Origin of the sequence: Streptomyces sp. NPDC006552 (genome assembly GCF_040611655.1) — a bacterium.
GTDB lineage: Bacteria > Actinomycetota > Actinomycetes > Streptomycetales > Streptomycetaceae > Streptomyces.
Map to the genome: position 1 here is coordinate 1 of NZ_JBEXOS010000073.1, position 40730 is coordinate 40730.

Annotated in this window: 42 protein-coding genes and 1 riboswitch; of the genes, 14 read left to right on the top strand and 28 right to left on the bottom strand. The window is 72.4% G+C overall.

Going from position 1 to position 40730, the window contains the following annotated elements:
• A partial coding sequence (locus ABZY33_RS30500) for a Gfo/Idh/MocA family oxidoreductase (protein WP_356494934.1) occupies positions 1 to 972 on the bottom strand: 972 nt, incomplete at its 3' end.
• 197 nt (positions 973 to 1169) lie between these two features.
• Here ABZY33_RS30500 and ABZY33_RS30505 point away from each other — a divergent pair.
• Complete coding sequence (locus tag ABZY33_RS30505) at positions 1170 to 1634, top strand: hypothetical protein (RefSeq protein WP_356494935.1); 465 nt, start codon at positions 1170 to 1172, stop codon at positions 1632 to 1634.
• A gap of 37 nt (positions 1635 to 1671) precedes the next feature.
• Here the strand turns inward: ABZY33_RS30505 and ABZY33_RS30510 are convergent, their stop codons facing one another.
• The 7 genes from ABZY33_RS30510 to ABZY33_RS30540 all read right to left on the bottom strand — a co-directional run bounded on the left by ABZY33_RS30510 (position 1672) and on the right by ABZY33_RS30540 (position 7772).
• The gene (locus ABZY33_RS30510) at positions 1672 to 2247 is read right to left on the bottom strand and encodes a hypothetical protein (RefSeq protein WP_356494936.1); all 576 of its coding nucleotides are present in this window, start codon (positions 2245 to 2247) and stop codon (positions 1672 to 1674) included.
• 87 nt (positions 2248 to 2334) lie between these two features.
• Positions 2335 to 3018, bottom strand: a complete 684-nt coding sequence (gene ung / locus ABZY33_RS30515) for a uracil-DNA glycosylase (RefSeq protein WP_356494937.1) — start codon at positions 3016 to 3018, stop codon at positions 2335 to 2337.
• Between the two features lie 120 nt (positions 3019 to 3138).
• Positions 3139 to 4716 (bottom strand): ABC transporter substrate-binding protein, encoded by a 1578-nt coding sequence (locus tag ABZY33_RS30520; RefSeq protein ID WP_356494938.1) that lies wholly within the window; start codon positions 4714 to 4716, stop codon positions 3139 to 3141.
• 171 nt (positions 4717 to 4887) lie between these two features.
• Complete coding sequence (locus ABZY33_RS30525; protein WP_356494939.1) at positions 4888 to 5655, bottom strand: SDR family oxidoreductase; 768 nt, start codon at positions 5653 to 5655, stop codon at positions 4888 to 4890.
• Positions 5656 to 5672: 17 nt separating this feature from the next.
• Positions 5673 to 6434 carry a 3-oxoacyl-ACP reductase FabG gene (gene fabG, locus ABZY33_RS30530; protein WP_356494940.1) on the bottom strand — a complete coding sequence of 254 codons (762 nt, stop codon included), beginning with the start codon at positions 6432 to 6434 and terminating at the stop codon, positions 5673 to 5675.
• 145 nt (positions 6435 to 6579) lie between these two features.
• Positions 6580 to 6963 carry a DUF3037 domain-containing protein gene (locus ABZY33_RS30535; protein ID WP_356494941.1) on the bottom strand — a complete coding sequence of 128 codons (384 nt, stop codon included), beginning with the start codon at positions 6961 to 6963 and terminating at the stop codon, positions 6580 to 6582.
• Positions 6960 to 7772 (bottom strand): HipA family kinase, encoded by an 813-nt coding sequence (locus ABZY33_RS30540; RefSeq protein WP_356494942.1) that lies wholly within the window; start codon positions 7770 to 7772, stop codon positions 6960 to 6962. The genes ABZY33_RS30535 and ABZY33_RS30540 overlap by 4 nt, the downstream gene beginning before the upstream one ends.
• A 108-nt stretch (positions 7773 to 7880) precedes the next feature.
• Between ABZY33_RS30540 and ABZY33_RS30545 the strand changes: the two genes are divergently transcribed.
• Complete coding sequence (locus ABZY33_RS30545; protein ID WP_356494943.1) at positions 7881 to 8333, top strand: Rieske (2Fe-2S) protein; 453 nt, start codon at positions 7881 to 7883, stop codon at positions 8331 to 8333.
• On the opposite strand, the gene ABZY33_RS30550 is transcribed toward ABZY33_RS30545, so the two are convergent.
• Entirely contained in the window at positions 8320 to 8961 is a 642-nt protein-coding gene (locus ABZY33_RS30550) for a cysteine hydrolase (protein WP_356494944.1), read from the bottom strand. The genes ABZY33_RS30545 and ABZY33_RS30550 overlap by 14 nt on opposite strands.
• 137 nt (positions 8962 to 9098) lie before the next feature.
• Between ABZY33_RS30550 and ABZY33_RS30555 the strand changes: the two genes are divergently transcribed.
• Positions 9099 to 9566, top strand: coding sequence for a pyridoxamine 5'-phosphate oxidase family protein (locus ABZY33_RS30555; protein WP_356494945.1), 468 nt, complete (start codon positions 9099 to 9101; stop codon positions 9564 to 9566).
• 50 nt (positions 9567 to 9616) lie between these two features.
• Here ABZY33_RS30555 and ABZY33_RS30560 read toward each other — a convergent pair whose 3' ends face one another.
• Positions 9617 to 10537 (bottom strand): LysR family transcriptional regulator, encoded by a 921-nt coding sequence (locus ABZY33_RS30560; RefSeq protein ID WP_356494946.1) that lies wholly within the window; start codon positions 10535 to 10537, stop codon positions 9617 to 9619.
• A gap of 75 nt (positions 10538 to 10612) precedes the next feature.
• Between ABZY33_RS30560 and ABZY33_RS30565 the strand changes: the two genes are divergently transcribed.
• Positions 10613 to 11662, top strand: coding sequence for a DMT family transporter (locus tag ABZY33_RS30565; protein ID WP_356494947.1), 1050 nt, complete (start codon positions 10613 to 10615; stop codon positions 11660 to 11662).
• Here ABZY33_RS30565 and ABZY33_RS30570 read toward each other — a convergent pair.
• A complete protein-coding gene (locus tag ABZY33_RS30570) occupies positions 11653 to 12993 on the bottom strand; it encodes an aminotransferase class I/II-fold pyridoxal phosphate-dependent enzyme (protein WP_356494948.1) in 1341 nt (446 codons plus the stop codon). The genes ABZY33_RS30565 and ABZY33_RS30570 overlap by 10 nt on opposite strands.
• Positions 12994 to 13030: 37 nt before the next feature.
• Between ABZY33_RS30570 and ABZY33_RS30575 the strand changes: the two genes are divergently transcribed.
• On the top strand, positions 13031 to 13708 hold the full coding sequence (locus tag ABZY33_RS30575) for a pyridoxamine 5'-phosphate oxidase family protein (protein WP_356494949.1): 678 nt from the start codon (positions 13031 to 13033) through the stop codon (positions 13706 to 13708).
• A complete protein-coding gene (locus tag ABZY33_RS30580; protein ID WP_356494950.1) occupies positions 13708 to 14355 on the top strand; it encodes an FMN-binding negative transcriptional regulator in 648 nt (215 codons plus the stop codon). Before ABZY33_RS30575 ends, ABZY33_RS30580 begins: the two co-directional genes overlap by 1 nt.
• A gap of 180 nt (positions 14356 to 14535) precedes the next feature.
• Here ABZY33_RS30580 and ABZY33_RS30585 read toward each other — a convergent pair whose 3' ends face one another.
• From ABZY33_RS30585 to ABZY33_RS30595, 3 genes are all read right to left on the bottom strand, one after another.
• A complete protein-coding gene (locus tag ABZY33_RS30585; protein ID WP_356494951.1) occupies positions 14536 to 15423 on the bottom strand; it encodes a DMT family transporter in 888 nt (295 codons plus the stop codon).
• A 456-nt stretch (positions 15424 to 15879) separates the two neighbouring features.
• Positions 15880 to 16896: an EamA family transporter gene (locus ABZY33_RS30590; RefSeq protein ID WP_356494952.1), complete on the bottom strand. Its 1017-nt coding sequence runs from the start codon at positions 16894 to 16896 to the stop codon at positions 15880 to 15882.
• Positions 16897 to 16968: 72 nt separating this feature from the next.
• A complete protein-coding gene (locus tag ABZY33_RS30595; protein WP_356494971.1) occupies positions 16969 to 17475 on the bottom strand; it encodes a Clp protease N-terminal domain-containing protein in 507 nt (168 codons plus the stop codon).
• Between the two features lie 193 nt (positions 17476 to 17668).
• On the opposite strand from ABZY33_RS30595, the gene ABZY33_RS30600 reads away from it, so the two are divergent.
• Positions 17669 to 17890: a hypothetical protein gene (locus ABZY33_RS30600; protein WP_356494953.1), complete on the top strand. Its 222-nt coding sequence runs from the start codon at positions 17669 to 17671 to the stop codon at positions 17888 to 17890.
• 89 nt (positions 17891 to 17979) lie between these two features.
• Complete coding sequence (locus tag ABZY33_RS30605; RefSeq protein WP_356494954.1) at positions 17980 to 18408, top strand: SRPBCC family protein; 429 nt, start codon at positions 17980 to 17982, stop codon at positions 18406 to 18408.
• 115 nt (positions 18409 to 18523) lie between these two features.
• On the opposite strand, the gene ABZY33_RS30610 is transcribed toward ABZY33_RS30605, so the two are convergent.
• Entirely contained in the window at positions 18524 to 19144 is a 621-nt protein-coding gene (locus ABZY33_RS30610) for a PadR family transcriptional regulator (protein WP_356494955.1), read from the bottom strand.
• A 203-nt stretch (positions 19145 to 19347) separates the two neighbouring features.
• Here ABZY33_RS30610 and ABZY33_RS30615 point away from each other — a divergent pair, with 203 nt between their 5' ends.
• A complete protein-coding gene (locus ABZY33_RS30615) occupies positions 19348 to 19977 on the top strand; it encodes a dihydrofolate reductase family protein (protein WP_356494956.1) in 630 nt (209 codons plus the stop codon).
• A gap of 89 nt (positions 19978 to 20066) precedes the next feature.
• Complete coding sequence (locus ABZY33_RS30620; protein WP_356494957.1) at positions 20067 to 20876, top strand: PhzF family phenazine biosynthesis protein; 810 nt, start codon at positions 20067 to 20069, stop codon at positions 20874 to 20876.
• Positions 20877 to 20879: 3 nt separating this feature from the next.
• On the opposite strand, the gene ABZY33_RS30625 is transcribed toward ABZY33_RS30620, so the two are convergent.
• Positions 20880 to 21680 carry a type II CAAX endopeptidase family protein gene (locus tag ABZY33_RS30625; RefSeq protein WP_356494958.1) on the bottom strand — a complete coding sequence of 267 codons (801 nt, stop codon included), beginning with the start codon at positions 21678 to 21680 and terminating at the stop codon, positions 20880 to 20882.
• A gap of 187 nt (positions 21681 to 21867) precedes the next feature.
• Here ABZY33_RS30625 and ABZY33_RS30630 point away from each other — a divergent pair, with 187 nt between their 5' ends.
• Positions 21868 to 23637 carry a substrate-binding and VWA domain-containing protein gene (locus tag ABZY33_RS30630; RefSeq protein ID WP_356494959.1) on the top strand — a complete coding sequence of 590 codons (1770 nt, stop codon included), beginning with the start codon at positions 21868 to 21870 and terminating at the stop codon, positions 23635 to 23637.
• A gap of 7 nt (positions 23638 to 23644) precedes the next feature.
• On the opposite strand, the gene ABZY33_RS30635 is transcribed toward ABZY33_RS30630, so the two are convergent.
• On the bottom strand, positions 23645 to 25165 hold the full coding sequence (locus ABZY33_RS30635; protein WP_356494960.1) for a glutamate-cysteine ligase family protein: 1521 nt from the start codon (positions 25163 to 25165) through the stop codon (positions 23645 to 23647).
• Between the two features lie 525 nt (positions 25166 to 25690).
• On the opposite strand from ABZY33_RS30635, the gene ABZY33_RS30640 reads away from it, so the two are divergent.
• Both ABZY33_RS30640 and ABZY33_RS30645 read left to right on the top strand, forming a co-directional pair.
• Positions 25691 to 26278, top strand: coding sequence for a hypothetical protein (locus tag ABZY33_RS30640; RefSeq protein WP_356494961.1), 588 nt, complete (start codon positions 25691 to 25693; stop codon positions 26276 to 26278).
• 323 nt (positions 26279 to 26601) lie between these two features.
• The gene (locus ABZY33_RS30645; protein ID WP_356494972.1) at positions 26602 to 26802 is read left to right on the top strand and encodes a DUF5999 family protein; all 201 of its coding nucleotides are present in this window, start codon (positions 26602 to 26604) and stop codon (positions 26800 to 26802) included.
• A 48-nt stretch (positions 26803 to 26850) separates the two neighbouring features.
• Here ABZY33_RS30645 and gcvP read toward each other — a convergent pair whose 3' ends face one another.
• Entirely contained in the window at positions 26851 to 29736 is a 2886-nt protein-coding gene (gcvP, locus tag ABZY33_RS30650; RefSeq protein ID WP_356494962.1) for an aminomethyl-transferring glycine dehydrogenase, read from the bottom strand.
• A 182-nt stretch (positions 29737 to 29918) separates the two neighbouring features.
• A riboswitch (glycine riboswitch) is annotated at positions 29919 to 30013 on the bottom strand.
• A gap of 114 nt (positions 30014 to 30127) precedes the next feature.
• Here gcvP and ABZY33_RS30655 point away from each other — a divergent pair.
• The gene (locus ABZY33_RS30655; RefSeq protein WP_356494963.1) at positions 30128 to 30517 is read left to right on the top strand and encodes a PRC-barrel domain-containing protein; all 390 of its coding nucleotides are present in this window, start codon (positions 30128 to 30130) and stop codon (positions 30515 to 30517) included.
• Between the two features lie 49 nt (positions 30518 to 30566).
• Here ABZY33_RS30655 and ABZY33_RS30660 read toward each other — a convergent pair whose 3' ends face one another.
• The 10 genes from ABZY33_RS30660 to ABZY33_RS30705 form a co-directional block, all read right to left on the bottom strand.
• A complete protein-coding gene (locus tag ABZY33_RS30660) occupies positions 30567 to 31961 on the bottom strand; it encodes a DNA polymerase IV (RefSeq protein ID WP_356494964.1) in 1395 nt (464 codons plus the stop codon).
• Positions 31962 to 32007: 46 nt separating this feature from the next.
• Positions 32008 to 32634 (bottom strand): MerR family transcriptional regulator, encoded by a 627-nt coding sequence (locus ABZY33_RS30665; protein WP_356494965.1) that lies wholly within the window; start codon positions 32632 to 32634, stop codon positions 32008 to 32010.
• A 192-nt stretch (positions 32635 to 32826) separates the two neighbouring features.
• Positions 32827 to 33300, bottom strand: coding sequence for a bifunctional nuclease family protein (locus ABZY33_RS30670; protein ID WP_005475662.1), 474 nt, complete (start codon positions 33298 to 33300; stop codon positions 32827 to 32829).
• 85 nt (positions 33301 to 33385) lie between these two features.
• Complete coding sequence (locus tag ABZY33_RS30675) at positions 33386 to 34117, bottom strand: MerR family transcriptional regulator (RefSeq protein WP_356494966.1); 732 nt, start codon at positions 34115 to 34117, stop codon at positions 33386 to 33388.
• Positions 34118 to 34139: 22 nt separating this feature from the next.
• Entirely contained in the window at positions 34140 to 35075 is a 936-nt protein-coding gene (locus ABZY33_RS30680; protein ID WP_356494973.1) for an FHA domain-containing protein, read from the bottom strand.
• An 85-nt stretch (positions 35076 to 35160) separates the two neighbouring features.
• A complete protein-coding gene (locus ABZY33_RS30685) occupies positions 35161 to 36039 on the bottom strand; it encodes a DUF881 domain-containing protein (RefSeq protein ID WP_356494967.1) in 879 nt (292 codons plus the stop codon).
• 5 nt (positions 36040 to 36044) lie between these two features.
• Entirely contained in the window at positions 36045 to 36377 is a 333-nt protein-coding gene (locus ABZY33_RS30690) for a small basic family protein (protein WP_031069011.1), read from the bottom strand.
• The gene (locus tag ABZY33_RS30695) at positions 36374 to 37279 is read right to left on the bottom strand and encodes a DUF881 domain-containing protein (protein WP_356494968.1); all 906 of its coding nucleotides are present in this window, start codon (positions 37277 to 37279) and stop codon (positions 36374 to 36376) included. Before ABZY33_RS30695 ends, ABZY33_RS30690 begins: the two co-directional genes overlap by 4 nt.
• Before the next feature lie 92 nt (positions 37280 to 37371).
• Entirely contained in the window at positions 37372 to 39867 is a 2496-nt protein-coding gene (locus ABZY33_RS30700; RefSeq protein WP_356494969.1) for a mannose-1-phosphate guanyltransferase, read from the bottom strand.
• A 113-nt stretch (positions 39868 to 39980) separates the two neighbouring features.
• Positions 39981 to 40589 (bottom strand): CDP-alcohol phosphatidyltransferase family protein, encoded by a 609-nt coding sequence (locus ABZY33_RS30705; protein WP_356494970.1) that lies wholly within the window; start codon positions 40587 to 40589, stop codon positions 39981 to 39983.
• Between the last annotated feature and the right edge of the window lie 141 nt (positions 40590 to 40730).

The following is a 40730-nucleotide window of genomic DNA, read 5'->3' on the forward strand; positions in this document are numbered from 1 at the left end:
GCCGACCCTCGTGTGCGGATCGGGCCCAACCGAGCAGAACCTGGTGTGCGTGGTCGCGTACGTCTGGCTGTCGTAATGTCTGCATCCAGCCGCTGCGACCCGCTCGCACAGTTCGTGCGTGGCGAGCGCGTCGCGGGCGCTGACCACGCGACCCGCGCGCACGGCGTCGAGGAAGGCGAGCACGACCTGCTCGATACCGCGCTGGCGGGCGACGGGCACCCAGTCGCCGCGGCGGCGCACGGTCGGCTGGCCCTTGTGGTCGATGACATCGGCGAGGTTGACGACCTGCCTCTTCGTGTCCTGGCCGGACACTTCGAGGATCTCTTCGGTGGAGCCGCTGAGCCGGTTCATCACGCCGAGCGCGGTGAAGCCGTCCCCCGCGAGCTGGAGCACGACGTGGTGCAGCAGGCCGTCCTCGACGCGGGCGCGCACGGTGATGTCGTCGACCGGGCCGGGCACGAGGAAGCGCAGCGTGTCGACGACGTGGATGAAATCGTCCAGGATCATCGAGCGCGGCTCCTCGGGGAGTCCGACCCGGTTCTTCTGCAGCAGGATCAGCTCGCGCGGGTGCTCCCGGCACTGCGCGTACCCGGGGGCGTGGCGCCGGTTGAAGCCGACGGCCAGGCTGACGCCGTCCTCCTCGGCCCGGCGCACCAGCCTTTCGGAGTCGGCGAGTTCGTAGGCGAGGGGCTTGTCGACGTACGTGGGGACGCCCGCTTCCAGGAGCCTCGTCACGATCTCGGGGTGCACGGCGGTCGGCGCGTGCACGAACGCCGCGTCGAGCCCCTGCGCCAGCAGCGCGTCCAGGTCGGCGTGGCGCCGGTCGGGCGGGAGGTGGAACTGCTCGCCGACGTGCGCGAGGGTCGCCGGGGTCCGGGTCTGCAGATGCAGTTCCACCCCGGCCAGCGTGGTGAGCACGGGCAGATAGGCCTTCTGCGCGATGTCCCCGAGTCCGATGCAGCCGACCTTCACGTCCGTGTACTCCTCTGTAGCCCTGCCCCGTCGCGTCCGGGCAGCATACGGGGCCGGCCGCGGCGCCACCGGCCCGCGCACGCCCCGCACGGCGGGCTCGGCGCCCGGGTCCACCCCGGCACGCCCCGTCACCCGTGCGGGCCAACCTCGGCCGCTCGGGTTCCCCTGCCCCCGGCCGATCCAGCAGAGTGGCGCGGGTGCTCCGAAAGCCCAGCTCAGCCGCGCTCCTGTGGACGGCGGCCGCCGCCGTCACCGCCACCGCCGCGTCCGGATGCGTGAGCGTCCGCGCGCCGGCCGCCCCGGCGCCGTCCGGTCCGTCCGTCACGGCTCCGGTACCCCGCGCCGAGGGCCACCCCGGCCGGCCGGTGGTCCAGGCCCCGGCGCGGGAGGCCCTGAAACGCACGGGCGCGTCGCCACGGCCCGCCCCCGCCGCCCCGCGCACCGCGGCCCCGGCCCCTCCGCCGCGTCCGGCGGCACCGGCGCGGCGCGCGGCCCCGCGTCCGAAGGCGCAGGCACCCGCGCCCCGGCGCGCGCCCGCGCCCGCGGCCACCCCGAAGGCTCCCCCGGTCACGGCCGACGTCTGTGCGCTCGGCCGCAAGTACGGCGGCTGGGACCCGGACAGCCCGCAGTCCGTCATCTGCCGCGGCGCCTACGGCGGTTGACACTCGGCCGGGGGCCCGTGCCACTGGCCGTGCCCGCTCAGCTCCCGCTGCGCGGCGGTCCCAGTGGATCGCCGCCGGGGCGACCGGGGCCGCGTCCGGCCTCCCCGGCCGGGCCGGTCTCGTCGTCCGCGCCGTCCGGCAGCGCCGCCACCCGCTGGGCGAGCCGGCGCAGTGCGGCGCGCACCCCGTCGCCGTACCCGTCGTCGCCGAGCGCGTCGACCACCGCCCAGGCCCGGTCCAGCTGGCCGCGGGCCGCGCCGGGGCGGCCCAGCTTCACGTAGTCCGCCGCCAGGTTGAGGTGGAGGGACGGGTACAGGGCCCGCAGCGCGAGGGACCCCTCGTGCGCCGCGAGCCGCTCGCCGGTGAGCCCGTCGGCGGCGGACAGCGCCCGCAGGTCCCAGGCCAGCTCGTCGGCCGGGTCGTCCTGGGTGTCGGCCATGTAGTGCGCGAGGGTGCAGCGGTGCAACGGGTCCCCGTCCTCACCGATCTCCGACCACAGGCCGAGGAAGCGGTCCCGCGCCTCCTCGCGGTCCCCGGCGTGCGCCAGCATGACCACCTGCCCGATGCGGGTCATCATGGCGTCGTCCGCCGCCTGCTCGCGCTCGTCTGCCACCTGCTCCTCCAAGTCCTTGACCGGTCGCGCGCCGGTCGCGGTGTCCGACGCTAACGGCCGCCACCGGCCATCGGGGGCAGGCGCGGCTCAGCCCAGATCGGGGATGCGCCAGTCGATCGGCTCGTGGCCCTGCGCCGCCACCGCCGCGTCGATCTGGGAGAAGGGCTGCGAGCCGAAGAACTTGCGCGCCGACAGCGGCGAGGGGTGGGCGCCCTTCACGACGATGTGCCGCTCGGTGTCGATGAGCGGGAGCTTCTTCTGCGCGTAGTTGCCCCACAGGACGAAGACGGCCGGGTCGGGGCGGTCGGCGACGGCCCGGATCACGGCGTCGGTGAACTTCTCCCAGCCCTTGCCTTTGTGCGAGTTGGCCTCGCCGGCCCGGACCGTCAGCACCGCGTTCAGCAGCAGCACGCCCTGCTCGGCCCACGGCATCAGGTAGCCGTTGTCCGGGATCGGGGTGCCCAGCTCGGCCTGCATCTCCTTGTAGATGTTCCGCAGCGACGGGGGCGTGCGCACGCCCGGCCGCACCGAGAAGCACAGGCCGTGGCCCTGGCCCTCACCGTGGTAGGGGTCCTGGCCGAGGACCAGCACCTTCACCTGGTCGTACGGCGTCGCGTCGAGCGCGGCGAAGACCTCCTCGCGCGGCGGGTAGACGGGTCCCCTGGCCCGCTCCTCCTCGACGAACTCGGTGAGCTCCTTGAAGTAGGGCTTCTGCAGTTCCTCGCCGAGGACGCCGCGCCAGGACTCGGGCAGCATCGCGGTGTCGGTCACGTCAACAACCTCCGGGGTACGGGCACCTGCCCGGCCGCGTGCGTGTCGCCACGCACGGGCCGCTTTCGATATCCACGAACCTACCCGCGCCCACTGACAACGAGCGCCCCGAGTCCGCTCTCACCAGCTGGTCTTGCGCTGGAGCTCCCACATCATCATGATCGTCGACGGGTCGAGGGCGCGTTCGCCGCCGGATATCTCCTCGCTCGCGGCGATGTACTGCTTGCCCTGCCACAGCGGCAGCAGCCGGGCGTCGTCGGCCATGATCTGCTGGGCCCGCTCGAACTGCCGCACCACGGCGCCCCGGTCGCTCTCGCCGCGCGCCTGCGGCAGCAGGTCCTCGGTGATCTCGGGCGACTCGTAGGGCGTGTTCAGGGCGTTCTCCCGGCCCACGAAGGGCGCGATGAAGTTGTCGGCGTCCGGGAAGTCGGGGAACCAGCCGCGCCCGAACACCGGGTACTCACCGGCGCGGTACCCGGCCTCGTACGTCTTCCAGGGCCGGCTCTTGAGTGTCACGGTGAACAGCTTCGAGGCCTCCAGCTGCTCCTTGAGCGCTTCGAACTCCGGCTGGGTCGCCGAGCCGTAGCGGTCGGTGGTGTACCAGAGGGTGAGCGGCACCGGAGCGGTGATGTGCGCCGCGGCGAGGATCGCGGCCGCCTTGGCGGGGCTGGGGTCGCCGAAGTCGTCGAAGAAGTCGGTGGTGTGGCCGGCCAGGCCCCGCGGGACCATGGAGTACAGCGGTTCGACGGTGTCCTTGTATACCTCGTGCGCGAGGGCTCCGCGGTCGACGACCTGCGCGACGGCCCGGCGCACGGCGCGCTTGCCCGCCCACGGGTCCTCCGGGTTGAAGACGAGGTAGCTGATCTCGGTGCCCGCGCCCTCGACGAGCTGCAGCCCCTCGGCGTCCCGCTTGCCCTGGAGGTCGACGACGTCCTCGGCGGCCAGCCCGCGGAAGGTGGCGTCGATCTCCTTCGCCTTGAGGGCGGCGACCATCTGCGCGGACCGCTGGAAGTAGCGGATCGTCACGGCACCGTTCTTGCGGTCCGCGAAGCCCTCGTAGTGGGAGTTGCGGACGAGCCGCGCCTCCTTGTCGTCCGTGTAGGCGGCCAGCGCGTACGGGCCGGAGCCGGTGACCCGGCCGTCCGTCCGCAGCTTCCCGGCCGGGTACTCCTTGGGGTCGACGAGCGACATCGCCGGGGTGGCGAGCACGAACGGGAACGTCGCGTCCGGCTTGCGCAGATGGAACGTCACGTCGCGCTCGCCCCGCGTCTCGACCCGGTCGAGGCTCCCGAGCAGGCCGGCCGGCCCGCCCTTGACGCCGATCCGGCGGATCCGGTCGATGGAGTACTTCACGGCGGCCGCGTCGAGCCGGTCGCCGTCCGAGAACCGCAGATCCTCGCGGAGTTCGCAGTGGTAGACGCGGTTGCGGGAGTCGCTGAAGGAGCACGCGGCGGCGTCGGCCTCCGGTTCCGCGGCGCCGGAGGGGAAGGCGACGAGGGTCTGGTAGACGTTGCGGAACAGCTCCCAGGAGCCGTCCCAGGAGGCTGCGGGATCGAGGGTGCTCGGGGCGCTGGTGGTGCCCACCACGATCGGCTTCTCGTCCTCGGCGGAGCCGGAGTCCAGCAGACCGCACCCGGCGACCAGGGCGGCCGCCGCGGTCACCACCAGAGTCCGCGGGGCAAGCAACCGTCTGAACACGCGCACGCTCCTCGATCGGCCATGCCAAAGGTCGGCAGACCATACCGCAGTGCCCCGCCGGGTCAACTACCTGTCCCGGCGGGGCACTTCAGCGGCGCGGGCCGTATGCCGGCCTCGGCGGCCGATGGCCGCGTCGTCGGCCGGCGCTCGCGCGTCTTCGGCTCTGTCGCGTCAGGCGACGCCCGCGTTGAGGAAGATGCCGCCGTCCACGACGAGCGTCTGCCCGGTGATCCAGTCGGCCTGGTGCGAGGTGAGGAAGGCGGCGGCGCCGCCGATGTCCTCGGGCACCCCGAGCCGGCCCAGCGGGTAACCGGCCGCGGCCTCGGCCTCCCGGCCCTCGTACAGGGACTGCGCGAACTTGGTCTTCACGACGGCCGGCGCGATGGAGTTGACCCGCACCTTCGGGGCGAACTCGTGGGCCAGCTGGAGCGTGAGGTTGACCATGGCGGCCTTGCTCATGCCGTACGCGCCGATGAAGGGCGAGGCCGAGACGCCGGCCACGGAGGCGATGTTGACGATCGCCCCGCCGTGCTCGCTCTGCCACGCCTTCCACGTCTGCTGCGCGAACCCGAGCGCGGAGACCACGTTGGTCTCGAAGACCTTGCGGGCCACGTTCAGGTCGAGCTCGGCCATCGGGCCGAACACCGGGTTCGTACCGGCGTTGTTGACGAGGAAGTCGACGCGGCCGAACGCCTCCATGGTGCGTTCGACGGCGGCGGCCTGGTGCGCCTCGTCGTGGGCCTTGCCCGCCACGTAGATGACACGCTCGGAGCCGAGGCGCTCCACGGCCTCCTTGAGCGCGTCCTCGCCGCGGCCGGTGATGCAGACGCGGTCGCCGCGCGCGACGAAGGCCTCGGCGATGCCGTAGCCGATACCGCGGCTCGCGCCGCTGACGAGCGCGACGTCGCCGGACAGGGGCGGGAGTGGGGAAGTCGTCATGTCGGTTGCCTCCGGGCCTAGTTGAGCGGTCCGCCGGCGACGTACATGACCTGGCCTGAGACGAAGCCGGCCGCGTCGCCGGTGAAGAAGGCGATGGCGTTGGCGATGTCCTCGGGGCGGCCCACGCGCTGTACCGGGATCTGGGTGGCGGCGGCGGCCTGGAACTCCTCGAAGCCCATGCCGACGCGGTCGGCGGTGGCCTTGGTCATCTCGGTGACGATGAAGCCGGGGGCGACGGAGTTGGCGGTGACGCCGAACTTGCCGAGTTCCTTGGCGAGGGTCTTGGTGAAGCCCTGCAGACCGGCCTTGGCGGCGGCGTAGTTGACTTGGCCGCGGTTGCCGAGCGCCGACGAGGAGGAGAGGTTCACGATGCGGCCGAACGTGGCGTCCACCATGTGCTTCTGGACGGCCTTGGACATCAGGAACGCGCCGCGCAGGTGCACGTTCATGACCGTGTCCCAGTCGGAGGCGCTCATCTTGAACAGGAGGTTGTCGCGCAGGACGCCCGCGTTGTTCACGAGGATGGTGGGGGCGCCGACCTCGTCCGCGATGCGGGCGACGGCGGCCTCGACCTGCGCCTCGTCGGAGACGTCGCAGCCGACGGCGAGCGCCTTGCCACCGGCGGCGGTGATCTTCTCGACGGTGTCCTTGCAGGCGGCCTCGTCGAGGTCGATCACGGCCACGGCGCGGCCCTCTTCGGCCAGCCGGACGGCGGTGGCGGCGCCGATGCCGCGCGCCGCTCCCGTGACGATCGCTACGCGCTGCTCAGTGGTGGACATGCTCTCGGTCTCCTCGCCCTAGAGGGCGGCCGCCTCGCCCGGAACAGGTGAGCGACCGCTTAGTACCCTGTGCGGGTGACGCTAGAAGCCCTGGCACGCGGTGTCAACGTACCCGCCGGGTGCCCCTGATCACTCGGTCCGCCGTTCAGCGCACCAGCAGGTCGAGCAGGCGCTCCGCCTCGGCCGCCGGATCCGCCGTCAGGCCGGTGTGCACGGGCCCCGGCCGCACCACGGTCGAGCGCGGCGCGATCAGCCACCGGTAGCGGCGTCCCGCGTCGTCGGCCGCCGCCTGACCGGCGCTCTCGCCGCCCCGGCAGTGCCGCTCGACGGCGTCCAGGAGCGCGCGGACGCCGACCACGTCGGCCGCCGGGTCGAGGGCGAGCAGGCGGGCCTCGTCGAGATGGGTGAGCGCGGTGACGTAGGACCGGGCGCGGCAGTACAGGACGACGCCTGCGTTCATCCGCTCCCCGCGTTCGACGCGCGGCACCACCCGCAGCAGGGCGTACTCGAAGACGTCGCGCTCGTTCATCGTGCCTCTCCTCGCGTCACCCAGCCGGTCGTCCCCGCGGGCCCGGCCGGGCCGCCCGCGGGCAGCTCGACGCGGTCGTGAATGGTCGCGGCGCGCTCCGCCAGCAGCTCGACGTACGCGCGGCGCACCGCGTCGGGGCTCTCGAACCCCGGCTCGTCCGCGAGCCAGACGTCGGGCACGTCGGCGGCCGCCTCCGCGAGGAGGTCCCCGGTGACCAGCGGCGCGAGCGCGGCGGCGGCCGCGGCGACATCGGGTGCGAACGGCGCGAGCGCGTGGTCGGTGGCGTCGTAGGGCCGGTCCGTCCAGGCGGCCGCGGTGCGCCAGTTGTGGTGCCAGATCATGGTGGCGCCGTGGTCGATGAGCCACAGGTCGCCGCCGTGGACCAGCAGGTTGGGGTTGCGCCAGGACCGGTCGACGTTGTTGACGAGCGCGTCGAACCAGACGACGCGCCCCGCCTCCTCGGCGTCCACGGTGTACGCGAGCGGGTCGAAGCCGAGCGCGCGCGGCAAGAACCGCATCCCGAGGTTGGTGCCGCCGCTCGCTTTGAGCAGCTCCTGCACCTGCGGGTCCGGCTCACCGAGGCCGATCACCGGGTCGAGGCCGAGTGTGACCAGCTCCGGCACCCGCAGGCCGAGCCGGCGCGCCAGCTGCCCGCAGATCACCTCGGCGACCAGTGTCTTGCGGCCCTGTCCCGCGCCCGTGAACTTCATGACGTAGGAGGTCAGATCGGAGGCCTCGACCAGGCCGGGCAGCGAGCCGCCCTCCCTCATCGGGGTGACATAGCGGGTCGCCGTGACATCGGTGAGCATGCGCCCAGGTTAGGAGATCGGCACCGCGTTGAACGCTCCGGGATCACCGCACGTACGGGAAAGCACCCCCACGGGATCCAGGTCCGCCCACCGAAAGGAAACCAGAGCATGACCGCAGCACAGGAATCCGTCTCCCCCGGCGCGGCCCCCGCCCGCCGGACCGTCGTCGCGGCGGTCGGCGCCGCGGGGCTCGCGGCGGCGCTGAGCGCGTGCGGCGACGAGAAGGGCGGCGGCGCCGAACCCGCGGGCAAGGCCGCGTCCGCCAGGGCCGGCCGCTCCGAGCTGGCCAGGACCTCCGACATCCCGGAGGGCGGCGGCAAGGTCTTCGCCGACGCGGGTGTCGTGGTGACGCAGCCGAAGAAAGGCGAGTTCAAGTGCTTCACCACCACCTGCACGCACGCGGGATGCGCGGTGACCGAGGTGGCGGAGGGCACCATCGACTGCCCGTGTCACGGCAGCAGGTTCTCGATCGAGGACGGCAGCGTCACGAACCCCCCGGCCACCCGGCCGCTGCCGGAGAAGAAGATCACGGTCAGCGGCGACTCGATCAGCCTCGCCTAGGGCGCTTCCACGCGGCCAGCACGTCGGGCGTCGTCGTGACGGTGGCGACGAGCGCGAGCGTGTGCCGGATCATCGCGGGGATGTAGTCCGCGGGCACCCCCGCGATCGCGTCCTTGGGGACGACGACGGTGTAGCCGAGGTTCACGGCGTCGAACACGGCGTTCGGTATGGCTACGTTGGCGGAGACGCCGGTGACGACGAGGGTGCGGCAGCCGAGGTTGCGCAGGAGGGGGTCGACGTCGGTGCCGGCGATCGGTGACAGGCCGTGCAGGCGGCGCACGACGAGGTCCTCGTCCGCGACCTCGATCGGCGGGGCGATCCGGACGGCCGTGGACCCCGAGAGCTGCTGGACGGGGAGGCGTTCGGCGGCACGGAAGAGCCGGCCGTTGCGGTTGGCGCCGCGGCCGTCGGGGCGGCGCTCGGCGACGGCGTGCAGCACCTGGACCCCGGTGTCGTGGGCGGCGGCCACGAGCCGCGCCACCTGGATCAGCGCCCCGGACTTGCGTGCCTGCGCGGCCAGTTCGGGCAGGGCGCTGTCGGTGCCGACGACGCCCCGCTGGCACTCGACGGTCAGCAGCACGGTGCTCGCCGGATCGAGCAGTTCCGCCAGGTTCTCGCGCGTCGCCATGGCTCCCCCTGTACGCTGGCCGGCTCGTCGGCCCTGTGGTGGGTGCTGGAGACTAGCCACCGTTGCGCGGACACGGAAGAGGCCGCATGCTGCCTTCCTGACGAACCGTCACCGTTGGACGACGAACAGGGGCGCCCATGACCGACACCCAGCGCCGGGGCCGCAGGATCATGATGACCCCGCGGGAGCGGGACACTTTCCTGGCCGGGCAGCGCACGTGCCGGGTGGCCACGGTGTCGGCGGACGGCACGCCGCACGTCAGCCCGCTCTGGTTCGTCTGGGACGGCACGTCGCTGTGGCTGTACTCCCTGGCGCGCAGCCGGCGCTGGGCCGATCTGCGGGCCGACGGGCGGGTGGCGGTGGTCGTCGACGCGGGTGAGGCGTACGGCGAGTTGCGCGGGGTGGAGCTGTCCGGGCGCGTGGCGTTCGTCGGCGAGTCCCCGCGCACGGGCGAGGAGTGTCCCGAACTCGACGCGGTGGAGCGGGAGTTCGCGCGGAAGAATTTCGGCATGGCCGAGATGGTCCACGACGGCCGGCACGCCTGGGCCCGGCTGACCCCCGACAAGATCGCGTCCTGGGACTTCCGCAAGCTGGCGGATCTGTAGGCTCCGCGCGCCGGGACGGCTCCTTGCGGGCGCCGTCGTCGGGGCGCGCGTCAGTCCTGGCCGGCCGCGCGGCCGAGGTCGGCGCCCGCCTTCCGCAGCGCCTCCACGGCCGCCCGGATCGAGGGGCGCCGGTCGGCGTCCGCGCGCCAGACGACGTAGACATGGCGCCGCACCTGCTGACGGACCGGCACCGTCACGACGCCTCGGGGCACCGGGTCGCGGCCGAGCAGCGGCGCCACGCACACGCCCAGTCCGGCGGCGACCAGGGCGAGTTGGGTGTGGGTCTCGGCGGCACGGTGGCCGACCCGTGGTTCGACGCCCTGGGCGCGCAGCGTGAACAGCAGCCACTCGTGGCAGAACTCGCCGTCGCCCCAGGTGATCCACTCGTCGTCGGCGAAGTCCTCCAGGCGGACCTCGGCGCGGTCCGCGAGCGGATGCCCCGCGGGCATCGCGATGTCCGCCGGGTCGTCGAGGATGCTCGCCTTGGCGAGCCCGCCGGGCAGCGGCATCGGCTTGTTGTGCCAGTCGAGCACGACCGCCATGTCGAGGTCGCCGCGGATCACCCCGGCGATGCCCGCCTCGGGCTCCAGCTCCTGGGAGCGTACGCGCAGTTGCGGGTGGCCGGCGCGCAGGGCGGCCAGCGCGGCGGGGAAGAGGCCGCGCGCGGCGGTGGGGAACGCGGACAGGCGCAGCTCCCCCACGACCTGGCCGCGCTGCGCCTCCAGGTCGGACTGGGCCAGCTCGACCTGCGACAGGATGCGCGCACCGTGGTCGGCGAGCAGCCGTCCGGCGTCGGTGAGCCGCACGCCGCGCCCGTGCTTGGCGAGCAGCTGCTGGCCGGCCTCGCGCTCCAGCTTGGCCATCTGCTGCGACACGGCCGAGGTGGTGACGTGCAGGGCGTCGGCGGCGCCGCTCACCGAGCCGTGCCGGGCGAGCGCGTCGAGCACCCGTAGCCGCTCCAGGTTCAACATGTAAGCGATGCTAAGCGATACCGAGCACAGAATCTCGCTTGTGCTAAGAGAACGGCGCACGCGATCCTTGCGGTCATGAGCACCGCCACCCCTGCCGGGGCCCGCACCGCACCGGCCTCCCAGCGCCCGATCCCGACCTCGACGCCGGCCCCGCTCCCGGCCCGGCCGCGCCACGCCCTCGACTGGCGGCTGCGCTTCGGCGGGCTCTCCCTCATCTGGGGCTTCAGCTTCCTGCTCATCAAGGTGGGCACGGACGGGTACGCCCCCTTCCAGGTCACCTTCGGGCGGCTGCTGTTCGGCACGGTGGTGCTGGCCGTGGCGATGGCCGTGAAGCGGGAGCGGCTGCCGCGCGGCGCCCGTACGTGGGGCCACCTCGCGGTCGCGGCGTTCCTCCTGAACGCGCTGCCCTTCTCCCTGTTCGCCTTCGCCGAGGAGACGATCCCCTCCACGCTGGCCGGCATCTGCAACGCGACGTCACCGTTGTGGGGCATGGCGCTGTCCCTGGTCGCCCTCTCGGAGGACCGCCCGACCCGGCGCCGGGTCGCGGGCCTCGGCCTCGGTTTCCTCGGGGTGCTGACGGTCCTGGGCGTCTGGCAGGGCTTCCACGGCCTGGACGTGACGGGCACGGCGCTGGCTCTGCTCGCCTCCTTCAGCTACCCGGTCGGCTGGATCTACCTGCGCCGTACCCTCGCGCACACCGGTCACTCGCACCTGTCCATGACCGGCGCCCAGCTGTTGCTGGCCACCGTCCAACTGGCCGTCGTCACCCCGCTGTTCACGTCCTGGCCGCGCCACTTCGCGGTGGTCCCGCTCCTGTCCGTCGTCGCCCTGGGCGCCCTGGGCACGGGCCTTGCGGTCCTCATCCAGTACGGCCTGGTCGCGGAGGTCGGCCCGACGACCGCGCAGATGGTCACGTACTTCATCCCGGTCATCGCCACCGCGGCGGGCGTCGCCGTCCTCGGCGAGTCCCTGACCTGGTCGACCCCGGTCGGCGCGGTGATCGTCCTGGCGGGCGCGGCCCTCACCCAGTCCCGAGCCACCCGGAGCCGCCCTGACGCCGATGACCCCGCCGGGTCCGGCGTCGTCCCTCCCGCCCGGCCGACAGCTCCTTCGCGTCAGGCGTAGGACCTCCCCGGCGCAGGCCCGGTGGCCGCCACCGCCGCCGCCACCACGTCCGCCACCACCCCGATCTCCGCGGGGGCCAGCCGGGACACGGTGATCCGCACGCCCGGCCCGGCGCCCATCCGGAACCGGGCGCCCGGCGCCACCGCCCAGCCCGCGTGGAGCAGCCGCGCCACCGCGCCGGTCTCGTCGGGCACCGGGATCCACACGTTCATGCCGCTGCGCCCGTGCGCGGTGACGCCCCGCTCGGCGAGGGCCGCGATGAGCGCGTCGCGCCGCGTGCCGTAGGAGGCGGCGACGGTCCGCGCATCCACGGCACCGCTCGCCCACAGCTCGGCGACCGCCCGCTGGACGACGCGGCTGACCCAGCCGGGGCCGAGCCGCTGGCGGCCGCGGACCCGGTCGACCGTGCCGGGGTCTCCGGTGAAGACCGCGAGCCGCAGGTCGGGGCCGTACGCCTTGGCGACGGAGCGGACGAACGCCCAGTGGTGGGTGACCCCGGCCAGCGGATGCGGCGGCAGATCGACGATGCCGTGCCCGTGGTCGTCCTCGATGAGCAGCACGTCCCGGTGGCCCGCGAGCAGGGCCCGCAGCGCCCGCGCCCGCCCCGCGCTCACGGCGGCGCCGGTCGGGTTCTGCGCCCGGCCCGTCACGACCAGGGCCCGCGCCCCCTCGCGCAGCGCCGCCCCGACGTCGTCCGGCAACGGCCCGTCGTCGTCCACTCCGACCGGCACCAGCCGCAGACCGAGGGCGGGCACGAGGTCCAGCATGCTGCCCCATCCGGGGTCCTCGACGGCGACCGCGTCCCCCGGCCGCAGGTGCGCGACGAGCACCCGCTCGATCGCGTCCAGCGACCCGGACGCGACGGCCACCGGCCCGTCCGGCACCCCGTCACGCGCCAGGTCGGCCCGGGCCCGGCGCACCAGCTCCGGGTCCAGGGGATCGTCGCCGTAGAGCACCGGCGCACGGTCCGCGGCGGCGGCCGCGGCGGCGAAGGCCTCCACGAGCGAGGGCAGCAGCGCCGTGTCGGGGTTGCCGTCGGACACGTCCCGCACCCCCGGCGGCACGTCCACCCTGATCCGCTCCCGCGCGCTGGTGGCCGGCTTGGGGCGCACGCGGCTGCCCCGGCGGCCCGCGGTCTCGATCACCCCGCGCTCGCGCAGGGTGCGGTACGCGGCGGCGACCGTATTGGGATTCACCTCCAGCCGCTGCGCCAACTCCCGCATCGGCGGCAGCAGTTGTCCGGGCTCCAGCTCCCCTTCGGCCACCGCGCGCTCGACGCTGGCAGAAATCTCCGCCGCGCGCCGCCCAGTGATCGGATACTCTTCTAGCACAAACCACAGTTTGCACTAGTGCAATGGAGTCCGCAACATGAGTGACGCCCCCGAGCCGTCAGCCACCGCCTACGCCCCCACGGCGCGCACGGTACCGACCCGCTCCAAGGAGCGCGCCGCGTACGACCGCGAGCTGGTGCACTCGATACTCGACGAGGCCTACGTCTGCCACCTCGGCTTCGTGCGCGACGGCCGCCCGGTCGTGCTCCCCACGCTCTACGGCCGGGTGGGCGAGCGCCTCTACGTGCACGGGTCCACGGGTTCGCGGCCGCTGCGGATGGCCGGGCAGCAGGACCCGGGGCTTCCGGTGTGCCTGACGGTGACGCACGTGGACGCGCTGGTACTGGCCCGCTCCGCCTTCCACCACTCCCTCAACTACCGCTCCGTGGTGATCCACGGCACCGCGCACCAGGTCAGGGACCCGGACGAGAAGCGGCTCGCCCTGGACGCGCTCGTCGACCACGTGGTGCCGGGCCGCTCCGCCGACTCGCGCCCGGCCGACGCCAAGGAGCTCGCCGCGACGGCCGTGCTCAGCCTGGACCTCGCCGAGGTCTCGGCGAAGCTGCGCACCGGCGGCCCGAACGACGACCCCGAGGACCTGGACCTGCCGCACTGGACCGGCCTCGTCCCCCTGCGCCAGGGGTACGGTCCGCTCGTGCCGGCCGACGACCTCGCCGAGGGCATCGAGGTCCCCGTGTACCTGCGGGACCTGTGATGCTTATCCACCCCTGGGACGCGGCCCGTTCCACGGCCGAGTGGCAACGGTGGCTCGCCACCCGCGACTTCGGGCAGCTCGCGGTGAACGGGCTGCCGGGCGAGCCGCCCTTCGTCCAGCCCCTGCACTTCGCGTACGACCCGTCGGGCGGCGGGGAGTTCGGCAGCGCCCTCGCCCACCTCGCCCGGCCGAACCCGGTGTGGCCCGCGCTCGACGCGGACCCCGAGGTACTGCTCAGCGTCGTCGACGCGTACGCGTTCGTCCCCGGTCCGTGGCAGGCGCCGCCCGGCGCCCCGGCCGAGCACGGGACGCCGACCAGCGTGTACACCGCCGTCCAACTCCGGTGCCGGGCCCACGTCGTGGACGACCCGCGGGAGAAGGCGGTCCTGCTCGACCGGCAGGTCGGCCACTTCCAGCCGGCCGGCACCACCGCGCCGGTGGCCTCCGAGGGCGCGCCGTTCGCCCGGATGCTGCCCGGCATCCGGGTGCTGCGGCTCGAAGTGACGGACGTGCGGGCGAAGTTCAAATACGCCGGGCACAAGCCGCGGGAAGTCCAGGACCGCATCGCCGCGGGCCTCGCCGAGCGGTCCGGCCCGGGCGACACCGCCGCCCGCACGGAACAACGACGGCGCCGCCAGAGCGCGTAACGGCGGGCCGGATCAGTCGGCCCGGGTACGGAGCGCCCGCCGGCCGGATCGATGAGCCCGGGCGGTCAGCCATCCGGGCCGATCGACCGACCGTGCCGAGCCGGCGGCCGGTGCACCCTTCCCCCGCGCCTCCGAAACACCGCCCTCACCGAACCGCCCACCCATCGGCAAAGACCCCGCTCAACCCCCCGTCCGCGCCTCCGCCACCGCCAACGCGCAGACCGCCGCCAGCAACAGCCCCGTACCCGCCGTCGTGGCCGCGGTCAGCCGCTCCCCCAGCAGGGTCACGGCGATGACGGCCGCGGCCACCGGTTCGAGCAGCATGATCACGGACACCGTGGCGGAGCGCACCACGGCCGCGCCCGCGAAGTACAGGGCGTAGGCGAGCGCCGTCGGCACGGACGCCGTGTACGCCAGCAGGCCCAGGACCGCCATGGGGTGCGCCGTGTGCGGGACCAGGCCGTCGGCCGCGCCGAGCGGCAGCAGCACGAGCGTGGCGACGGCGAACGTGCCGACGGTCGTGCCGAGTTGGTCACCGGCCCGGCCGCCGCGGCCGAACCACCGCGTGAGCAGTGTCATCACGGCGTACCCGGCGGCCGAGGCGAGCGCCCAGGCCACGCCCGCCGGGCGGACGGTCGTGCTCCCGTCCCCCAGGACGAGCACCGCGAGCCCGCCGAGCGCGCCCGCGACCGCGACGACGCCGCCGCGGCCGAGCCGCTCCCCCAGCGCCAGCCGTGCCCCGAGCGCGATGAGCACGGGGCCCGCGCCGAGCGTCACGACCGTGGCCACGGCGAGGCCGGTCGCCGCCACGGCGGCGAAGTAGGCCGTCTGGAACAGACTCAGGCAGAGCCCGAGCACGGTGTGGCGCAGGAGCATACGGCCGCGCGGTTCGGCGGGGCGGCCGGCGGACCGGCCCCGCACCACCCGGGCGGCCGTCAACAGCGCGAGACCGCCGGCGCACCGCCAGAACGACAGGGCGGCGAAACCGAGATCGCTCTGCCGGAACACGAGGGAGGCGGCGCCGCCCGCCGTGCCCCAGGCGACACCGGCGACGACGAGATACAGCAACCCGCGGGAGACCGGCGGCCGGGGCGCCGGGCGTGGAGCGGACGAGGGGGCGGAAGTGGCGGAAGCGGCGGAAGCGGACACGGCTGAGCCGGTCGGGACAGCATGCGACACGTGGATCTCCACGGAAGGGGTCCCGCCAGGGCGGGACCGGGGACACGGACCGTCCTCGGCGGGCGGCCGTGGCCCCGCCCGGGAGCTGCCCGGAGCAGGCTGTACGGAGAAGCGGCGGCCGCCCGCGCGGGGGCCCGGCAGGCGGATCCGTCCGGTCACGGAGGATCGACGCCCGCCCACGGGCGGTCCGGTGGTCGGACAGCACCGGCGGACCGCCACCGGAGGGTGACGGTCTCGCCGGGCGGTCATTTCACCGCACCGGCCCGGGTCCGGCCTGAACAGCCGGACAGGCCCTAGAGGGCCGGGGGCGGCAGAACGAGCGCGCGTGCATGCATGACCGACACCCTAGACGGGCCCGCCCGAGCGGGACAACGCGGTTTCCGGTGCGTCGGCCGGTTCGGGCACCGGCCCCTCCGGCTTGGCGGACTGTGCGATGAACGCCCCGGTCAGCACAACCGCACCTCCCAGCAACTGCGGCGCCGACAGGTGTTCGCCGAGCAGCACCCAGGCGAGGACCGTGGCGACGACCGCCTCCAGGCAGGCGACGACGCCGGCCACCTGGGGCGAGAGCCGCCGGACGGAGACCACACCGGTGAGGTAGGCGACGACCGTGGCGAGCAGCACGATCCAGCAGAGCAGGAGCCAGGCGGGCACGGCGGTGCCGTTCATGGTCGCGCTGTCCGCGAGCACCGACCAGTCCATGCCCCAGGGACGGGCGACGACGGTGAGCACGGCGGCGCCGACCAGCAGCCCGTACGCGATGACGCCGAACGGATCGGGCACCTCGCCACCGGCGGCCCCCGCGTCGCTGCCCTGGTCGGACAGGACGAAGTAGCCGACCTGGCAACAGGCCGCGCCGAGCGCGAGGAGCAGCCCGAGGGCGTCGAAGCGCAGCCCGGACCACACCTCGACCACGCACGCGAGTCCGCCGACGGCCAGCACCACGCCGAGGGCGGCGGCGCGGGTCACGGGCTTGCGCTGGACGAAGCGGACCCAGCCGAGGACCAGGGCGGGCGCCAGGTACTCGACGAGCAGGGCCACGCCGACCGGGATGCGGGAGATCGCCGCGAAGTAGCAGGCCTGCACGCCGGCGACGGCCAGCAGCCCGAACCCGAGGAGCAGCAGGGGCCTGCGCCGTACGAGCCCGCGGTGCCGCCAGGCGACGGGGAGCAGGACGAGAGCCGCGCCCGCGACGCGCAGCCACACCACGGAGAGGGAGTCGAGCCCCGCCTCGATCAGCGGCTTGGCCGCGACGCCGGACCCGCCGAACGCGAGCGCGGAGATCAGGGCGAGCCCCAGACCGAAGCCCCGCCCACCTGTTACCTGCTGCTTCTCAGACTCCTGTGACCCGTGCACCGGCACATCATGACAGGGGCGGTCAGGACCGTCACCCCCGATGACCCCTGTCTCACGGAACGGACTGCACCCAGGCCGTCAGCCCAGCGCCCGCCGCAGCCGCGCCACATCCACCCCGGCCCGCCCGAGCACCTCGACCGCGCGGCACTCCCCGTCCGCCGCGAGCGCCGCCAGGACGTCCGCCCCGCGCGCCCGCTCCTCTCCCCGGAGCGCGGCCCGCCCGGCACCCGCCTCCATCGCCGCCGCGGCCTGCGGCGACCAGACGAGGGCGCCGCCGGGAACGGGCACCGTGCCGGAGTCCTCCACGGCCCCCTGCCACTGGAGCCCGTACCCGATGCTGCGCTGCACGAGGTAGCCGAGCAGCCGCGCGACCTGTCCCGTGTCGTCGAAGGCCGCACGCACGCCGGGGTCGCTCTCCAGGAGGGAGTGGAGCAGATGCGCGGTGTCGATCTGCCGGTCCGCGTCCCGCGTCGCGCGCCGCCGGGCCCGTACGACGGCCAGGGCCAGCTCGTCGCTGAGCGGCGCGTCGCTCAGCGGAGGCGCTTCTTCCTGGGGGTGACCGTACGCGGTGGCGTCCGACGGGATGGGGCTTTGCACGTACTCCACCTCATCAGCCGGGAGGCAGCGGAACATCCCCGGAGGGGAGCATCTTCGCGTCCGACACAAGGTGGGCACCGACGCCCGGCTTCTCCTCCTCAGGGAGGAGAGTTCCGCTCCGGCCGTCCCCACGCGGTCCGGCCCGCAACCGCCACCCCCTCGGCACTCGTCCGTCACAGACATGGAGAGCGGGTGCTGGCTCGTGGCCCTGCCCGCGAGCGACGGCAGACAGTACGTGTACCGGGTGTACGCCCCGGACGACGCGCGCCCCGCCGACCTGTTCTGGGAGGCCTGGCACTGCCACGACGAGGGTCCGCACCCGCGCGCGTACGACCTGTTCGACGCGGCGCGGATCGAGCGCGTGGGCACCGGCCGCCGACGCACGGGTTCCGACGCTTTCTGACGGGTCGTCAGTATTGAATGTTCGCGGCCGTGCGGCTACTTTCCGCGACACCACAGCCCGCACAGCTCTCTTCACGAAGGGGTGGCCGCATGGCCGAAGTCAGCGCGGAAGCACGGATCGACGCGCCGGTGGAGAAGGTCTGGGCCCAGCTCACCGACTTCACCTCGTACGGGGAGTGGAACACCACCCACACCGGTTTCCCCAAGGGCGCCCCCACGTCGCTGGCGGTCGGCGGGCAGTTCGAGGAGACCATGAGGCTGATGGGCTTCCCGGCCGAGGTCACCTGGACCGTCGAGGAGCTGGAGAGCCCGCGCACGCTCGCCATCAGGGGCAAGGGCCCGATGGGGGTGAACGTCGGCACGCGCTACACCCTCACCCCGCAGGGCGACGCGACGACCGTCCGCGCCTACGGCGAGTTCACGGGCGCCGCCGTCTCGCTGATGGCAGGGAAGCTGAAGGACTCGGCGACGGCGGCCCTGCACGAGTCGCTGCGCCGCCTGGCCGGCCTGGTGGCCTGAGCCGGGCCGGCCCGCCTTCCCCCGCCGGGCCGGCCCGCACACGAAGGGGCGTCCCGTACGCGAAGTACGGGACGCCCCTTGCCTGCTCTGCCCTGCGGCTGGACCCGCACGCGGGTCAGTCCTCGTCGGCGAGGATCAGGTACAGCTTCTTGCGCGCTTCGTTGATGACGGAGAGCGCCTTCTCACGCTGCCCCTTGCTGCCGGTCTTCCAGACCTGGCCGAACGCCTCCATCAGACCGAAGCCGGCCTGCCGGATCTCGTTCATGGCCTCCCAGTCGACGCCGCGGCCGGCCTCTTCCCAAGGAGCCTCGGGCCCCTCTTCGGCGGCCGTACCGCCTGCCTCGGTGAGCGAGAAGAGCTTCTTGCCGCCCTCGCTCGCGCTGGTGATCAGGCCCTCGTCCTCGAGCAGTTGCAGCGTCGGGTAGACCGAGCCGGGGCTCGGCTTCCACGCGCCGCCGCTGCGCTCGGCGATCTCCTGGATCATCTCGTAGCCGTGCATCGGACGGTCCTTGAGGAGGGCCAGGATCGAGGCGCGCACGTCGCCGCGGCGCGCTCGGCCCCGGGGCCCGCCACCGCGGCCGCCGCGCCCGCCCCAGGGGCCGGGCCCGCCGAAGCCCGGACCGAAGGGCCCGAACGCCGCGCGCCGGCCGTCGAAGCCGCCGCGCTCGAATCCGCCCCGGCCTTCGCGGCCGGGTCCGTAGTGTCCATGTCCGTGGTCGTGTCCGTGGGTATGCATGGGAATCAGCCCTTTCGTCAAGACTCGTGCGGTGCGATGAAGCGCGATCATTGACCGATCGCGATGCCTCAACGATATATCGGAAGACGTCTTTTGACAACCACTTTCGACCGGCTGTCGATTCCGGCCCTCCGCGTTCGACGCAGGAGTGCCGGGCCGAGCCGAACCGGCCCCGGCAACCGGCCACGACCAGGGAGAACACCATGCCCAAGCTCCGCGTCCACAACGTCACCGTCACCCTCGACGGCTTCGCCACCGGGGTGGACCAGCGCCTCGACGCGCCCTTCGGGGACGGGATGGAGGGACTGCACGACTGGATGTTCGCCGCCATGCGCGACCACGCCGACGGCAAGAGCGGCATCGACGCCGGCTTCATCGCGCGCAGCGAGGAGAACATCGGCGCCACGATCATGGGACGCAACATGTTCGGACCGCAGCGCGGCCCGTGGCAGGACGAGTCCTGGACCGGCTGGTGGGGCGACAACCCGCCCTACCACCACCCCGTCTTCGTCCACACGCACCACCTGCGCCCCTCGGTCCCCAAGGAGGGCGGCACCACGTTCCACTTCACCGACGAGCCCGTCGAGACCGTGCTGCGGCGCGCCTTCGAGGCGGCGCGGGGCCGCGACGTCCGGCTCGGCGGCGGTCCGGCCACGATCCAGCAGTACCTGCGCGCCGGCCTGGTCGACGAGTTCCACCTGACCATCGCCCCGCTTCTCGCGGGCCGCGGCGAGCGGCTGCTCGACCGCGTCCCGGACGGCGTCGCGGGCTACCGCGTCGCCGAACTCGTCAGCTCGGACGCGGTCACCCACGCCGTCCTCGTACGCCGCTGAGGCGGGGGGAACGGGAAAACGGGAAAAGGGGCCAGGCACCCCGGATTGGCCTTGGCCGGGGCGCCCGGAGCCGCATTACCGTCCCCGGCATGCGCATTCGTGTCGTCGACGCCTTCACCGCCCGCCCCTTCACCGGCAACCCCGCCGGCGTCCTCCTCCTCGACGCCTTCCCGGAGGACGCCTGGCTCCAGCACGTCGCCGCCGAGGTCAACCACGCCGAGACCGCCTTCGCGCACCCGCTGCCCGCGGGCGGCGAGGCGGACTGGGCCCTGCGCTGGTTCACGCCCGGCACCGAGGTCGACCTGTGCGGCCACGCCACCCTGGCCACCGCGCACGTGCTGCACACCACGGGCACGACCCGGGGCCCGGTCCGCTTCGCCACGCGCAGCGGCGTCCTCGTCGCCGCGCCGGGCGACGACGGCGCGTACACCCTCGACCTGCCGACGGCGCCGCTCACCGAGGAGCCGGTGCCGGACGGACTCGCCGAGGCGCTGGGCGCGCGGCCGCTCTCCGCGCACGACACCGGCGCCTCGGTCGGCGACCTGCTGGTGGAGCTGGCCGACGAGAAGGCGGTCCGGGCGCTCGCCCCCGACCTCGCGGCCCTGGCCCGGGGCTTCGAGCGCGGCGTCATCGCCACGGCCCGCGCCGAGGACCCGGCCCGGGGGCACGACTTCGTCTCCCGCTGCTTCTTCCCGCGCATCGGCATCGACGAGGACCCGGTGACGGGCAGCGCCCACACCGCGCTCGCCCCGTTCTGGGGGCCACGCCTGGGCCGCACCCGCCTCACCGGCCTCCAGGCCTCGGCCCGTACCGGTCTGGTCCGCGTGGAGCTGCACGGCGCACGCACCCTGCTGACCGGCAACGCGGTCACGGTCATCGACGGCACCCTGTACGCGTAGGAGTCACGCGGTGGGCAGCCAGTCGACCTTGCCCGCGAGCAGCGCGTATCCGACGAACGCCCCGATGTCCAGGAGCGAGTGGGCCACGACCAGCGGTCCCACCCGCCCCCAGCGCCGGTACAGGTAGGCGAAGACGACGCCCATCGCGAGGTTCCCGAAGAACCCGCCGATGCCCTGGTACAGGTGGTAGGAGCCGCGCAGCAGGGACGACGCGACCAGCGCCGTGGCCGGTGTCCAGCCCAACTGGCCGAGCCTGCGCAGCAGATACCCGACGACGATGACCTCTTCGAGCACGGCGTTCTGCACCGCGGAGAGGATCAGCACCGGGTACTTCCACCAGACGTCGGGCAGCGCCTCGGGCACCACGGTCAGGTTGAAGCCGAGGCCGCGCGCCGCGAGGTAGAAGGCGATGCCCGTGCTGCCGATCACGGCGGCGATCGCGGCGCCGCGCGCGCCGTCGGACCACGGCCGCGTCCGGTCGAAGCCGATCGTGCGCAGGCCCGCGCCCTCCCGCAGCAGGAAGTGCGCGACGAGCGCGACCGGCACCAGCGCGCTCGCGATCCCGAACAGCTGCCAGGCGAGATCGAGCCACGGCCGGCCCGGCGCCGCCGACGCGTTGAGCGTCGCCGCCTGGTCCTTCAGGCCGCCGGGCCTGGTGACCGAGCCGACGAAGCTGATCAGCGCGGACACCCCGCTCGCGCCGAGCGAGAGCCCCAGTACGAGCAGCGTCTCGTCCCGCAAGAATCGCCGCGAAAGCCGCTCGTCGGAAGAAGAACCGGCCACCGTCCCCGCCTCCACCTGCACACCTGCCTCACTTGGGTAATCCCGCCGCATCCCGCACGCCGCCCCACTAGGGTCTCGAATGCAGGTACGAAAGAGCGCGCGCGACAGGCCGAGGGGGGCGAGCGCCGCTGTCCGGCGCACCACACCTCCCTTGCTCCACCGCTTATATCGCAACTGCCTTTGCGGCTCAGGGAGGGGCTCCACCGTCATGGGACGTCACCGCAGCATGCCCGACGAGCGCGGAACCACCGCGACCGGTCCCCGGCCCCGGTCGCGGAGCCGCTCGGTGGCCGTCGCGGCAGCCCTCGTCCTGCTCGTCGCGGCCGGCACGGCGCTGGTGGTCCGCAGCGATCTGCTCGGCCTCGGCGGCTCCTGCGGCGACGCCGTCCACGTCGACGTCGCCGCCTCGCCGGACGTGGCGCCCGCGCTGCGGGCCGTGGCCACCACCGCCCGCGAGCAGAAGATCACCTCGGACGGCAGCTGCCTCGACGTCTCCGTCACCGCCCGTGACTCGTACCAGGTCGCCGACGCGCTCCGGGCCGGCCGGGGCGCCCCGGAGTACCAGGTGTGGGTGCCGGACTCGGACCTGTGGCTGCGGCGCGTCGAACAGGGCGCCAAGGGCACCGGGGTGACCGCCGCCGGGAACGTGGCGACGTCGCCGATCGGCGTCGGCATGGTTCCCTCGGCCGCTAAGACGTTCGGCTGGCCCGCGAAGACGTACAGCTGGGCGCAGTTGGCCGGGGCCGCGATGGCGGACGACGCGCTGCGCCTGGGCGCCGCCGACCCCGCCCGCAGCGCGACCGGGCTGCTTGCGCTCACCAAGCTGGCAGGCGGCGCGCAGGAATCCCGCGACGGCGACACCCGGGCCGCCGCCCTGGCGAAGGTCCTCTCTCAGCGCACGTCCGACAGCGACGGACAGCTGATGGGGACCGTGCCGCACGACGGTTCCGGCGCCGAAGGAGGCGATCCGCGCCGCAACGAAGCGCTGATCCTCTCCGAACAGGCCGCCTTCGCGCACAACGCCGGGGACGCCACCGGCCCCTCCCTCGACCTCTTCTATCCGAAGGACGGCTCACCCGAGCTGGACTACCCGTTCGCCCTGGTCGGCGAGGACGCCCTGAGCACGGACGAGAGCCGTGCCGCCCTGCGGTTCATGACGCTGCTCGGCGCCCCCGCGGGCCGCGCCGTCCTCGCGCGGCACGGCTTTCGCACCGACGGCGGCGGCTCGCCCGAAGCGGTCGCGGCGCGGGCCGGTGCCCGCTCCCCGCAGCCGTACGCGGAGCCCGCCTCGCCGCCGGCGGGCGCGGAGGAGATCGAGGAGACCCTCGGGATGTGGACGATCACGGTGCAGAGCGCCCGGCTCACCACGGTCGTGGACGCCTCGGCCTCGATGGCGAACCCGGTGCCGGGCCGCGGCCGGTCCCGGATGGAGGTGACGAAGGAGTCGATGCTGGCGGCCCTGTCGACGTTCACACCGCAGGACGAGATCGGCCTGTGGGAGTTCTCGACCCTGCTCGACGGCGAGCGCGACTACAAGAAGCTCGTGCCGACCGGGCGCCTCGGCGGCCGGGCGGGCGCCGGCACCCGGCGCGACCGCCTCTCCGCCGCGTTCCGCTCGCTCCAGCCGGTCCCGGGCGGGGCGACCGGCCTCTACGACACGACGCTCGCCGCCTACAAGGAGGCGACGGCGTCGTACCGGAGCGACACGTTCAACGCGGTGGTCCTGGTCACCGACGGGGTCAATGAGGACCCTGGCTCGATCTCGCGCAGCAACCTCGTCTCCCGGCTGGAGAGTCTCGCCGACCCGGACCGCCCGGTCCCGCTCATCGTCATCGCCGTCGGCCCGGCCACCGACAAGGACGAGATCGAGCAGATCGCCGGGGCGACCGGTGGGTCGGGCCACCAGATCAGTGACCCGGCCGACATCCAGCAGGTGATCCTCAAGGCCATCGTGCGGGCGGGCACCCGGAGCGGCTGAGCGCTCCTCAGCCGAGCGGGACCGCGGGCTCCGGCAACCCGACGGGCCAGGTGTGCACCGGCTCACCGGCGTGCATCAGGTCGGCGTAGCGGCGCGTGGTCGCCGCGAGCGCCGCCTCGCGCTCCAGCCCGCTCTCCAGGGCCCGGTGGTAGGTCGCCGCCTGCCAGGCCGCTCCGTTCATCCGCCGTGCGCACCGCTGCTCGATCACCCCCAGGTAGTGGTCCCGGTCGGCGGGTTCGACCCCCCAGGCGTCCAGGCCCGCGGCCGCGAGCGGCAGCAGCTCGTCCCGGACGAGGGTGGTGGCCGCGACCTGCTCGGTCCCGCCGAACCGGCCCCGGCGCGGCCACTCCAGACGGGCGTCGATCCCCTCCCGGCAGGCGGTCTCGAAGTTGCGGGCGGCCGCGTCGAAGGGCAGCCGCGACCAGACCGGCCGCGCCTCCTCCGCCAGGGCCCGTACGAGCCCGTAGTAGAAGGCGACGTTGGCGATGACGTCGGTGACGGTGGGACCGGCCGGCAGCACCCGGTTCTCCACGCGCAGGTGCGGGACGCCGTCGGCGACGTCGTAGACGGGCCGGTTCCAGCGGTACACCGTGCCGTTGTGCAGCACGAGTTCGGCGAGGCTCGGCACACCGCCCCGGTCGAGCACGTCGAGCGGCTGTTCGTCGTCGAGGACCGGCAGCAGCGGCGGGAAGTACCGCAGGTTCTCCTCGAAGAGGTCGTAGGCCGAGTCGATCCAGCGCTCCCCGAACCAGGTCCGCGGCCGTACTCCCTGCGCGGCCAGCTCGGGCGGGCGGGTGTCCGTCGACTGCTGGAACAGCGGCGGGCGCGACTCCCGCCACAGCTCGCGCCCGAAGAGGAACGGCGAGTTGGCGCCCATCGCGATCTGCACCGCCGCCACCGCCTGCGCCGCGTTCCACACGGCGGCGAACCGGTTCGGGGTGACCTGGAGGTGCAACTGCACCGAGGTGCACGCCGCTTCGGGCACGATCGAGGAAGAGGTGCAGGTCAGCCGCTCGACGCCGTCGATGTCGAGGGCGAAGTCCTCGCCGCGGGCGGCGACGATCGACTCGTTGAGCAAGGTGTAGCGGTCCACGTCCGAGAGGTTCGCGGAGACCAGGTCGGCCGCCCGCAGCGTCGGCAGGATGCCGATCATCACGATTCCCGCGTCGACCTCATTGGCCTTGCGGTGGGCGTACCCGAGGCCGGTGCGCAGCTCCTCGGCGAGCTGGTCGAGAACCCGGCCGCCGAGGGCGTGCGGGGCGATATTCACTTCGAGATTGAACATCGCGAGTTCGGTCTGGAAATCCCGGCTGGCGATCCGCTCCAGTACTTCCGCATTCATCATCCGCGGCATCCCGTCGGGCCCCGCCAGATTCAGCTCGATCTCCAGGCCCATGAGATTCTTCGGCTTGTCGAACCGCTTCTCGTCCAAGAGCCGCCCGAGCCCCGCGAGGCACTCCTGCACCTTCTGCCGGTAGGCCCGGCGGTCGGTCCGGCCGACCGCCGCCGCAGCGACCTTCTCCCCCATGGGAGCATCCTTCCTCGCATGGGCAGCCCGACGATCCGGCCGCGTGTCACGGTGGATGATGCCCAACAGGTGTGATCGATAACGCCCCGCGCGGGTCCGCGGAGCAGTACGCTCGATGCGGTTACCCGGCGGCACATTCCTTAGGCATGGGGCGTTTTACGGATTCACCTGGGAATCCCTGGTGAAAAACGCCGACGAGATTCAGCCGACCGCCCGGTCGGGCAACGCCGAGGTCACCGGGGTAAGGCTGCTACGAAATCGGACGGGCGCCGACAGAACACCACTGCGGCGACGGCCGAATAGGCCCTTGCGTACCTCACCCGCGCTGGTAGCGGAAACACCGTGTGAACATATGTCGTATAAACTCCGCGAACGGAGACAGAGAGTTGGCGACCGCATCGCGGCCCCGCCCCCTCTGGCCCGCGTCACATCGCGGATTTTTCGCGCACCCGCAGCAGACAGCGCCGTCCGCTCGTCCCGCACCGCCCTCGCACCACGTGCCTGTCGAATGAGAGGCGACCCACCATGCCGCTGCACGTCCCCCCGGCTCCCGCGCCCGCCCTGCGCAGCGTCCTCACGGCTCTGAGTTCCCCCACCGCCGTCCGTGAGGCCCGCACCCCGTCCCTGCGCGCCGCGCAGGGACCGGTGACTCCCGAACTCCCGTTGCCGGTCTACGTGTTGGACCGCATCACCGAGACCACCGGGCGGCCCACCGCCGCCCGCCTCACCAGCTGGCGGTTCCTGGTGCGCTGCGCGGACCGGGCGGTGGCCGCCGCCGACACGATGCTCACTCCGGACGGCTGGACCTTCTCGCACTTCTTCGAGGGCCCCTACATCACCTCCACCGAGCGCGCCCTGCGCCAGGCGGAGTCCCTGCCGAAGACGTACCAGCCGCGGCTGCTGTCGGTCCCGGAGCTGTACATGCTCACCCTGTGGCTGCACGGTGACCACACGGCCGACGCCGAGAGCGGCGCTCCGGCGGCCGACGACATCCTGGTCCCGCTCGCCCCGGCGCCCCCGGGGATCGCGGCCTACCGTCCGCACCGGGTGGCGGAGCTGCTACCGGTCCTCGCCCTGCGGCTGACCTCCCCGCGCGCCGCCCTGCTCGCCTGAGCCGGCCGGAGCCGTTCGACGCCTCTCAGGCCCGTGCCCCGCGCCGTCCAGGCCGCGGGGCACAGCCGTGCCATGAGTGGACTAGTCCGCTCGGGCCACCCCGAACCATCCGAAGGGACAGTGCAGTTACGCTGAACCGCCCGCACGGGTGACGCGTCTTGCTCCAGTGAGGACCGCTGCTACGAAATCCCTGCGGATCGACGCCGACAGGGCGAGACTGGGTCCCGACCGACTGAAAACGGGGGGCGGCCATGGACATGACTTCCAGCCGCAGCACGGACGCCGACATCATCGAGATCACTACGCAGCGAAAGAACCCATCCATGTGCCAGCACCAGCCATCGTGCCCGACAGCAGAGTCCGCGGACCGGGAGGCCGCGCTCCCCGTGGCTCACCACCCGGAGCAGGGCTGGAGCCTCCTGTGCAACGGGGTCCTGCTCTTCGAGGACACCGGCGAACTGCTGCCCAACGGCACGGTCATCGCCCCGCACCGCCCCTTGGCGGCGGTGGTGACAGCCGCCTAGGCGCGCGAAGAGCCGCGCGGCGGGCCGCCCGCGCGGCTCTCTGGGCCCTCACGCCTCGTAGGCGTCCAGGGGCGGGCAGGAGCAGACCAGGTTCCGGTCACCGAAGGCCTGGTCGATCCGGCGCACCGGCGGCCAGTACTTGTCGGCGGCGGCCACACCCGCGGGGAAGACGGCCTCCTCGCGGCTGTAGGCGTGCTCCCACGCACCGCTGAGCATCCCCGCGGTGTGCGGCGCGTTCCGCAGCGGGTTGTCCTCGGCCGGCCAGACGCCGGAGGCGACCCGCTCGACCTCTCCGCGGATGGCGATCATCGCCGCGCAGAACCGGTCCAGCTCGTCCAGGTCCTCGCTCTCGGTCGGCTCGATCATCAGCGTCCCGGCCACCGGGAACGACATGGTCGGCGCGTGGAAGCCGTAGTCGATGAGGCGCTTGGCGATGTCGTCGACGGTGACGCCGGTCGCCTTGCTCAGCGGCCGCAGATCGATGATGCACTCGTGGGCGACGAGCCCGCCGGGCCCGGTGTAGAGCACCGGGTAGTGCGGCTCGAGCCGCTTGGCGATGTAGTTCGCGGAGAGCACCGCGACCTGCGTCGCCCGCTTCAGCCCCTCGCCGCCCATGAGCCGCACGTACGACCACGAGATCGGCAGGATGCCGGCGGAGCCCCACGGGGCGGCCGAGATCGGTCCGACGCCGGTCTCCGGTCCCGCGGCCGGCTGCATCGGGTGGTTCGGCAGGTACGGGGCGAGGTGGGCGCGCACCCCGACCGGGCCCACGCCGGGGCCGCCGCCGCCGTGCGGGATGCAGAACGTCTTGTGCAGGTTCAGGTGCGAGACGTCGCCGCCGAAGTGCCCCGGCTTGGCCAGGCCCACCAGCGCGTTGAGGTTCGCCCCGTCGACGTACACCTGGCCGCCCGCGTCGTGCACGGCGGCGCAGATGTCGGCGACGTGCTCCTCGAAGACACCGTGCGTCGACGGATAGGTGATCATGAGGACGGCCAGCTGCTCGGCGTGCTGTTCGATCTTGGCGCGCAGGTCCTCGACGTCGATCTCGCCGTCGTCGGCGGTCTTCACGACGACGACCTTCATCCCGGCCATCACGGCGCTCGCCGCGTTCGTGCCGTGCGCCGACGACGGGATGAGGCAGACGGTGCGCTGCGCGTCCCCGTTGGCCCGGTGGTAGCCGCGCACCGCGAGCAGACCGGCCAGCTCGCCCTGCGACCCGGCGTTCGGCTGCAGCGAGACCTTGTCGTACCCGGTGACCTCGGCGAGCCGCTCCTCCAGCTCCGTGATGAGCGTGAGGTAGCCCTGCGCCTGCTCGGCCGGGACGAAGGGGTGCAGCTGCCCGAACTCGGGCCAGGTGACGGGCTCCATCTCCGTCGTCGCGTTGAGCTTCATCGTGCAGGAGCCCAGCGGGATCATGCCGCGGTCGAGCGCGTAGTCACGGTCGGCGAGCCGGCGCAGGTAGCGCAGCATCGCGGTCTCGGAGCGGTGCTGGTGGAAGACGGGGTGCGTGAGGATCTCGTCGCCGCGCAGCGCCGCCGCGGGCAGCGCGTCGGCCGTCCCGGCGTCCAGCGCCTCGATGTCCGCCTCGACCCCGAACGCGGCCCAGACGACGTGGAGCTGTGCCCGGGTGGTGGTCTCGTCACAGGCGACGGAGACGTGGTCGGCGTCGACGTGCCGCACGTTGACCCCGCCCTCGCGGGCGGCCCGGACGACCTGGGCGGCCCGGCCCGGCACCCGGACCGTCACGGTGTCGAAGTAGGTCGCGTGCACGACCTCGGCCCCGCCCGCCGTCAGGCCGGCGGCGAGCAGCGTGGCGTAGCGGTGGGTGCGGCGCGCGATGGAGCGCAGGCCGTCCGGCCCGTGGTAGACGGCGTACATGCCGGCCATGACGGCGAGCAGGACCTGCGCCGTGCAGATGTTGCTCGTCGCCTTCTCGCGGCGGATGTGCTGCTCGCGCGTCTGCAGGGCGAGCCGGTACGCCTTGTTCCCGTCGGCGTCGACGGAGACGCCGACGAGCCGCCCGGGCAGGGACCGCGCGAACTTCTCCCGTACGGCCATGTAACCGGCGTGCGGACCGCCGAAGCCCATCGGGACGCCGAAGCGCTGCGTGGTGCCGACGGCGATGTCCGCGCCCAGCTCGCCGGGCGAGGTCAGCAGCGTGAGGGCGAGCAGGTCGGCGGCGACGGTGACGACGGCGCCCAGCTCGTGCGCCTGGTCGATGACCGGCTTGAGATCGCGCACGGCGCCGGAAGCGCCCGGGTACTGGAGAAGCACACCCACGACACCGCGCTCGGCGACCTCGGCCGGGATGCCGTCGGTGAGGTCGGCGACGACGATCTCCACGCCGGTCGGTTCGGCCCGCGTCCTGATGACCGCGGCGGTCTGCGGCAGCGCGTCGGCGTCGACGAGGTAGACGCCGTCCTTGACCTTGCCGATCCGCCGCGACAGCGCCATGGCCTCGGCGGCGGCGGTGCCCTCGTCGAGCAGCGAGGCACCGGAGGTCGGCAGCCCGGTCAGTTCGGCGACCATGGTCTGGAAGTTCAGCAGGGCTTCGAGGCGGCCCTGCGAGATCTCCGGCTGGTACGGCGTGTAGGCCGTGTACCAGGACGGGTTCTCCATGACGTTGCGCAGGATGACGGGCGGGGTGAACGTCCCGTAGTAGCCGAGCCCGATCATCGAGCCGAGCACCTGGTTGCGGTCGGCGAGGGAGCGCAGCTCGGCGAGGACCTCGGCCTCGGTCCGCGCGGCCGGCAGCTCCAGCGCCTCGGCGCTCTTGATCACATCCGGCACCGCGGCCGCCGTCAGCTCGTCGAGCGAGCCGTAGCCGACCTGCGCGAGCATCTTGGCCTGCGCGGCGTCGTCCGGACCGATGTGGCGCTGCTCGAAGGGGATGCCCTGCTCCAGCGTGGAGAGCGGAGTACGGTTGGCGGTCATTGCGGAGGCCTCCTGGTCATCGCGACCTGCGAGGGGCACCACGGCGTGGCTGCCCGGACGGCCTCCCCCTCTGTCATCTCAACCTGAGAGCTTCACCGGCCCGTTCCGCGATCGCGGAACACACCGGCTTTCACCGTCGGTGAGAGCGGAAGACGTGCCTCCGCCCTGCTTTCCAGAGTGACCTCGTCCGTGCGGTACAGGGGCCTGAGAGATTCCGGGGAGGATTTGCTCCTTCGGCGCCTCCGACGACTTCCGGAGACTCTCCCGCACGGGGTCAGCAGCCGCTTGCCAGCCTACCAGCGGCGAATTACGGGAAACCCTCGAGTGGCCGCCTTCCCCAATGTGCTCTTTCGTAGTGCTTACAGACGAGTTGCGACCACAGGGAGGGCCCGTGCAGACCGACGTCGATCCACGCACCTTGATCGGCCGCAAGGCGTTCGACCGCAACGGAAGCAGGCTCGGCACGATCGACGAGGTCTACCTCGACGACGCCACCGGCGTGCCGGAGTGGGCCGCGATACGCACCGGCCTCTTCAGCCGCGACGCCTTCATCCCGCTGGCCCCCAGCGAACTGGTCGACGGCACGCTCCGCGTCCCCTTCGAACGCGCCCTGGTCAAGGACTCCCCCGACTTCGGGGTGGGCCGCCACCTCTCGCCCGAGCAAGAACTCCAGCTCTACCACCACTACGGCCTGGACCTCCCGTCGACGCCGGCCCCCGACGTCCTGTTCGGCCGCATAGCGGGCACGGACCCCACCGGACCAAGCCCCTCCGGCGATTGAGGAGCGGGGTCCGGGGCAGCGCCCCGCGTCAGCAGCGCCGACACCTGCTCTACGCCTTCTCCTCCCCGCACCCGGCCCCCGGCTCCACGACCGGTTCGACCAACGGCAACGGCTCCCCGGGTTCCAGCGACGGATCATCGACGAGAAACGTCCGCACCCGCCCCGGCCCCGCCGCGTACGGCGTCTCGAACCGCACCGTCACCCGCCCGAGCCCGCTGCCCTGCACCCATCCCGGCCCGAACTCGGCATGGCGGACATCGTGCCCCGCCATCCACCGCCGCTCGGGCGCCGGCTCGGCGGCCACCTCGGCGGCCGCGACCGGCTCCTGTCCGACCTCGACGGCGTCCCCCGCGGGCCGCTCCCCCTCCGCGGCTGCGACCTGCGCGAAAAGGTCCTCCTGCGTGTAGTCGGCGAGGCCGCTCACCCCGACCCCGAGCAGCCGCACACCGCCGGTCGTGTCCACGGACTCCAGCAGCCGCGCGGCGGCCTCCCGCACCACTCCAGGGTCGTCCGTGGGCCCCCGCAGCGTCTCGGAGCGCGTCAGGGTGGAGAAGTCGTACCGCCGCACCTTGAGGACCACGGTCCGCCCCGACCGCTCGGCCGCCCGCAGCCGCTCCACACAGCGGTCGGCCAGCCGCTGCACCTCCGCACGGACCCGCACCCGCTCGTGGATGTCCACGTCGTACGTGTCCTCGACCGAGACCGACTTGGAGTCGCGCTCGGCGACGACGGGCCGGTCGTCGTGGGCCAGCGCCATGGCGTACAGGTGCGCACCGTGGGACTTCCCCAGCAACCGCACCAGCTCGTCCTCGCCCGCCTCGGCGATCTCCGCGACCGTGAGGATCCCGGCCCGCCGCAGATGGTCCCCGGTGGCGGGCCCCACTCCTGGCAGGATGCGCACCGACTTCGGCCCGAGCAGCCCGCGCTCGGTCCCCGGCCGTATCAGTACGAGACCGTCCGGCTTCGCCTCTTCGGAGGCGATCTTCGCCAACATCTTGGAGGCGGCGAGCCCCACGGACCCGGTCAGCCCGGTCACCCGCCGGATGTCCGCCCGCAGCCGGACACCGACGGCCTCCGCGGACGCCTCGTCCCAGGCCACCTCACCGGCCTCCAGATCGACGAACGCCTCGTCCAGGCTCAACGGCTCCACCAGCGGCGAGAGCGCCCGCAGCAGGCCCATCACCTGCTCGCTGATCTCCCGGTACAGCCGGAACCTCGGCACCAGATACGCGGCGTGGGGGGCGAGCCGCCGCGCCTGTCCCATGGGCATAGCCGAGTGCACCCCGAACACGCGCGCCTCGTACGACGCCGTGGCCACGACACCCCGCGGCCCGAGCCCCCCGACGACGACCGCCTTCCCGCGCAGGCTCGGCTTGGCCGCCTGCTCCGCCGAGGCGTAGAAGGCGTCCATGTCGAGATGGAGGATCGTCGGACCGGTTCTCACCCCACCGATGCTGCCCTACGCCACTGACAACGCGGCCGTGCGGCGCTCACACCGCCCGGTTGCGCCGCCTGGCCAGCTCGTCCGAGGGGTTGGGGCGCACCAGCGTCTCCCCGGTGTCCAGACGCTCGCCGTGCAGCTGTGACAGAGCCCGCTCCACGTCCTGCCAGACCACGCCCACCGCGATCCCGAAGATGCCCTGCCCGCCCTGGAGCAGATCGTGCACCTCGGCCGGCGACGTGCACTCGTACACGGTCGCGCCGTCGCTCATGAGCGTCATGCGCTCCAGGTCCGCGAAGCCCCGCTCCCGCAGATGCTGTACGGCCGTCCGGATGTTCTGCAGCGAGACGCCCGTGTCCAGGAACCGCTTGACGACCTTGAGGACCACGACGTCCCGGAAGCTGTAGAGGCGCTGGGTCCCCGAGCCGTACGCCGCCCGCACACTCGGCTCGACCAGACCGGTCCTCGCCCAGTAGTCGAGCTGCCGGTACGTGATGCCGGCCGCCGCACAGGCGGTGGGTCCCCGGTACCCGACATCCCCCTGCTCGGGAGCCGCTTCGCCGCTCTCCCCCGCCACCGCAGACACTGCCTGCGGGCGCTGCGGAGTGTGATCGGCCGCGCTGCCGTGAAACGAGTACGGACCGCCCGTCGCCGTACCGTCGCCGCTGCTTCTCACGCCGACCTCCTCTTTGACCTGCCTTCTCGACGGTAGGCAGTCACAAGGGGTGCGTCAACGAACGCCACACTCGCCACGCCGAGTGATAATCACCCTAGGAGTGGTTTCCCGTATCCCACCGCGGGGAAAGGCTAGCCGAATGTGCTGAGGCGGCCGCCCTGGGGCGACCGCCTCCTGGTCACTGTGCGCCGGTCACTGGCTGTTGGTCCCGAAGTCCTCGGGCGAGATCTGGTCGAGGAACTCGCGGAACTTCTCCACTTCGTCCTCCTGCTCGTCCGGGATGGCGATCCCCGCGTCGTCCAGGACCCCGTCGCTGCCGAAGATCGGCGTCCCGGTGCGCAGCGCGAGCGCTATGGCGTCGGACGGGCGGGCGCTGACCTCGACGCCGCTCGCGAACACCAGCTCCGCATAGAAGACACCTTCCCGCAGGTCGGTGATGCGTACTTCCGTCAGCTCCTGGCCGACCGCTTCCAGCACGTCCTTGAACAGGTCGTGCGTCAGCGGACGCGCGGGAGCCATGCCCTGCTGGGCGAAGGCGATCGCGGTCGCCTCCCCCGGTCCGATCCAGATGGGGAGGTAGCGGTCGCCTCCCACTTCACGCAGGAGCACGATCGGCTGGTTGGAGGGCATTTCCACCCGGACACCTACGACGTCGAGCTCGTTCACACAGCAACCCTAGGACGTGCCCGGCCGGTTTGGGTAGTCGGGCATCCGCCGCGGCCCGGGCCCACGGCGCTCGCCCACCCTTCGATCAGGGCAGACGTACCCCGAGTGCAGTCTGCACCAAAGCCGCGTGCAGCCGCACGGTGAGGCCCGCCAGCTCCTTGGCCCGCGCCTGGGCCAGGGCCCTGGTCTGCGGATTGCGGTGCACCTTGAGCGGCGCGACGACGGAGTCCACCAGCGCGGCCTCGCGGTCCGCGGCCGCCCGCATGACCCGCAGATGCCGCGGCTCGATACCGAACCGGCTCAACTCCCCGATCAGCTGGGCGACCGATACGGCCCCGGCGTCGTAGCCGCCCTCCGGCAACGGGACGACGAGCCCGTACGACTCCCACTCGTCGAGCTCCCCCTCCTCGATGCCGACGGCGGCGAGCAGCTCGTCCCGGCCGACCCGGGCGGCGGTGGGCGCCCCCTCGAGGTCGTCCGGGTCGTCACCGGGCCGCCCAGGGGCCGGCACGGGCAGCGCCTCACCCGGCTCCAGGGCGTCGAGCTGCTCCTTGATGACCTTCAGCGGCAGATAGTGGTCCCGCTGCATCCGCAGGACGTGGGCGAGCCGCTCGACGTCGTCCGGGCTGAACTTGCGGTAGCCCGAGGGCGTCCGCTGCGGCTCGACGAGGCCCTCCGACTCCAAGAACCTGATCTTGGAGATGGTGACCTCGGAAAACTCTTCGCGCAGCACGTTCAGTACGGTGCCGATGCTCATCAGCCGACCGTCCGCGGTGGCGGTACCCGTGCCGGTACCGCCCCTCGGTGTGTGAAGCATGGACCTTCCTGAAGGTTCGGGGTCAGATGCCTCGCTGGCTCGCGTAGAAGACCAGCCGGTACTTGCCGATCTGCACCTCGTCGCCGTTGTTCAGCGTCAGCGAGTCGATCCGCTCACGGTTCACATAGGTGCCGTTGAGGCTGCCGACGTCGGAGACCGTGAACGAGCCGTCCTGCTGGCGACGGAACTCCACGTGGCGGCGCGACACGGTCACGTCGTCCAGGAAGATGTCGCTCTGCGGGTGGCGGCCCGCCGTGGTGAGGTCGCCGTCCAGCAGGAACCGGCTGCCCGAGTTCGGACCGCGGCGCACCACCAGGAGCGCCGAGCCCAGCGGCAGCGCGTCGACCGCGGCCTGCGCCTCGGGCGACAGGGTTGGCAGCTGCGTCTGGCCGGTGGCCTCGGGGTCGTAGGACTCCAGACCCGAGATGGAGATCGTGGACGTGGTCTCGGACGGCCCCTCGGCCGCCCCGCCGCGCAGCGGCGCACCACAATTGGAGCAGAACCGGCTGTTCTCGCCGTTTCGGTTCCCGCACCTCGTACAGACCAGGGCCGACATGGACGGAGCCTCCTGCCGCGGCTGCCCACCAGGGGCATGGGACGCGTACGGGTCGGGACCAGGCCCTTGACCCGTACCTGAGGGCGACGGTTCTCCGAAACCTATGCGGCCGGAACCAGCAGGGTCAACAGACGGCGCGCCGCGGCCCGACGGGTCGCCGCCCACCTGGTCCCGGAAGAGCGGGCGCTCGCCCACCTGCGTCTCCGGCACATCTCCCTGGCGCGACGCACGGTGACGGTTGTCCTCACGCGCGCTCTTGCCGAACAACTTCGCAAACAACTTCACGGGCGATTCCCCTTGACCGAAACAGACCCGCCCGTGGGGCAGGACGAACCCTGACTGCACACATCGGCGTACTTCATGGACACGGACATCCTCACAACGTCCGGATCCGCCAAACAGTTTCCACCACGCACCCCGTCTCGGGTGCGCCGACCCCCCGCAACCTCATGCCCTCGTACGACATCCGCCATGCGCACGCGCCCCACTAGGAGGACGACCGAGCGTAATCAGGCTGTCGCGCGGCTCGCAAGGCGTCCACGACGATCTTCTCCGAGCGGCTCACAGCCACGGTGGCCTGCTCCTTCTCCAGCGTCTGCACCACACCTCCAGGGATGTTGAGAGCCGGCTCGAGGTCCTGCGGCTTGCCGATGACCTTGAAAACGTACGGCTGAGCGATCTTGTGCCCGTCCACGCTGATTCCCTTGCCCCCGCTCCCGTCCGTCAGATACGTGCCGGCCACGACGCGGACGTCGTCCACCTGGATCGCCTCGGCGCCCGCCGCGCGCAGCTCCTGGATGGCGTCGAGCAGCATGTCCGGCTCGACGGCCCCCTTCGTGTCGGTGACCGTCATGGTGATCCCGGGGCCCTGCGCCGCCACGGTGCCCGCCAGAATGCCGAGCTGCCGCTCCTTCTCGACCGTCTGCTTGCGCGCCTCCTCGGCCTGGTCCGAACTGTTCTCCAGCTCGGTGCGCTGGTCCTCGAGACCTTGCTTCTCATCTTCCAGACGCTGAGTACGGTCGTCGAGTTCATCGAGGATGCGGACGAGATCTTCCTGTCGCGCACCCCGCAGCGCGCTGTTGTCGCTGGTGGACCGGACCTGGATGGCGAGTCCGAGGCCCAGCACGAACAACAGCACGGCCACGGTGAGTTGCGCCCGTGACACGCGCGGCGGCCACAGCCCCTGCGCGAGCCGCTGCCGCCCGGTCAGTCCGTCCTCACCCGTCGCCTTCGGGCCGGGCTGCGCCCGCGGCTCCTCCCGGGCGCCGCCCGCGGCCGCGACCTCGGCGGGCAGCTCCTTGCGCAACCGGTGCGCCGGCTCGTCCGCCTCCCCGTTCCCGGGGTTCTCGTGCTGTCCCGCGTTCATCGGCCTCACGCCCGGAAGACGTGCCGGCGGATCGCGGCAGCGTTGGAGAAGATGCGGATACCGAGCACGACGACGACGCCGGTCGACAGTTGCGCGCCGACGCCCAGCTTGTCGCCGAGGAAGACGATGAGCGCGGCCACGACGACGTTCGACAGGAACGACACGACGAACACCTTGTCGACGAAGATCCCGTCCAGCATGGCGCGCAGGCCGCCGAAGACCGCGTCGAGCGCCGCGACCACGGCGATGGGGAGGTAGGGCTCGACCACCGCCGGAACCTCGGGCCGGACGAACAGCCCGACCACGACTCCCACGACCAGGCCCAGTACCGCGATCACGATGTGCCCTTCTGCTCTGCTCTCGGCTGTGCTGTCCGTACGATCACGCTGGGTGCGGCCGGAAGCCTGATGTCGTCCTGGGCCGAGATGCTGGTCCGGATCCCGAAGTTCTCCTGGAGGGCGTGCAGATACAAGCCGTCAGGACTGTTCTGGAACCGGGTGCTCAGCCGCTGGCCGTCCCCCACCGCGAGCACCGTGTACGGCGGCACCAGCGGTCTGTTGTCGACCAGTATCGCGTCACCCGCGGCCCTGATCGCGGACAGGGCGGTGAGCCGCTGCCCGTTGATGCTGACGGCCTCGGCGCCCGACTGCCACAGGCCGTTGACGACGCGCTGCATGTCCCGGTCGCGCACGCGCCCGGTGTCGGAGAACCCGGCGCTCTCCCGGGGCCCGCTCCCGCCGCCGGACTCCGCGGACTTGGCGTCGTCGACGACGAGCTTCACGCCGGGCCCGTGCACCGCGACGGCGCCCGACAGCACGCCCATCAACTCGCCCTGCTCGCCGCCGTGTTTCTTCAGCGCCTCGCGCTGCATGTTCCCCACATCGGTGCGGAGCGAGTCGACCCGGCCCTCCAACTTGTCGGCGGACGAGGTCTCCTGCTCGATGCGGTCGATGAGTTCCTCGCGCTCCTTGGCCACGACCGGCGCCGCGACCCGGGCCTGCGCGGCCCCCACCGTCACCACGAGCGCGGCGAGCACGAGCCCGGCCGCGAGCCCCAGCTTCGCGCGCAGGGTCTTCGGCAGCCCGCTCTGCCCCGAAGCCCGCCTGCGGGCGGTCGCTTCCGCGTACCCGTCGTCCAGGCTGTGGTCCATGACGTTGGTCAGCAGCGACATGGAGGCGTCCGGGCGCGCAGGACGCTTGGGGGTGCTCCGAACGGGGGGCTGCTGCGGCATGCCGCACATCGTCGCACGTCGCGGCCGCTACCTCCGAATGGCCCCGTCCGGCGTGCCGGTCGGCGCCCCCTCGGGGACGCCGACCGGATCGGACGGAAGGCTCAGCGGCCCGCGCTGTCCACCACGGCCGCCCACTCGTCGAGCAACTGCTGCGCGGAGGCGTCGTCGGGCCCCTCGGCCCACAGGTGGGTGACGGCCTCGGCCGGGTCGGGCAGCACCATGACCCACCGTCCGTCGGCCTCGACCACGCGCACCCCGTCGGTGGTGTCCACGGACCGGTCGCCGGCCGCCTCCACCACCCGCCGCATGACGAGCCCCTTGACGGCCCACGGCGTCGCGAGGTCCCGCTTGAGGACGTGCGCCCGCGGAATCCGCGCGTCGATCTGGCTCAGCGTCAGCTGGGTCCGCGCGACGAGACCGATCAGCCGAACGAAGGCCGCGGTCCCGTCGAACACGCTGCTGAACTCCGGCACGATGAAGCCACCGCGGCCGTCCCCGCCGAAGATGGTCTCGTCCTCGCGGCCCACGCGCGTGAGGTCGTCGGGCGACGTGTTCGTCCACTCGACCTGCGTGCCGTGGTACGCGGCCACCTGCTCGGCGATGCGCGTCGTCGTGACCGGCAGCGCCACCCGCCCGCTGCGCCGCTCGGCGGCGACGAGGTCGAGCATCACGAGCAGCGCGCGGTCGTCCTCGACGATCCGCCCCTTCTCGTCGACGAGCGACAACCGCTCACCGACCGGGTCGAACCGTACGCCGAACGCGGCCCGCGCCGAGGCGACGATCTCCCCGAGCCGGACGAGTCCGGAGCGCCGGGCGTCCGCGGTCTCGGTGGGCCGCGACTCGTCGAGTCCGGGGTTGATGGTCAGCGCGTCGACGCCGAGCCGGCCGAGCAGGCTGGGCAGCACCAGGCCGGCGCTTCCGTTCGACGCGTCGACGACGACCTTCAGCCCGGCGTCGGCGACACCGGTCGTGTCCACGTTCCGCAGCAGGGACCCGGTGTAGGAGTCGAAGACGCTGGACGGGAAGTGCAGGTCACCGATCTCGCCCGGGAAGGCGCGCCGGTACTCCTGGCGCGCGTAGACGCGGTCGAGCTTGCGCTGGCTGCCCTGCGACAGGTCCGCGCCCCGCTCGTCGAAGAACATGATGTCCACCGAGTCGGGCACACCCGGGGTCGTACGGATCATGATGCCGCCGGCGCTGCCGCGCGCCGTCTGCTGCCGGGCCACCGGAAGCGGCACGTTCTCCAGGTCCCGTACGTCGATGGCGCTGGCCTGCAGGGCGGAGATGACGGCCCGCTTGAGCGCGCGCGCACCACGCGAGTGGTCGCGGGCGGTGGTCACGGTCGACCCCTTCTTCAGGGTCGTCGCGTAGGCGCCCGCAAGCCGCACGGCGAGTTCGGGCGTGATTTCCACGTTCAGGATCCCGGAGACGCCGCGGGCCCCGAAGAGGTGGGCCTGGCCGCGGGACTCCCAGATGACCGATGTGTTGACGAAGGCACCGGCCTCGACCGTCTTGAACGGGTAGACGCGCACGTTGCCCTGGACGATCGATTCCTCACCGACCAGGCACTCGTCGCCGATGACGGCGCCGTCCTCGATCCGCGCGGCCCGCATGATGTCGGTGTTCTTGCCGACGACGCAGCCGCGCAGGTTGCTGTGGTCACCGATGTAGACGTTGTCGTGGACGACGGCCTTGTGGAGGAAGGCGCCGCTCTTCACGACGACGTTCGAGCCGATGACGGTGTGTTCGCGGATCTCCGCACCGGCCTCGACCTTGGCGTAGTCACCGATGTAGAGCGGCCCGCGCAGCTCGGCGTCGGGGTGCACCTCGGCGCCTTCGGCGACCCAGACTCCCGGGGAGATCTCGAAGCCGTCGAGTTCGACGTCGACCTTGCCCTCCAGGACGTCGGCCTGCGCCTTGACGTAGCTCTCGTGCGTGCCGACGTCCTCCCAGTAGCCCTCGGCGACATAGCCGTAGATGGGCTTGCCTTCCTTCATCAGCTGCGGGAAGACGTCCCCGGACCAGTCGACGGACGTGTCGGCCTCGACGTAGTCGAAGACCTCGGGCTCCATCACGTAGATGCCCGTGTTGACCGTGTCCGAGAAGACCTGGCCCCAGGTCGGCTTCTCGAGGAAGCGCTCGACCTTGCCTTCCTCGTCGACGATGGTGATGCCGAATTCCAGCGGGTTGGGGACGCGCGTCAGACAGACGGTGACGAGCGCGCCCTTTTCCTTGTGGAAATTGACCAGTTCGGTGAGGTCGAAATCGGTCAGGGCGTCACCGGAGATGACGAGGAACGCATCGTCCTTCAGCGCTTCCTCAGCGTTCTTCACGCTGCCGGCAGTGCCGAGTGGCTTCTCCTCGTTGGCATAGGTGAGCTCCATTCCGAGCTCTTCGCCGTCCCCGAAGTAGTTCTTGACCAGCGAGGCCAGGAACTGCACGGTGACCACGGTTTCGGTGAGCCCATGCCGCTTGAGCAACCTGAGCACGTGCTCCATGATCGGCCGGTTGGCCACGGGCAGGAGCGGCTTGGGCATACTCGAGGTCATGGGGCGAAGGCGGGTGCCTTCGCCTCCAGCCATCACGACGGCCTTCATGTCGGAAGCGTCCTCCTTGCAAGAGTCGACGGTCCGACCGACTACGCCCGCCTGATAACCCCGCTCGCGTCGCGTCGGGGTCCTCCGGCTTCACCTGATGCCCAATGGCGAGCTCAATCGGCCTGGGAGTCCGCCTTGACAAGTCGGCGGACTTGGACCACATACAGGATCCCTGCCCACCAATACAGGGTTGTACCCCATCCGGCGAACGCCCATCCGAAAATAGCAGCGAGTTCGTGGATCCACCCGCTCCCGTCACTGAGCAGCAGCAGCGGGAACGCGTACATGAGGTTGAAGGTCGCCGCCTTGCCGAGGAAGTTCACCTGCGGCGGCGGATAGCCGTGGCGCCGGAGGATCCCCACCATCACCAGGAGGACCAGTTCCCGCGCCAGCAGTATGGCGGTCAGCCAGATGGGAAGAATGCCGCGCCAGGTCAGTCCGACGAGCGTCGACAGGATGTACAGCCGGTCGGCCGCGGGGTCGAGGAGCCGGCCGAGGTTGCTGATCTGGTTCCAGCGGCGCGCGAGCTTCCCGTCGAGATAGTCGCTGATTCCGCTGAACGCGAGCACCAGCAGTGCCCAGCCGTCGCTCTTGGGCCCGCCGAACTCAGGCCTGAGGATGAGCCACAGGAAGAGGGGCACGCCGACGAGACGCGCCATGCTGAGGATGTTCGGGATGGTGAGCACCCGGTCCGTCTGGACACGGGTCTCTTGGACCTCCACCCGGGGGCCTCCTGTGGGGAAACGAGCCAACGATGCCTCATGACTTTACCCTCAGCCTCACCCGGCCAGGACACGGGGTCTCCACAAACGCAGAAAACCCCCGTCCGGTATCCCCGGACGGGGGTTTTCTCAAAAATAGTT

Bases quoted from the DNA above. Each gene is read 5' to 3' on its own strand.
- ABZY33_RS30525 (WP_356494939.1), bottom strand. From the start codon at position 5,655: ATGACGACTTCCCCACTCCCGCCCCTGTCCGGCGACGTCGCGCTCGTC.
- fabG (WP_356494940.1), bottom strand. From the start codon at position 6,434: ATGTCCACCACTGAGCAGCGCGTAGCGATCGTCACGGGAGCGGCGCGC.
- ABZY33_RS30535 (WP_356494941.1), bottom strand. From the start codon at position 6,963: ATGAACGAGCGCGACGTCTTCGAGTACGCCCTGCTGCGGGTGGTGCCG.
- ABZY33_RS30540 (WP_356494942.1), bottom strand. From the start codon at position 7,772: ATGCTCACCGATGTCACGGCGACCCGCTATGTCACCCCGATGAGGGAG.
- ABZY33_RS30545 (WP_356494943.1), top strand. From the start codon at position 7,881: ATGACCGCAGCACAGGAATCCGTCTCCCCCGGCGCGGCCCCCGCCCGC.
- ABZY33_RS30550 (WP_356494944.1), bottom strand. From the start codon at position 8,961: ATGGCGACGCGCGAGAACCTGGCGGAACTGCTCGATCCGGCGAGCACC.
- ABZY33_RS30555 (WP_356494945.1), top strand. From the start codon at position 9,099: ATGACCGACACCCAGCGCCGGGGCCGCAGGATCATGATGACCCCGCGG.
- ABZY33_RS30560 (WP_356494946.1), bottom strand. From the start codon at position 10,537: ATGTTGAACCTGGAGCGGCTACGGGTGCTCGACGCGCTCGCCCGGCAC.
- ABZY33_RS30565 (WP_356494947.1), top strand. From the start codon at position 10,613: ATGAGCACCGCCACCCCTGCCGGGGCCCGCACCGCACCGGCCTCCCAG.
- ABZY33_RS30575 (WP_356494949.1), top strand. From the start codon at position 13,031: ATGAGTGACGCCCCCGAGCCGTCAGCCACCGCCTACGCCCCCACGGCG.
- ABZY33_RS30580 (WP_356494950.1), top strand. From the start codon at position 13,708: ATGCTTATCCACCCCTGGGACGCGGCCCGTTCCACGGCCGAGTGGCAA.
- ABZY33_RS30600 (WP_356494953.1), top strand. From the start codon at position 17,669: ATGGAGAGCGGGTGCTGGCTCGTGGCCCTGCCCGCGAGCGACGGCAGA.
- ABZY33_RS30605 (WP_356494954.1), top strand. From the start codon at position 17,980: ATGGCCGAAGTCAGCGCGGAAGCACGGATCGACGCGCCGGTGGAGAAG.
- ABZY33_RS30610 (WP_356494955.1), bottom strand. From the start codon at position 19,144: ATGCATACCCACGGACACGACCACGGACATGGACACTACGGACCCGGC.
- ABZY33_RS30615 (WP_356494956.1), top strand. From the start codon at position 19,348: ATGCCCAAGCTCCGCGTCCACAACGTCACCGTCACCCTCGACGGCTTC.
- ABZY33_RS30620 (WP_356494957.1), top strand. From the start codon at position 20,067: ATGCGCATTCGTGTCGTCGACGCCTTCACCGCCCGCCCCTTCACCGGC.
- ABZY33_RS30630 (WP_356494959.1), top strand. From the start codon at position 21,868: ATGGGACGTCACCGCAGCATGCCCGACGAGCGCGGAACCACCGCGACC.
- ABZY33_RS30635 (WP_356494960.1), bottom strand. From the start codon at position 25,165: ATGGGGGAGAAGGTCGCTGCGGCGGCGGTCGGCCGGACCGACCGCCGG.
- ABZY33_RS30640 (WP_356494961.1), top strand. From the start codon at position 25,691: ATGCCGCTGCACGTCCCCCCGGCTCCCGCGCCCGCCCTGCGCAGCGTC.
- ABZY33_RS30645 (WP_356494972.1), top strand. From the start codon at position 26,602: ATGTGCCAGCACCAGCCATCGTGCCCGACAGCAGAGTCCGCGGACCGG.
- gcvP (WP_356494962.1), bottom strand. From the start codon at position 29,736: ATGACCGCCAACCGTACTCCGCTCTCCACGCTGGAGCAGGGCATCCCC.
- ABZY33_RS30675 (WP_356494966.1), bottom strand. From the start codon at position 34,117: ATGCTTCACACACCGAGGGGCGGTACCGGCACGGGTACCGCCACCGCG.
- ABZY33_RS30685 (WP_356494967.1), bottom strand. From the start codon at position 36,039: ATGAACGCGGGACAGCACGAGAACCCCGGGAACGGGGAGGCGGACGAG.
- ABZY33_RS30695 (WP_356494968.1), bottom strand. From the start codon at position 37,279: ATGTGCGGCATGCCGCAGCAGCCCCCCGTTCGGAGCACCCCCAAGCGT.
- ABZY33_RS30700 (WP_356494969.1), bottom strand. From the start codon at position 39,867: ATGAAGGCCGTCGTGATGGCTGGAGGCGAAGGCACCCGCCTTCGCCCC.